53 protein-coding genes and 2 tRNA genes (2 of these 55 running past the window's edge) are annotated in these 56369 nt (G+C 66.4%); 31 read left to right on the top strand and 24 right to left on the bottom strand.

The annotated features are described in order from the left end of the window. On the top strand, positions 1-1143 hold the 3' portion of the coding sequence (locus A8G00_RS20940) for a lipopolysaccharide biosynthesis protein (protein WP_103001611.1). Its footprint begins 354 nt before the window's first position; the window shows 1143 of its 1497 coding nt (coding positions 355-1497); its start codon lies off the left edge, out of view; its stop codon occupies positions 1141-1143. A 39-nt stretch (positions 1144-1182) separates the two neighbouring features. Here A8G00_RS20940 and A8G00_RS20945 read toward each other — a convergent pair whose 3' ends face one another. Next, entirely contained in the window at positions 1183-2184 is a 1002-nt protein-coding gene (locus tag A8G00_RS20945) for an adenosine kinase (protein ID WP_044661192.1), read from the bottom strand. A gap of 110 nt (positions 2185-2294) precedes the next feature. Here A8G00_RS20945 and A8G00_RS20950 point away from each other — a divergent pair, with 110 nt between their 5' ends. Together A8G00_RS20950 and A8G00_RS20955 are read left to right on the top strand one after the other, a co-directional pair. Further along, positions 2295-2975, top strand: a complete 681-nt coding sequence (locus A8G00_RS20950; RefSeq protein WP_103001583.1) for an EI24 domain-containing protein — start codon at positions 2295-2297, stop codon at positions 2973-2975. Then, positions 2972-3346 carry a hypothetical protein gene (locus tag A8G00_RS20955; protein ID WP_025548253.1) on the top strand — a complete coding sequence of 125 codons (375 nt, stop codon included), beginning with the start codon at positions 2972-2974 and terminating at the stop codon, positions 3344-3346. Before A8G00_RS20950 ends, A8G00_RS20955 begins: the two co-directional genes overlap by 4 nt. Positions 3347-3419: 73 nt before the next feature. Here A8G00_RS20955 and queG read toward each other — a convergent pair whose 3' ends face one another. Continuing rightward, positions 3420-4442, bottom strand: coding sequence for a tRNA epoxyqueuosine(34) reductase QueG (queG, locus tag A8G00_RS20960; protein WP_103001612.1), 1023 nt, complete (start codon positions 4440-4442; stop codon positions 3420-3422). 43 nt (positions 4443-4485) lie between these two features. Between queG and A8G00_RS20965 the strand changes: the two genes are divergently transcribed. From A8G00_RS20965 to msrB, 3 genes are read left to right on the top strand one after another with little or no spacing between them, the layout of a single operon-like run. Beyond that, on the top strand, positions 4486-5442 hold the full coding sequence (locus tag A8G00_RS20965) for an ABC transporter ATP-binding protein (RefSeq protein WP_044661195.1): 957 nt from the start codon (positions 4486-4488) through the stop codon (positions 5440-5442). Next, positions 5439-6629 (top strand): ABC transporter permease, encoded by a 1191-nt coding sequence (locus A8G00_RS20970; protein WP_044661196.1) that lies wholly within the window; start codon positions 5439-5441, stop codon positions 6627-6629. The genes A8G00_RS20965 and A8G00_RS20970 overlap by 4 nt, the downstream gene beginning before the upstream one ends. 19 nt (positions 6630-6648) lie before the next feature. Further along, positions 6649-7122, top strand: a complete 474-nt coding sequence (gene msrB / locus A8G00_RS20975) for a peptide-methionine (R)-S-oxide reductase MsrB (protein ID WP_103001613.1) — start codon at positions 6649-6651, stop codon at positions 7120-7122. Here the strand turns inward: msrB and A8G00_RS20980 are convergent. From A8G00_RS20980 to ssb, 10 genes are all read right to left on the bottom strand, one after another. Then, entirely contained in the window at positions 7080-8930 is a 1851-nt protein-coding gene (locus A8G00_RS20980; protein WP_103001584.1) for a hypothetical protein, read from the bottom strand. The genes msrB and A8G00_RS20980 overlap by 43 nt on opposite strands. Further along, complete coding sequence (locus A8G00_RS20985; RefSeq protein ID WP_061940754.1) at positions 8908-9327, bottom strand: GtrA family protein; 420 nt, start codon at positions 9325-9327, stop codon at positions 8908-8910. Before A8G00_RS20985 ends, A8G00_RS20980 begins: the two co-directional genes overlap by 23 nt. Before the next feature lie 5 nt (positions 9328-9332). Then, positions 9333-10859: an NAD(P)/FAD-dependent oxidoreductase gene (locus tag A8G00_RS20990; protein WP_048576385.1), complete on the bottom strand. Its 1527-nt coding sequence runs from the start codon at positions 10857-10859 to the stop codon at positions 9333-9335. Between the two features lie 143 nt (positions 10860-11002). Next, a complete protein-coding gene (locus A8G00_RS20995; RefSeq protein WP_044661200.1) occupies positions 11003-11344 on the bottom strand; it encodes a UrcA family protein in 342 nt (113 codons plus the stop codon). A gap of 182 nt (positions 11345-11526) precedes the next feature. After that, positions 11527-13116, bottom strand: coding sequence for a bifunctional phosphoribosylaminoimidazolecarboxamide formyltransferase/IMP cyclohydrolase (gene purH, locus A8G00_RS21000; protein ID WP_048576386.1), 1590 nt, complete (start codon positions 13114-13116; stop codon positions 11527-11529). A gap of 151 nt (positions 13117-13267) precedes the next feature. Next, positions 13268-15034, bottom strand: a complete 1767-nt coding sequence (locus A8G00_RS21005) for a heparinase II/III family protein (protein WP_025548266.1) — start codon at positions 15032-15034, stop codon at positions 13268-13270. Further along, positions 15031-15693, bottom strand: a complete 663-nt coding sequence (gene rpe / locus A8G00_RS21010; protein WP_048576387.1) for a ribulose-phosphate 3-epimerase — start codon at positions 15691-15693, stop codon at positions 15031-15033. Before rpe ends, A8G00_RS21005 begins: the two co-directional genes overlap by 4 nt. 104 nt (positions 15694-15797) lie before the next feature. Continuing rightward, entirely contained in the window at positions 15798-16283 is a 486-nt protein-coding gene (locus A8G00_RS21015) for a hypothetical protein (protein WP_048576388.1), read from the bottom strand. A gap of 44 nt (positions 16284-16327) precedes the next feature. Further along, complete coding sequence (locus tag A8G00_RS21020; protein WP_103001585.1) at positions 16328-17617, bottom strand: RsmB/NOP family class I SAM-dependent RNA methyltransferase; 1290 nt, start codon at positions 17615-17617, stop codon at positions 16328-16330. Between the two features lie 219 nt (positions 17618-17836). Continuing rightward, entirely contained in the window at positions 17837-18409 is a 573-nt protein-coding gene (gene ssb / locus A8G00_RS21025; RefSeq protein ID WP_025548273.1) for a single-stranded DNA-binding protein, read from the bottom strand. 416 nt (positions 18410-18825) lie between these two features. On the opposite strand from ssb, the gene A8G00_RS21030 reads away from it, so the two are divergent. The 6 genes from A8G00_RS21030 to ribH all read left to right on the top strand — a co-directional run bounded on the left by A8G00_RS21030 (position 18826) and on the right by ribH (position 23547). Continuing rightward, the gene (locus A8G00_RS21030; protein ID WP_048576390.1) at positions 18826-19518 is read left to right on the top strand and encodes an energy transducer TonB; all 693 of its coding nucleotides are present in this window, start codon (positions 18826-18828) and stop codon (positions 19516-19518) included. A 26-nt stretch (positions 19519-19544) separates the two neighbouring features. Further along, on the top strand, positions 19545-20072 hold the full coding sequence (locus A8G00_RS21035) for a hypothetical protein (RefSeq protein WP_044661207.1): 528 nt from the start codon (positions 19545-19547) through the stop codon (positions 20070-20072). Between the two features lie 20 nt (positions 20073-20092). Beyond that, positions 20093-21082: a bifunctional diaminohydroxyphosphoribosylaminopyrimidine deaminase/5-amino-6-(5-phosphoribosylamino)uracil reductase RibD gene (gene ribD, locus A8G00_RS21040; RefSeq protein WP_301182321.1), complete on the top strand. Its 990-nt coding sequence runs from the start codon at positions 20093-20095 to the stop codon at positions 21080-21082. A gap of 62 nt (positions 21083-21144) precedes the next feature. Beyond that, positions 21145-21759, top strand: a complete 615-nt coding sequence (locus A8G00_RS21045) for a riboflavin synthase (RefSeq protein WP_103001587.1) — start codon at positions 21145-21147, stop codon at positions 21757-21759. A 70-nt stretch (positions 21760-21829) separates the two neighbouring features. Further along, complete coding sequence (ribB, locus tag A8G00_RS21050; RefSeq protein ID WP_025548279.1) at positions 21830-23113, top strand: 3,4-dihydroxy-2-butanone-4-phosphate synthase; 1284 nt, start codon at positions 21830-21832, stop codon at positions 23111-23113. Between the two features lie 11 nt (positions 23114-23124). Next, complete coding sequence (gene ribH, locus A8G00_RS21055) at positions 23125-23547, top strand: 6,7-dimethyl-8-ribityllumazine synthase (RefSeq protein WP_044661210.1); 423 nt, start codon at positions 23125-23127, stop codon at positions 23545-23547. 168 nt (positions 23548-23715) lie between these two features. Here the strand turns inward: ribH and A8G00_RS21060 are convergent, their stop codons facing one another. After that, positions 23716-24798: an alkene reductase gene (locus A8G00_RS21060; RefSeq protein ID WP_103001588.1), complete on the bottom strand. Its 1083-nt coding sequence runs from the start codon at positions 24796-24798 to the stop codon at positions 23716-23718. 187 nt (positions 24799-24985) lie between these two features. Here A8G00_RS21060 and A8G00_RS21065 point away from each other — a divergent pair, with 187 nt between their 5' ends. From A8G00_RS21065 to A8G00_RS21075, 3 genes are all read left to right on the top strand, one after another. Continuing rightward, positions 24986-25651 carry a COQ9 family protein gene (locus A8G00_RS21065; RefSeq protein WP_103001589.1) on the top strand — a complete coding sequence of 222 codons (666 nt, stop codon included), beginning with the start codon at positions 24986-24988 and terminating at the stop codon, positions 25649-25651. 88 nt (positions 25652-25739) lie between these two features. Further along, a complete protein-coding gene (locus tag A8G00_RS21070; RefSeq protein WP_025548285.1) occupies positions 25740-25997 on the top strand; it encodes a FeoA family protein in 258 nt (85 codons plus the stop codon). Next, positions 25994-27856: a ferrous iron transporter B gene (locus tag A8G00_RS21075; protein ID WP_103001590.1), complete on the top strand. Its 1863-nt coding sequence runs from the start codon at positions 25994-25996 to the stop codon at positions 27854-27856. The genes A8G00_RS21070 and A8G00_RS21075 overlap by 4 nt, the downstream gene beginning before the upstream one ends. Before the next feature lie 306 nt (positions 27857-28162). Here the strand turns inward: A8G00_RS21075 and A8G00_RS21080 are convergent, their stop codons facing one another. The 8 genes from A8G00_RS21080 to mnmA all read right to left on the bottom strand — a co-directional run bounded on the left by A8G00_RS21080 (position 28163) and on the right by mnmA (position 38245). Then, positions 28163-28843 carry a DUF2490 domain-containing protein gene (locus tag A8G00_RS21080; protein ID WP_103001591.1) on the bottom strand — a complete coding sequence of 227 codons (681 nt, stop codon included), beginning with the start codon at positions 28841-28843 and terminating at the stop codon, positions 28163-28165. Between the two features lie 157 nt (positions 28844-29000). Then, entirely contained in the window at positions 29001-30923 is a 1923-nt protein-coding gene (locus tag A8G00_RS21085; protein ID WP_172451939.1) for a S9 family peptidase, read from the bottom strand. A 106-nt stretch (positions 30924-31029) separates the two neighbouring features. Continuing rightward, positions 31030-33153, bottom strand: a complete 2124-nt coding sequence (locus tag A8G00_RS21090; RefSeq protein ID WP_025548289.1) for a sodium-translocating pyrophosphatase — start codon at positions 33151-33153, stop codon at positions 31030-31032. Between the two features lie 229 nt (positions 33154-33382). Further along, positions 33383-34297, bottom strand: a complete 915-nt coding sequence (gene thiL / locus A8G00_RS21095; protein WP_061938653.1) for a thiamine-phosphate kinase — start codon at positions 34295-34297, stop codon at positions 33383-33385. A 123-nt stretch (positions 34298-34420) separates the two neighbouring features. Then, positions 34421-34867: a transcription antitermination factor NusB gene (gene nusB / locus A8G00_RS21100; RefSeq protein WP_025548292.1), complete on the bottom strand. Its 447-nt coding sequence runs from the start codon at positions 34865-34867 to the stop codon at positions 34421-34423. Between the two features lie 66 nt (positions 34868-34933). Further along, on the bottom strand, positions 34934-36223 hold the full coding sequence (hisD, locus tag A8G00_RS21105) for a histidinol dehydrogenase (protein ID WP_103001593.1): 1290 nt from the start codon (positions 36221-36223) through the stop codon (positions 34934-34936). A 120-nt stretch (positions 36224-36343) separates the two neighbouring features. Then, positions 36344-37006 (bottom strand): ATP phosphoribosyltransferase, encoded by a 663-nt coding sequence (gene hisG, locus A8G00_RS21110; RefSeq protein WP_103001594.1) that lies wholly within the window; start codon positions 37004-37006, stop codon positions 36344-36346. A gap of 132 nt (positions 37007-37138) precedes the next feature. Continuing rightward, positions 37139-38245: a tRNA 2-thiouridine(34) synthase MnmA gene (gene mnmA / locus A8G00_RS21115; protein WP_061938644.1), complete on the bottom strand. Its 1107-nt coding sequence runs from the start codon at positions 38243-38245 to the stop codon at positions 37139-37141. A gap of 124 nt (positions 38246-38369) precedes the next feature. Here mnmA and A8G00_RS21120 point away from each other — a divergent pair, with 124 nt between their 5' ends. The 3 genes from A8G00_RS21120 to A8G00_RS21130 all read left to right on the top strand — a co-directional run bounded on the left by A8G00_RS21120 (position 38370) and on the right by A8G00_RS21130 (position 39487). After that, on the top strand, positions 38370-38666 hold the full coding sequence (locus tag A8G00_RS21120; protein ID WP_025549749.1) for a hypothetical protein: 297 nt from the start codon (positions 38370-38372) through the stop codon (positions 38664-38666). A gap of 108 nt (positions 38667-38774) precedes the next feature. After that, entirely contained in the window at positions 38775-39074 is a 300-nt protein-coding gene (locus tag A8G00_RS21125) for a DUF1153 domain-containing protein (RefSeq protein WP_007687284.1), read from the top strand. 158 nt (positions 39075-39232) lie between these two features. After that, positions 39233-39487, top strand: coding sequence for a GlsB/YeaQ/YmgE family stress response membrane protein (locus A8G00_RS21130; RefSeq protein WP_025549750.1), 255 nt, complete (start codon positions 39233-39235; stop codon positions 39485-39487). Between the two features lie 59 nt (positions 39488-39546). On the opposite strand, the gene A8G00_RS21135 is transcribed toward A8G00_RS21130, so the two are convergent. Beyond that, complete coding sequence (locus A8G00_RS21135) at positions 39547-39795, bottom strand: GlsB/YeaQ/YmgE family stress response membrane protein (protein WP_025549751.1); 249 nt, start codon at positions 39793-39795, stop codon at positions 39547-39549. Between the two features lie 186 nt (positions 39796-39981). Here A8G00_RS21135 and A8G00_RS21140 point away from each other — a divergent pair, with 186 nt between their 5' ends. The 12 genes from A8G00_RS21140 to A8G00_RS21195 all read left to right on the top strand — a co-directional run bounded on the left by A8G00_RS21140 (position 39982) and on the right by A8G00_RS21195 (position 52570). Next, positions 39982-41154 carry an efflux RND transporter periplasmic adaptor subunit gene (locus tag A8G00_RS21140; RefSeq protein WP_103001595.1) on the top strand — a complete coding sequence of 391 codons (1173 nt, stop codon included), beginning with the start codon at positions 39982-39984 and terminating at the stop codon, positions 41152-41154. A 52-nt stretch (positions 41155-41206) separates the two neighbouring features. Continuing rightward, on the top strand, positions 41207-44365 hold the full coding sequence (locus tag A8G00_RS21145) for an efflux RND transporter permease subunit (RefSeq protein ID WP_103001596.1): 3159 nt from the start codon (positions 41207-41209) through the stop codon (positions 44363-44365). Positions 44366-44540: 175 nt separating this feature from the next. Continuing rightward, positions 44541-45665, top strand: a complete 1125-nt coding sequence (locus A8G00_RS21150) for an 8-amino-7-oxononanoate synthase (protein WP_061938638.1) — start codon at positions 44541-44543, stop codon at positions 45663-45665. Beyond that, positions 45662-46279 (top strand): dethiobiotin synthase, encoded by a 618-nt coding sequence (bioD, locus tag A8G00_RS21155; protein WP_103001597.1) that lies wholly within the window; start codon positions 45662-45664, stop codon positions 46277-46279. Before A8G00_RS21150 ends, bioD begins: the two co-directional genes overlap by 4 nt. A gap of 110 nt (positions 46280-46389) precedes the next feature. Beyond that, the gene (locus A8G00_RS21160; RefSeq protein ID WP_103001598.1) at positions 46390-48417 is read left to right on the top strand and encodes a M13 family metallopeptidase; all 2028 of its coding nucleotides are present in this window, start codon (positions 46390-46392) and stop codon (positions 48415-48417) included. 217 nt (positions 48418-48634) lie between these two features. Continuing rightward, positions 48635-49054 carry a DUF4168 domain-containing protein gene (locus A8G00_RS21165; protein ID WP_061938629.1) on the top strand — a complete coding sequence of 140 codons (420 nt, stop codon included), beginning with the start codon at positions 48635-48637 and terminating at the stop codon, positions 49052-49054. A gap of 56 nt (positions 49055-49110) precedes the next feature. Next, positions 49111-50400, top strand: a complete 1290-nt coding sequence (locus A8G00_RS21170; protein ID WP_103001599.1) for an adenosylmethionine--8-amino-7-oxononanoate transaminase — start codon at positions 49111-49113, stop codon at positions 50398-50400. A gap of 59 nt (positions 50401-50459) precedes the next feature. Continuing rightward, on the top strand, positions 50460-50678 hold the full coding sequence (gene infA / locus A8G00_RS21175; protein WP_003049127.1) for a translation initiation factor IF-1: 219 nt from the start codon (positions 50460-50462) through the stop codon (positions 50676-50678). Between the two features lie 12 nt (positions 50679-50690). Beyond that, positions 50691-51263, top strand: a complete 573-nt coding sequence (locus A8G00_RS21180; protein ID WP_103001600.1) for a nucleoside triphosphate pyrophosphatase — start codon at positions 50691-50693, stop codon at positions 51261-51263. A 6-nt stretch (positions 51264-51269) separates the two neighbouring features. After that, on the top strand, positions 51270-52259 hold the full coding sequence (locus A8G00_RS21185) for a hypothetical protein (protein WP_061938618.1): 990 nt from the start codon (positions 51270-51272) through the stop codon (positions 52257-52259). After that, a complete protein-coding gene (locus A8G00_RS21190; RefSeq protein WP_103001601.1) occupies positions 52249-52443 on the top strand; it encodes a DNA gyrase inhibitor YacG in 195 nt (64 codons plus the stop codon). The genes A8G00_RS21185 and A8G00_RS21190 overlap by 11 nt, the downstream gene beginning before the upstream one ends. Positions 52444-52494: 51 nt before the next feature. Continuing rightward, positions 52495-52570 (top strand) — tRNA-Phe (locus A8G00_RS21195). Positions 52571-52750: 180 nt separating this feature from the next. Here the strand turns inward: A8G00_RS21195 and A8G00_RS21200 are convergent. After that, positions 52751-52825 (bottom strand) — tRNA-Thr (locus A8G00_RS21200). Positions 52826-53085: 260 nt separating this feature from the next. After that, a complete protein-coding gene (locus A8G00_RS21205) occupies positions 53086-54867 on the bottom strand; it encodes an aminopeptidase P family protein (RefSeq protein WP_103001602.1) in 1782 nt (593 codons plus the stop codon). 93 nt (positions 54868-54960) lie between these two features. Here A8G00_RS21205 and A8G00_RS21210 point away from each other — a divergent pair, with 93 nt between their 5' ends. Continuing rightward, a protein-coding gene (locus A8G00_RS21210; RefSeq protein WP_103001603.1) for a S9 family peptidase crosses the window boundary here: on the top strand, positions 54961-56369 show its 5' portion. It continues 667 nt past the right edge of the window; only the first 1409 of its 2076 coding nucleotides appear in the window; it begins with the start codon at positions 54961-54963; the stop codon falls past the right edge of the window.

Consider the following 56369-nt stretch of genomic DNA (forward strand, 5'->3'; position numbering starts at 1 on the left):
AACAGCGGCATCAACGGCCTCGACCGCCTGCTCGCCCTGATCGTGATCGCGGTCGCCGGGTCCGACGTGGCGCTGGCCGCCTGCGCCTATCGCTTCGACATCGGCGCCACGGTGCGGGCCCGGTCCATCATCGAACCCTGGGCGATCAGCATCGGCGCCTTCGGCTTCGCTTATTATTCTACCCGCGACGGGCTGATCCTCTCCTATGTGGTCTCGATGATCGCCGCGCTGGTCGCCTCGATCATTCCGATGACCCGCCATTACGGCATTCCCTATGGCTGGCGCCCGGATTTCGGACGGCTGTGGCGGCTGGCGCGCCGCAATCTGCCGCTGGCGGCGGCGGACGGCGTGGAATGGGGGTCGCGCCGGCTGGACATGGCGATCCTCGGCCTGTTCGTCAGCCCCGCCGTGGTCGGCATCTATTATGTGGCGCAGCAGGTCGCCTCCCTGCCCCAGAAACTGAAGACCAGCTTCGACCCGATCCTGGGCCCCGTCATCACCCGCAATCTTTCGGAGGGCAATCTCACCGCCATAGCGCGGCAGGTGAGCCAGGTCGGCTTCTGGATCATCGCGGCGCAGGCGGGCATCGCGCTTGCGCTCGGCATTCCGGGCGAAGCAGTGATGGGGCTGGTCGGCCCCCATTTCGTCGGCGGAACGGGCGCGCTCGCCTTCCTGCTGCTGGCCGAAGTCGTGGCGGCGACCGCCGTGGTCAGCGAATCGGCGCTGGTCTATATCGCGCGGCACCGCAATCTGATGATCTCGCTGCTGATGATCGGGCTTCAGGCGGCGCTCAGCTTCGCTCTGATCTTCGTGGCGCGGCGCCTGGGCCTGCACGACATGGCCATCGCCGCCGCGCCGGCGCTGGCGCTCAGCATAGCGCTGGGCGTCAGTGCGCTGGTCAAGGCGCGCCTGCTGTCGAACCTGCTGGGCGCCAGGGTCAACGCCTGGCGCTGGCCGTTGCTCAGCGCTTCCGGCGTCGCCTGCATCGTTGGCGCGGCTTTCGTCGCATTGCCACCTCATTTCGAGTGGGTGGAGCTTGTCTTCGGCGTCTTCACCATCCTCGGCGTCTACGGCTTCGTCATCTGGCGCTGGGGATTCGGCCCCGACGACCGCGCGCTGTTCCGGAAGCAGAAGGCGGCCTGACGCAAAGGAAAAGGCCGGACTTTCGCCCGGCCTCTCATCTTACCCCAGCGTCTTCGCCCGGATCGCCTTCAGGTCGTCCTCCGGCCGCGCGCCCCAGTGGGAGATTACTTCGGCCGCCGCCGCCGCCCCCAGCTTCAGGCACTTCTCGACCTCCAGTCCCTCCAGATGGCCCGCCAGGAAACCCGCCGCGAACAGGTCGCCCGCACCGGTCGTGTCGATCACTTCGGCCACCGGCGCCGCATGCGCTTCGTACCGCACGCCGTCGACCATGGCGATCGCGCCCTTTTCGCTGCGGGTCGAGACCAGCACCGGCACTTTCGCGGCGATGGCGGCCACGGCGGCGTCGAAATCATGCACCCCGGCCAGCGACTGGATTTCGCCTTCATTGGAGAAGAGGATGTCGATCAGCCCCTGGTCGATCAGGTCGATGAAGTCGGCGCGATGGCGGTCGATCACGAAATTGTCCGACAGGGTGAAGGCGACCTTCCGCCCCGCGCCCCGCGCCGCGTCGATGGCGGCGCGCATCGCCGCGCGCGGCTGCTCCGGATCCCAGAGATAGCCTTCGAGATAGAGGATGGACGCGGAACGGATAAGGTCCAGGTCCAGCGCCGTTTCGGGCAGGAACTGCGACGCCCCCAGGAAGGTGTTCATCGTCCGCTGCGCATCGGGCGTCACCAGGATCAGGCAGCGGGCCGTCGGCACGTCGCCCTGCATCGCCGGCGTATCGTAGCGTATGCCTAGCGCGCGCACGTCATGGGCGAAGACGGCGCCCAACTGGTCGTCATTGACCTGCCCGATGAAGCCGCATTTCTTGCCCAGCGCGGCCAGCCCCGCCAGCGTGTTCGCCGCCGATCCGCCGCTGATCTCCTTGCCCGCGCCCATGTCGGCATAAAGGCTTTCCGCCGTTTCCGCGTCGATCAGCTGCATGCCGCCCTTGGTCAGCGCATGTTCGGCCAGGAAAGCGTCGTCGCTCCGGGCGAGCACGTCGACAATGGCATTGCCGATGGCGACAACATCAAGCGTGGGGGCAGCAGCGGTCACGCAAAATCCTTCGTGAATAAGGGGAAAAATCCCGCTGTCTCTACCGATCCGGCGCGCGCTGCGCAACGGCGCTGATTGACGCTGCGCGCCAGGGCGGGAATAGCTGTGTCATGGTCCTTGCCGCCGTCCTTCGCGCATTCCCTTCCATCTTCCACGGTGCCGCCCTCCGGCTGCTGTTCAGGACGCTGCTCCTGACCCTGCTCGCCTTCGCGGTCCTCGCCGCCGCCTTGTGGACCGGCATCCACGCCGCCCGCCTGCATTATGGCTGGATGCCGGGCGCGGGCTGGGGCGGGGTGGCGGAGGCGACCGCGACCGCCATCGGCGTGATCGCCGCCGGCTGGCTGCTGTTCCGCGCCACCGCCATGGCGATCATGAGCCTGTTTGCCGACGACATCGTCATTGCCGTAGAACGGGACAGCTACCCCGCGGCGGCCGCCCGCGCCCGGCCGGTCGGCTGGGGCCGCAGCCTTCGTTTCGCGCTGCGCTCCATCCTGCGGACCGTCGGCTGGAACCTGCTTGCCCTGCCGGCCTATCTGCTGCTGCTGGTGACCGGCATCGGCACGCTGGGCCTGTTCCTGATCCTGAACGCCGCCCTGCTTGGCCGGGACATGGCCGACATGGTCGAGCCCCGCCATCCCGACCTGCCGCCGATCCCGCGCGGCAGCCGGTGGCTCATGGGCCTCGCTTCGGCGCTGATCTTCCTCGTGCCGCTGCTCAACCTGCTTGCACCGATCTGGAGCGCGGCTATGGCGGTCCACATGCTGCACGGTGCCCGAAGGAACATGCCATGACCCGTCCTCATCCGGCGCTCGTCCTGGCTTCGCTCTTGACCCTCGCGGCTTGCGGAGGTGTCGTGCCGCCGCCCGCGACCCAGATCGCCCGTCCGCCCGCCGGTCCCCCGGCCAGCGCCTTCACCCGCCCCGGTCCGCTGATCGGATCGGACGCGAAGCAGCTCATGCACCTGTTCGGCCAACCCCGGCTCGACATTCGCGAAAGCACCATGCGCAAGCTGCAATTCGCCAATGGCCGCTGCGTGCTGGACGCCTATCTCTACCTCCCGCCGCAGGGGAAGGAGCCGCTCGTCACCCATGTCGATGCGCGTACGCCCACGGGCACGGACGTCGACCCCGCAAGTTGCTCTGCCGCCTTGCAGGCGAAATGATCTTTTTGATGGAAGAGCGAGGCGCTCCCGCGGAAGGCGGGAGCCCCGTTCATGCGCCTGAACAGGACAAGCGCTAGGCCAGCCGTTCCAGCGCCCAGCGAGCCGCCTCCGCCACCACCGGATCGTCGTCCGCCACCAGCGCCCGCAACCGGTCCGCCAACCCCCTGTCGCCGCTGTTCCCCGCCGCGATGGCGGCATTGCGCACCATCCGGTTCCGTCCGATCCGCTTGATGGGGGAGCCTGAGAAAATCTCGCGAAAGCCCGCATCGTCCAGCGCCAGCAGGTCGCCCAGTTCCGGGGCCGCCAGCTCCGCCCGCCCGACAAAGGCGCGGTTCGCCGCCGCCGCGTCCGCGAACTTGTTCCAGGGACAGACGGCCAGACAATCGTCGCAGCCATAGATGCGATTGCCGATCCCGGCTCGAAACTCCTCCGGTATCGGCCCTTTATGCTCGATGGTCAGGTAGGAAATGCACCGGCGCGCATCGACCATATAGGGCGCGGGAAAGGCGTCGGTGGGGCAGGCCGCCTGACAGGCGGTGCAACTGCCGCAATGGTCCTTCTCCGGCGCATCGGGCGCCAGCGCGATCTCGCTGTAGATCGCCCCCAGGAACAGCCAGCTTCCATGCGCACGGCTGACGAGATTGCTGTGCTTCCCCTGCCAGCCCAGGCCCGCGGCCTCGGCCAGCGGCTTTTCCATGACCGGGGCGGTATCGACAAAGACCTTGAGCGCGCCGGAATGCTGCTCAACCAGCCAGCGGGCGAGGGCCTTCAACCCCTTCTTGACCACGTCATGATAGTCGCGCCCCTGCGCATAGACCGAAATCCGCCCCCGGTCCGGCACATCCGCCAGCGCCAGCGGATCGCGCCCCGGCGCATAGCTCATCCCCAGCATGACGACGCTGCGCACGTCCGGCCAGAGCCCTTGCGGCGATCCGCGCTGCCCGGCGCGCTCCTCCATCCACAGCATCTCGCCATGATGCCCGGCGTCCAGCCATTGCCGCAGCCTTTCGGCCGAACGCGGCGCCGCATTGGCGGGCGCAATGGCGCAGGCCGCGAAGCCCAGCCGCAACGCTTCGGCCTTAAGCCGCTGTTCCAAGGTTTCGTTTTGCGTTGGCATGCGATGCGACTATCAGAGGCCGATGATCGGGGCTCCTCAACCGACCTATGCCGTCGAAGGGCGTGGTCTTGTCAAGACATTCGGTGATTTCCGGGCGGTGGACGGCATCGACATCGCGGTGCCCGCCGGGTCGATCTACGGCATTCTGGGCCCCAATGGCGCGGGCAAGACGACGATGCTGCGCACGCTGCTCGGCATCATCGATCCCGATGAGGGGCATCGCAGCCTGCTGGGCGATCCCGCGCCGCTGCGCCAGGCGCGCAATGTCGGCTATCTGCCGGAGGAACGCGGCCTCTATCCTTCGATGAAGGCGTTCGAAGCCATCGCCTTCATGGGCGCGCTGCGTGGCCTGCCGCTCAGGATCGGGCGGGAACGCGCCCGCGCCATGCTGGCGGACTATGGCATGGGCGCCTCCGCCGAAAAGCCGATCCGCCAATTGTCGAAGGGCATGGCCCAGACCGTGCAGCTTTTCGGCACCATCGTTCACGAACCGCGCCTGATCGTGCTGGACGAACCCTTTTCCGGCCTCGACGCCTTCAACCAGGGCAAGCTGGAGGCGCTGATCCGGGATCAGGCCCGGCGCGGCGTCACGGTGCTGTTCTCCACTCATGTCATCGCCCATGCCGAACGGCTGTGCGAGCGGGTCGCCATCGTCGCGGGCGGCCGCGTCCGTTTCGAGGGCACGGTGGACGACGCCCGCAACCGGCTGCGCCCGCAGGTGCGCTTGCGCACCCGCGCCAGCGATGGCGGCTGGCGCCGCGCCCTGCCCGCCGAAACCATGGCGCAGGATGGAACCTGGCATTTCGCCCTGCCGCAGGAGGGCATAGAACCGCTGCTGCGCGCCCTGCTCGACGGCAATGCCGGGATAGAAAGTCTGTCGATCGAACGACCCGGCCTGCACGACGCCTTCGTCGCCATTGCGGGCGAGGCGGCCGCCCGGCAGATGGAGGACGACCAACAGAGGGAGGAAGCGGCATGACCGAATTGATGCGCGCCGCCTTCGTCATCGCCCGGCGGGATTTCACCGCCGTGGTGCTGTCGCGCACCTTCATCTTCTTCCTGCTGGGGCCGCTGTTCCCGATCGTCATCGGCATGGCGTTCGGCGGGCTGGGCGACAAGATTTCGACCACCGACCTGCGCCCGGTCGTCGGCGTCGCCATGTCCCCCGCCGATGCGGCGCGGATGGAGCGCGCCCATGCCCGGCTGGCGGAGCGCATGGGGCCGCAAGCGCTGCCGGCGCTGCGCCGCGTGCCGCTGTCTCCTGCGCCGCGCGTTCAGTTGGCCGGGGCGAATGCGGACGTCATGGTGATCGTGTCGGGATCGCCCGCCCGGCCGGTGATGACCGGCCAGCCGCAGGACATCCGGCGGCTGGAAGGGGACATCAGCCTGCTCGCCAGCGCCGCCGTGGCCGAAAAGTCGCTGCACATGGTCCAGGTGGAGGCGCAGCAGGTCGCCACCAGCGTCGGCGCGCAGACCCAGGGCAGGCTGGTGATCGGCCGGATCGCGCAGATCGTCGTCTTCTTCCTCACCATCCTGCTCGCGGGCATGATCCTGTCCAATCTGGTCGAGGAAAAGACCAACAAGATCATAGAGATCCTCGCCGCCGCCGTGCCGGTCGACGCGATCTTCCTGGGCAAGCTGATGGCGATGCTGGCGATGAGCTTCGTCGGCATCCTCTTCTGGGGCGGGACCGCCTTCTGCGTGTTCCTGGCGCTGAAGACCCCTGGCGTCAGCCTGCCGGAGCCCGCCATCGGCTGGCCCCTCTTCCTGATGCTGGCCGTCATCTATTTCGCCATGGCCTATACGCTGCTCGGTTCCCTCTTCCTGGGCATCGGCGCGCAGGCGGCGACCGTGCGGGAGGTGCAGACGCTCAACATGCCCGTGACCATGGGGCAGATGCTGATCTTCTTCTTCGCCACCTATGCCGTCGACAAGATGGGATCGCCGCCGGAGGTCGCGGCGGTTATCCTGCCCTTCTCCTCCCCCTTCGCCATGATCGCCCGCGCGGCGCAGGTGGACACGCTCTGGCCCCATCTCCTGGCCATAGCCTGGCAGATGCTCTGGGTCGGCCTCATCATCCGCATCGGCGTGCTGCTGTTCCGCCGCCATGTGCTGAAATCGGGCGGCGGCTGGTGGAAGCAGCTGTTCAGAAGCGCGACAGGCTGACCCTGCTATGGCGGGGTCCATGAACCGGCGGCGCTTTCTGGGCATGGGCGGCTGTGCCGCGACGACGATCGTCCTCTGGCAGGCCGGGCTGGGCAGGGCCGCCGCCTATCCCTTCACGCTCAGCGATGCCGAATGGCGCAAGCGCCTGAGCCCGCCCGCCTATCAGGTGCTGCGCAAGCGATCGACCGAATATCCCTTCACCAGTCCCCTCAACAAGGAACATCGCACCGGTATTTTCGCCTGCGCCGGTTGCGGGCAACGGCTTTTCAGCTCGAAGACCAAGTTCGATAGCGGCACGGGCTGGCCCAGCTTCTGGGCGCCGATGCCCCGCGCCGTCGGCACCTCGCGCGATTTCGAACTGGGCTATCCGCGAGCGGAGGTGCATTGCGCCCGCTGCGGCGGCCATCTGGGCCATGTGTTCGATGACGGGCCGAAGCCCACCGGCAAGCGCTATTGCATGAACGGCGTTGCGCTGGCCTTCGTCGCCGGCTGAGCGATCACCTTGTAGATGCGGAGCGGCCCCTTGGTGGGAACCGGCTGCAGCCAGCGCGGGGGCCGGTTGCGCTTCAACGCCGCGGCCAGGCCCTTCGGGAAGTCGGCGCGATAATGTTTGATCTCGTTCATCTCGTTGCAGATCAGCAGATAATCCGCGCCCCTGCCGCCATTCAGGCGCATGATGGTCGCAAAGGCCTTTTCGGGCGCTTCCGTGAAACCGTCGATGACCGCGGTGATGCCGGCGGCATTGCGGTGATGGGCCGTGCCGATCACGCTGTGCCCGGTTCGCACGAGGATGTCGGGCCCCAGATCGAGCGGCGCGAACAGGGTCGAGCGGGGCAGCGCCCGCAAGGGAGCCAGCAGCGCGGCCGTCCGGCAATTGACGGTTTCGGGCTGCTCCTTTTCCGCCGCGCCGCTCGTGATCAATATCCAGGCGCCGCAAAGGCCCGCCGGGGTGAGCAATATGGCGACGCTCGCCGTCACCAGGATGCGCGCCACGGCCCTGCTCCAGCTCTGGATATGCTGAAAGATCGCCAGCAGCAGCCAGGCCGTGCCGGGCAGCGCCAGGACATGCGCCACCGACATGGCGCGCAGGACGAGGATCGCGACCGCCAGCGCTCCGGTCAGCAGCAGGGCAATGACGATCCAGCGGTCCCGCGCCTCCCTTTTCGTGGCGCGCCAGGCCGCGACGATCGTGCTGACCAGCCCCATGGCCGCCGGCAGCAGGATGATCCCCGCCATCAGAAGACCCTGTTCCCAGACCGGGCGGCCCTCCTTCACCTGGAGATACCATAGGCGATAAGCCACCGGACCGAGCGCCTTGAAGGGATCGCCGGAAAGGCAGGCTCCGCCGCTCAGCAGGAACACGCCGGCCGCCGTAACTCCTGCCGCCGCCGTCGCCATGAAGCGTCGCCGGACGCTGGTCGTGTCGATCAGGCGCAGGGCAAGCGGCATCGCCAGCGCAAAAGCCACGAGCGGCCAGATATAGGCTGCCGAAAGGCTGTCGCAATATCGGACCAGCGCCGCACCGGGGCCGCGCAGCAGCAGCAGGAGGAGGAGCGCGCCGCCGCCCAGCGTGGCGGCATAGGCGGCGATCCGCGCCGCATCCCGCCGGTCGAACCAGGTCCGCAGGGCGAAGGCGCCGGCGAACAGCGCGGCATAGGGCAGCGCCTCGCTGGAGATCTGAAGCCACACCGCCAGCGCAAGGCCGGCCGTGAAGCCGCCCCTCAGGCGACGGGCATCCAGTGCGCCGCACAGGGCCATGGCCGCCATCCAGATCTGCCACCCGTGATGGTCGATCCGGAACGGGGTGAACTGGACCAGGATGGTCGGCGTGGTCAGCAGCAGCGCAACCGCCAGCATCGGGACGAAGACGCCGCCGGCAGCGCGCCGCGCCGCCAGGAAGACCGTGCCCGTCAGCCCGCCCAGCAGCAGCAGCGGCACCAGCGCACAGGCGGCGACTTCGGCCCTTGCAGGCCCAAGCAGCGGTTGGAGCATCAGGATCAGCGCGGCGATCGGCATGTCGACGATGCGCGACCAGTGCATCGGTCCGCCCGCCGGCGGGTTTACCCGGTGCTGGCTGACGTCCCAGAAATCCTGGCCATGCAGCCAGTCGCGGACCTGTTGCAGCCGCATGGCGTCATCGGGATCGCGGAATTCGAGCGTGGTCAGCCCGTTGCGGAACAGCCAGAGCATGACCGCGCAGCACAGGGCCCAGAGCAGCAGGACCGCCACGCCGATCTGCCAACCGGCGATAGAGGCTGTCTTGGGAAGGGGGCCGCTGTCAGGCGCGGGCGAAGATGCCATATTTCCGGATCGCATAGACGGACAGGAAGCTCACCGGCACGGCCGCCAGCTTGGCCATGGCGGGCGGAAGCCCCAGGCTGCTCAGCCCGCCCACCAGCCCCATGGTGATCGCCATGCCGATCAGGGCGCTGAGGATGAAGGCGATCCGCTGTCCATGCGTCGCCGGCTGCTGCATGTCGAACACGAATTGCGTGCTGATCATCCAGTGCAGGACCAGTCCGCCCGAATAGCCGCCGAACGCAGCAATGGCAGGCGGCACGCCCAGCCGGTGGAACAGCATGAACAGAGCGAAATCGGCCGACAGCGCGCAGATGCTAGCCAGAAGATAGCGCGTGAAGGTGAAACGGCCGAAGACGGCGTTGAACGGCCCGGCCATGCTCCGCACCCAATGGGGCATGGGGGTCAGGCCGCCTTCAGACGATTGGGCACCAGCCTTTCGCTGGCGAGCGCGGCGCGCCGGCCGGCTGCGTCCTGCCCTTCCTCGCCCGCTTCGTGATATTCGGCATCCTCATTGACCGCCCAGATGTCGTAAAGCTGCTCGCCCGCCTCGATATTGCGGACCGTCAGCATCGCCGTCATCATCGCATGGTCCTGATTATTGTAGCGGTGCATGCCGTTGCGGCCGACCAGATGCAGCGTCGGATAAAGCCGCTGCAATTCGGTGCGCATCGCAAGGACATTGTCGGCATAGCCGTCATCATAGACCGGATAGGCCTTTTCCTGCCGCACCACCGCGCCGCCGACGACATCGGCGGGGTCGCACAGGCCCAGGGTCGCCATTTCCTTCTTCGCCAGTTCGATCAGATCGGCGTCGCTCGACGACCAGAGGCCATCGCCCTCGAAGCAGAAATATTCCAGGCCGACGCAGGCCAGATCGGGGTCCGGCACCATTTCGGGGGACCAGCTCCGAAAATTCTGGATGCGGCCGACCTGCACCTTCGGATCGTGGATATAGATCCAGTTGTCGGGGAAGATGTCCTCGCCCTTCACCATCAGCGCCACGGTCAGGAAATCGCGATATTTGAGGTCCATCGCCTGGCCCAGCGTCGCGGGCAGCGGACGGATGCGGCCGGCCAGCTCGCGCATCGGGGCGGAACTGATGACATGGCCGGCGGTGATGGCGACTTCGCCGTCCGGGCCGCGCGCCACCATGCGCCAGCCGCCGCTCGCCTGATCCTGCGACAATTGCTCCAGGCTGTGCGCCATCAGCACGCGGTTGCCCCGCGCGACCACGAAGTCGCGGGCCGCTTCCCACATCATGCCGGGGCCAAGGCGCGGATAGCGGAAGCTTTCCAGCAGCGTCTTGGTCGCCATGCCGTCATTGGGCTTTTTGTTGAGGCCCAGGGATCGCCTGAGGCCGTCGGTCACTGCGCCCCAGAGCGACAGGCCCTTGATGCGCTGCGCCGCCCAGTCCGCCGACATCTCGTCGCAGGGCATGCCCCACACCTTCTCCGTATAGGTCTTGAAGAAGATCGAGAACAGCTTGTGGCCGAAGGCGTTGACCGTCCAGTCCTGGAAGGAACGGACATCGCGATTGGGGAACAGCTTCGCCTTGGCGAAGCTCGCCATGCAGAGCGCCGATCGCCACAGCCCCAGATTGCCGAGCGCTTCGAAGGCGCGCAGCGGATAGCTGTAGAATTTGCCTTCATAATAGATGCGGCTCATCCGCGGGCGCTGGATGAAGTCGTCGGGCAGTATCTCGTTCCAGAGGTCGACGACCTCCTTCGACTTGGAAAAGAACCGATGGCCGCCAATGTCGAAACGGAAGCCGTTCAGTTCCACCGTTCTGCTGATGCCGCCGACATAGACCGGGTCTTTTTCGATGACGCTGACCGAATAGCCCTTCTTGGTCAGCAGATAGGCGGCCGTCAACCCAGCCGGCCCCGCGCCAATGATGGCGACATCCACATGGTGGTCGTTCTGCGGCATCCAAGGCCCCCCGGTGAAATCCTTCGCCGGTTTAGGTGAAGGAAATCTTCTAAGGAGTAGTTAATAGCCGGTAACAATGCAAGATAAGGCAAGGCCGGCGGCCATGGTGAGCCGCCGGCCTCCACTCTTTTCAAAAGGGCGGATCAGCCCTGGCGCTGTGCCTGGATCAGCGTGTTGAGGTCCGTGCGGGCGCCGTCGAGCGCCTCGCCGAAACAGGCGCGATAGTCCGGCGTGGCGGGCAGGATCGATCCGTTCATCCAGCCGCAGACCTTCTTCGCCGCCTTGGTGATGCGGGAGTCGGCCACGCGGACGCCATGGGTGCTGGCAAGGTTCAGGTCAGCCATCGACACGGCGATGCTGCGGGTTTCCGTCCCGGTGCGGCCGTCGACCACCACGTCCATATCGTTGATGCCGGCAAAGGCATTTGCTGCGGGCAAGGCAAGGGTCATCGCGGCGGTCAGCGCCACCAACGTCTTTCTGGTCATCCTGTATCTCCTGTCGAACTCTTATCGGATCTGCCCAACGCCTGACGTGGGAGTAGGGTCCTCTTCTAAATAGGCTTCGTGAAGGCATATGAAAAGGGGCCACTTGGCAGAAAGTGGCTGAAAACCGCTATTTTTGCGGATGCGAAAGGATCGGCGCCCTTTCGCATCCGCATCAATCGCCCTTAGTGGCGGAAGTGGCGCATGCCGGTGAAGACCATTGCCAGACCCGCCTCGTCAGCGGCGGCGATCACTTCCTCGTCGCGGATGGAGCCGCCGGGCTGGATCACCGCCGTCGCGCCCGCCTCGACCGCCGCCAGCAGGCCGTCGGCAAAGGGGAAGAAGGCGTCCGACGCAACCGCCGAACCGATGGTCCGGGCCTCCGCCCAGCCGGCCTTTTCCGCGGCATCCTTCGCCTTCCATGCGGCGATGCGCGCGGATTCCAGCCGGTTCATCTGTCCCGCGCCGATGCCGGCGGTGCTGTTGCCCTTGGCATAGACGATGGCGTTCGACTTCACATGCTTGGCGACGGTCCAGGCGAACAGGCAGTCGTTCAGCTCCTGCTCGGTAGGCGCGCGCTTCGTCACCACCTTCAACTGATCGCGGCTGACGCGGCCATTGTCGCGGCCCTGCACCAGCAGACCGCCGGCAATGCTCTTGATCTGGAGGCCGGCACGGGCCGGATCGGGCAGGTCGCCGGTCAGCAGCAGGCGAAGGTTCTTCTTCCTGGCGAAGATCGCCTTGGCGTCCTCGTCCGCATCGGGGGCGGCGACGACTTCGGTGAAGATGCCGCTGATCGCCTCGGCGGTCGGACCGTCGAGCGGGCGGTTGACGGCGATGATGCCGCCGAATGCCGACACGCTGTCGCAGGCAAGCGCGGCTTCATAGGCTTCGATCAGCGTGGCGCCGGTGGCGACGCCGCAGGGATTGGCATGCTTGACGATCACCACGGTCGGCGGGCCGTCGCGGAACTCGCTGACCAGCTCCAGCGCGGCGTCGGCGTCGTTGTAATTATTGTAGCTGAGTTCCTTGCCCTGGATCTGCTTCGCCTGGGCGATACCGTTGGCCGACGGGCCGACGGGCAGGTAGAGGGCAGCCGATTGATGCGGGTTTTCGCCATAGCGCAGCGTCGAACCCAGCGTGCTGGAGACCGAGAGGCTTTCGGGGAACTGCACGCCCTGATCGGCAAAGGCGAACCAGCTTGCGATCATCGCGTCGTAAGCGGCGGTGGCGGCATAGGCCTTGGCCGCGAGCATGCGGCGGAAGTCGTAGCTGGTCGCGCCGCCCTTCTCCTCCATTTCCGCGATCAGCCGGGCATAGTCGGCGGGGTCGGTGACGATGGCCACGCTTTCATGATTCTTCGCGGCGGAACGGACCATGGAGGGGCCGCCAATGTCGATATTCTCGATGATCTCCTCGCGCTCCGCACCCTTGGCGACGGTGGCGGCGAAGGGATAGAGGTTGACGACCACCAGATCGATCGCGCCGATGTCGTGCGCCTGCATGGAGGCGACATGATCGGGATTGTTCCGCACGGCGAGCAGGCCGCCATGGACCTTCGGATGCAGCGTCTTGACGCGGCCGTCCATCATTTCCGGGAAGCCGGTGAGGTCGGAGATGTCCTTGACCTCCAGACCCGCCTCGCGCAGCGCCTTGGCCGTGCCGCCGGTCGACACCAGCTCGACCCCATGCCTGCCCAGCGCCTGACCCAGTTCGATGAGCCCGGACTTGTCCGAAACGGAAAGAAGGGCGCGCTTGATGATGACGTCTGACATGGAGGTGCTTCCTGCTGCTGTTCGGGTGCCGCTCAGGCTTGCCGCAGGCCTCTAAAGCGATTCCGAGTGAAAGGGAACATTCGCCGTCCCGGAAATCGCGGCAATCGCCATGGGGCAAGCGGGCGGCCTCATTGCACGGGCCGCGAGGCGCTCAGCTCACCTTTTTCAGCAACCACCCCACGGTCGAGCCGCCCGGAAGGGCCTCGCTGGTGACAGCCAGCTGCTTTGTGCCATGGGGACGGCCTTGGGCATCCACCCACAGGCTTTCCTCGATCGCCAGCTTCCCCGCATTGGCGCGGAACTGCCATGTCGCGCCGGTGTCGATGCGCAGCAGGGCGCCCATGCCGTCGGCGGTGGGCGTGGGCTCGACGCCGGGGGCGAGGTGGAATCGAAGCTGGACCGGCAGCTTCACCGGCTTGCGCCGCCGCACCGCGGGCGTCAGCATGTCCTCGCCACGGATTTCCTTGCCGTCCGCGCTCATCAGCAGCAGGCGGCGGTGGACATAGCCCATGCGCCGCACATAGCCGTCATGGCTGAGGTCGAGGCGGCTGCCGCTTTCCGTCTCCTGCCGGTTGATTTCCACCTCTGTCACGCCCTTGCCCAGCGTGCCGTCGGGCAGCAGGGCGGTGGAATTGCTGTCGTCCAGCACCAACGTGCTGTGCGCCGCGGTGGTGCGCAGCCCCTGCGCCAGATCGCGCGGCATCCACGCGCCCTCCAGCGCGGCGCCGCCGCAGTTGACGATCAGCCGTTGCTGCCCGTCGCTGATCTCGACCGCGCCGGTGGAGGCGCAGCCCGCATCGGCCAATTGGGCGACGGGGGGCGGGGCGGCATCGACCTGCACCACGGTGCCCCCGGCGGCGAGCCGCTGATAGCCCCAGCCATTGGCCTGCCGCAGCGGACGGGCGCGCACGCGGCTGGCGCGGATGACGGCGTCGATGGTGGCGGGATCGATGGCGCCCGCACCCTGCCAGTTGCCAAGCCCGCCATCGCCATGGGTGAGGCCGAGCAGGGCCGGCACGGCCTTGGCCAGTGCCTCCTTCAGCAAGGCAGGCGTCTGTTCGCGGCGCACTTCATAGACGGCGGCGACCATGGTCAGCAGCATGATCGCTTCCAGCTGGTCCAGCGGCGAGCGCGAGATGATGCCGCCGTCGCCATGGAGGCCGCTGTCGAGCGCGCGCTTGAGCCCGGCTTCTCCGAACAGCTTGCGCGCCGCGCCGCCCGGCAGCAGCATCGACGCCGCGACGATCCCGCCCCAGGCGACCAGGCGCGGCAGGCCGACCGGCGCCTTGTCCGCGCTGCGGTCCAGATGACGGGCGGTGCGGGCGATGCAGTTCAGCACCAGAGAGCGATAGACGAGGTCGCTCGACGAAAGGATCAGCGGCGCATGGGCCGACCAGAAGAGCAGGCGCCAGCCCGCATTGTCGGCGCGCCATGCGGGTTCGCTGGGCGTGTCGGCATGGGCGGCGAGCCATTTGCGCATCACGCCTTCGGCAATCGGCGCGGCCTGTTCGCGGGTGGCCACGGTGGCAAGGTCGCGCAGCCAATGGAAGCCGTGCAGATAATCGGCAAAGCCCGCCGTCACGCCCGGATTGGCGAAATCCAGCCTGTCGAGAGGCAGTTTCAGGCCCCGGAACAGGAAATAGCCGGCGCGGATCGCCTGACCCGCATGGGCGTTGCCCGGGATTTCATCGTCGGGCACGGCAAGCAGCTTGAGCGGATATTTGCCCTTCAGCCGGCGGCCGTGGATCGGCGTCTTCCAGCTCAGCAGATAGAAGCGGTTGGCGATGCGCTGCGCCAGCGAAAGTCCCTTGTCATCCGCGATGCGGATGAGCCGCTTGCCCTGTTCGATCCCGTCCTCCGGGCCGGGTCCGGCCTCCTCGGGGGCGGAATGGGGGGAAGGGCGGCGGCGGTCGCTCACCCGCCGCGCAGCGTCCGGATGTTGTCGGCATAGGCGGACGGACCGCCCCGGAAGGTCGCGGTGCCGGCCACCAGAACGTCGGCGCCCGCCCCGATCGCCTGTGGCGCGGTGGCGAAGTCGATGCCGCCGTCCACCTGCAGACGAATGTCGCGCCCGGACTTCTCGATCATCTTCCGGATCGCCTCGATCTTGCGGAGCTGGCTGGCGATGAAGCTCTGTCCGCCGAAGCCCGGATTGACGCTCATCACCAGGATCAGGTCGACATCGTCGATCAGGTAATCCAGCATCTTGGCCGGGGTGCCGGGGTTCAGCACCACGCCCGCCTGCACGCCCAGCGACTTGATGTGCTGGATGGAGCGGTGGATATGCGGTCCGGCCTCCGGATGGACGGTCAATATGTCGGCGCCCGCCTCCGCAAAGGCGTTCAGATACTGGTCCACCGGGGAAATCATCAGGTGGACGTCGAACGGCTTCTTCGTATGCGGACGCAGCGCCTTCACCACGCCGGGACCAATGGTGATGTTGGGTACGAAATGGCCGTCCATCACGTCGATATGGATCCAGTCCGCACCCGCTTCGTCGATGGCGCGGACCTCCTCGCCCAGACGGGCGAAATCGGCGGACAGGATGGAGGGTGAGATCAGGATCGGGCTGGTCATTTGACCATCGGCCTTAGCCTTGGCCGCAGGTCAGGGCAACGCCCGATTAACGCTATCCACAGGCTTTTGGCGACAGGCGTCGGCGTGCGGACTCGCCCGGCCTGTCAGGACAGGATGAACAGCGTGGGATCAAGGCCGGTCGACGGCCTGGAACCCCTGGGCAGGAACTGCTTGACGCCGTGCAGCGCAACCACCTGATTTCGCTGGATGATGGGCGCGGCGATCAGGCGCATGGCGCATTCGCCGCCGTCCGCCGGGCGGATGTCGACATCCACCGTGAAGCCGCGCCTGTGGCGTATCGCATAGGCGCGCAACTGCTCCATCGCGGCACGGCTTTCGGGCGTGTAGAGCGACACGGCCAGCGGGCGGGGGACCGTCATCCCGCGTTCCAGCCCGAAAATGTCATAGACCCCGTCCGTCCAGTTCAGGCTGTCGTCGCTGAGGTCGCAATGCCACAGGCCCAGGCCGCGCTCCGCCAGCGCCCCATCGTCGCGGGCGATGCGGTCGTCCAGCATCACCGGCGCAAGATGGTCGCGCAACGCATAGAGCGGCCAGCTATGGTTCAGGGGAAGGGGCTCGGTCGGGCGCAAGGCAGGTCTTTCTGAATGCCGGATCGCACCATAGGGTTGCTTGGTTAAGGCTTAGTGGATCGTATCAGCCTTGCAACGAAAAAGCCGTCGGTTCCGCCCTGCGCGGCAAGGCTGTCCGGCAGGGTGCGGACCCATCCTTGCGCCGTCGGCACGATGCCGTCGGGCAGCTCGCCGGGCGTCGCGGGCAGCGGGCTGAAATCCGGCCGGGCGTCGATGAAGCGGGCGACCTGCTCCTCGCCCTCGGCCCGTTCGAGCGAGCAGGTGGCGTAGATCAGCGTGCCGCCCGGCTTCAGCCATGCCGCAGCGCGAGCCAGCAGTTCGGTCTGGAGTTCGGCCAGCTCCGCGATCTGGCGCGGGCCGATGCGGTGCAGCACGTCGGGATGCCGGCGGTAGATACCGGTTGCGGTGCAGGGCGCGTCGAGCAGGATGGCGTCGGCCGCCCCATCGGGTTCCCATGCGCGCAGGTCGCCCTGCACGATGGCGGCGGAAAGGCCGGTACGCGCCAGATTTTCGCCCAATCGTTCAAGGCGCTTCTTCGACTGGTCGACCGCCGTGACGCGCCACCCCGCGGCGGCAAGCTGCATCGTCTTGCCGCCGGGTGCGGCACAGAGGTCGAGGACGTGGCGTCCCTCGCCCAAGCCCAACAGGCGCGCGGGGGTGGAGGCGGCCAGATCCTGCACCCACCAGGCGCCTTCGCTGAAGCCGGGCAGGTCGGGGATCGCTGCACCTTCGGGCAGGCGGACATGCCCAGGGGCAAGGCTCCGGCCGTTGAGCGCTTCGGCCCAATGCGCGGTCCGGGCGGGATCGCGAAGGCTGATGTCGACCGGCGGACGCTGGCCATAGGCGTGCGCGGCGGCCTGCGGCATGGCGTCCCCCCATTGCGCGGCCCAGCGGCTGGCGGTCTCCGGGGGCAGGGTGGGGGGTGAGGGAAGCGCCGGATCGGCGCGGGTCAGCGTGCCGAAGACGCCGTGCACCAGCTTGCGCGGACCGCCATCCACCAGCGGCAGGGCGGTGGCGATGGCGGCGTGCGGCGCGGTGCCCAGCGCCAGCACCTGGATAAGGGCGATGCGCAGGACCATGCGCGCCTTGGCGTCGTGCGGCAGCGGCTGGCGCGTGGCGCTGTCGATCAGCGCGTCGAGATCGGGCAGGTGGCGCAGCGTCTCGGCAGCGATGGCGTGAACCAGCGCCCGGTCGGCGGGAGCAAGCCCCTGCGCCGCGCCATGCAGCGCGAGTTCAAGCGGGTCGCCGCGCCGAAGCACAGCGTCGAGCAGGCGAAGCGCTGCGCGGCGGGCGGGGAGGCCGGGGACGTCCTCGGGGCGGGAAGGGCGGGGCATGGGAAGCGCCTAGGGCAAAATGCCGGGGAAAGTAAGTTTTGTTGGCCGCTGGCGCATATTTGCCGATCGCGGGATCAAGCGCCATGCTCGTTCCGATGCCGGCGCAGCAACGCGGTTCACCAGGCCGGCCATCGACCTTCGCCATCCTGCCCGACCACCAAAAGAAAAACGCCCCATCCTTCCGGGCGGGGCGCTGATCCTTCTTTCAGGAAAATGCCCTCAGAACGGCACTTCATCGTCCAGGTCATTGTCGAAATTGGGCCCGCCAGCGCCGCCGCGTCCGCCGCCGGAAGAGCGGCCGGAACCGCCGCCAAAGCCGCCGCCGCCGCCGAAATCGTCATAATCGCCACCGCCAAAGCCGCTCGAACCGCCGCTCCAGTCGCCGCCGCCCTGCGAGCGGCCGCCACCGCCGAAGCCGCCTCCCTGACCGCCGCCGCCCGGCGCGCCGTCCAGCATGGTCAGCACCGCGCCCGGCCCCTGCAGGACCACTTCGGTGGTATAGCGGTCATTGCCCGACTGGTCCTGCCATTTGCGGGTGCGCAGCTGGCCCTCCAGATAGACTTTCGACCCCTTGCGCAGGAAGCGTTCCGCCACGCCCGCCAGCCCCTCGGAGAAGATGGCGACGCTGTGCCATTCGGTGCGTTCCTTGCGCTCGCCCGACATGCGGTCCTTCCAGCTTTCGGAGGTCGCGATCCGCAGGTTGCACACCTTGCCGCCATTCTGAAAGCTCTTCACCTCCGGGTCCGCGCCCAGATTGCCCACCAGAATGACCTTGTTGACCGAACCCGCCATGTTTCCTCCGAAGCGTTAGCAGGCCCTTATAGCGGGCTGTCTTGGAAGGTCCACAAATCAGTGCGCGATGATGCCCAGCAGCAGGCGCCCGACAGCAAGGCGAGCCGGGACGCCGCGATCCGGCACAGCCACAGGGGGTGCGACCGACGCCACAGTTTCAAGGAGAAATGAAGTCCTTGGCTTCGCCGCCTTCGGCTCGACAGGCTCAGGGCAAACGGGGGAAAGCGGTCTGTCTGCGCCCAATTCGTCTCCTCCCGCCAATGACTACAAGCTGGAGCGTTCTCGGGCAATTTGAGGCAGCACCTTGGGCTGTCACCATTGGAAATGGTCAAAAATTAATGTTGCAACATATCATAGAAATATGTTGTAACATGACATTTCGATCCGGGAAGGATCGCATGACAGGAGGGTGCGATATGCGACTGATGACGTTGCGGACAGCAGGTGGGCAGGCTCAGGTTTCCGGCTATAGCGGCGGCAACCGATCTTCCTTCGGCATAGGCGGGGCGATCGCCGTCCATGCACTGGTGGTCGGGGCCTATCTGCTGATGCCCAAGGAAGTGGTCGATGTCTTCCGCGATCCACCGCCGCTGCTGACCTATCCGGTGGACGATACGCCGCCGCCCCCGGAACAGCAGCAGCCGGAAAACGACTCCAAACCCCTGCCGCGAGCCAAATCCCATCCGACCGTGGTGGACAAGCCCGTCGTCCCGCCGCCGCCGACGGGCTTCACGACGAAGGCCGACGATGGCATGGCCGCCGGCGATTCCGGCACGGGCACGATCATGCCGCCCATAGTCCCGCCGACGCCCGAACCGGTGCTGGCCGATGCCACCATCGATCCCCGCGCGCTGGCCGCGTTCCAGCCCGACTATCCCGGTGCGATGATCCGGCAGGGGATGGAGGGCAAGGTGGTGGTCCGCGTCACCATCGGGCCCGACGGGCGCGTCACCGACATAGAGCGGCTGTCGGCGGCGGACGAGGCCTTCTGGATCGCCACCCAGCGCCATGCCCTGCGCAAATGGCGCTTCCGCCCGGCGACTCGGGATGGCGTGCCGGTCAGTTCGACCAAGGTGCTGACCGTCCATTTCCGCCTGGCAGACGTCTGAAATCCAACAGGAAGGGGCCGGAAATCATGACGGACAGCAACAGCGCTTTTGCATCCGGCCCCGCCTTACCCTATATCGGCGCGATGGCGATCTTCCCCCGTCCGGTGTCTCCCAAGAGCGCGATGAGCGACCTGTGGAGCTATTTTCGTGAGAACCGGCCTCATAAATGGCCGCTGCTCGGCCTGTCCGTCGCGGTCACCTGGGTCATCATCTGGGCCTTCATCGTCGACGCCAACACCAACACCATGCCGACGCGCAACCAGATCTTCTATGTCCAGAGCTGGGACTCCAGCCGGTCCGACGCGGCGATCATCCTCCAGCAGAAGATCGACCTCGCCAAGCGGGAGGCGGCGATCGAGAAGAAGCAGAAGGAAATGCAGGGCGTGGCCGATATTTTCGGCATCGACTGGAAGAAGGACGAGGCCCGCAACACCGCCCGCCGCAAGGAAGCATTGAAGCAGATCAACGCCCAGCTCGACGCCCGGCTGGCCAAGGCCGAGGCTGCGGAGAAATCCGTCCCCGGAGCAGCCCAGAGCGGGGCGGCCCAGCCCTGAGCGCCCGATCCAAAAGCGTCCTGCCCCCCGCCGATCCCGCTCAGGACCGGCGCTTCATGGCCGCCGCCATCGCACTTTCCGAACGGGGACGCGGCCTTTCCACGCCCAATCCCAATGTCGGCTGCCTGATCGTGAAGGACGGGCATGTGGTCGGGCGCGGCTGGACGCAAAAGGGCGGCCGCCCCCATGCCGAGGCGCAGGCGCTTGAGGAGGCCATGGACCGCGCCCGCGGCGCCACCGCCTATGTGACGCTGGAGCCCTGCTTCCACCTTTCCCCGCGCGGTCCGCGCTGTGCCGACCTGATGGCGCGGGCAGGGGTCCGCCGCGTCGTCATCGCCCTGCGCGATCCCGATCCGCGCACCGACGGGCAGGGCGCCGCCTGGCTGCGCAAGCGCGGCATCGTGGTCGAAATGGGGCTGATGGCGCAGGAAGCCGCCGCCGCGATGCGCGGTTTCGTGCTGCGCCAGACATTGGGCCGCCCGGCCGTGACGCTCAAGCTGGGCCTGTCGCTCGACGGCCGGATCGCGCTGGCCGATGGGTCCAGCCGCTGGATCACCGGTCCGGACGCCCGTGCCCATGCCCATGTGGAACGGGCACGGCATGACGCCATATTGGTGGGCGGCGGCACGCTGCGCACCGATGCGCCCCGGCTGGATGTGCGCCTGGCCGGCCTGGAGGACCGCTCGCCCCGACGCGTGCTGCTCAGCCATGGCGACGCGCCTGAAGGGTGGGATAGCATTGCCGCGCCGGAAGACATCGCCACCCTGCCGCATGTCGACCATCTGCTGGTCGAGGGGGGGGCACAGACCGCCGCCGCCTTCCTGCGCGCCGATCTGGTCGACCGCCTGCTGCTCTATCGCGCGCCGATCCTGATCGGCGCCGGGCTTGCCGGGATGGGCGACATCGGCCTGACCGATCTGGCCGGCGCGCATGGCCGCTGGCGGCTCGACGACGAACGGCGGCTGGGCGATGATCGGCTGGAGGTTTACCTCCGCAGCCGGAACGCCTAGATCACCCCGAAAGCCCCGCCCCTTCCGGGCGCGGCCAACGGAACACAAGCAAGGCGCTCCTCATGTTCACCGGCATCATCACCGACATCGGCACCATCCGCACCCATGAACAGCGCGGCGACCTGCGGCTGGCGATCGGCTGCGCCTATGACATGGAATCGGTCGCCATCGGCGCGTCCATCGCCTGTTCGGGCGCCTGCCTGACGGTGGTGGAGAAGGGCGCCGACTGGTTCGCGGTCGACCTGTCGGCCGAAACCGTCGCTCGCACGGCGCCGGGCCTGTGGGACCAGGGCGGCCGCCTCAACCTGGAACGCGCGCTCAAGGTCGGGGATGAGTTGGGCGGCCATATCGTCACTGGCCATGTCGACGGCATCGGCACTTTGGTGTCCGCCGCGCATGAGGGCGATTCGACCCGCCTTGTCATCGCCGCGCCCGCCGCGCTGGCCTCCGCTCTGGCGGCCAAGGGTTCGATCACCGTCGACGGCATCTCGCTGACCGTCAACACGGTGGAGGATCAGGCGGACGGCTCCGTCCATTTCGGCCTGAACATCATCCCCCACACGGCCGCCGCGACGACGCTGGACAGCCTGACGCCGGGCCGCGCCTTCAATCTGGAGATCGATGTGCTGGCGCGCTATCTCGACCGGATGCAGAGCCTACGCTCTCGCTCAATGTGATTATTGCTTGCCATAATCACATCTTGATGTGATATGCCGCTCCATCCCGCCGTGGGAAGGAGTCTTCAGCATGTCGTCAGCCCTTATCGATACGGTCCGTTCGCTGGTTACGGAGGGCGGCATGTCGCGATCCGGCCTTGCCCGCGCGGCGGGTCTCCATGCCAATTCCCTGCGCAAGCTGGGCGAGGCGGACTGGAATCCGACGGCGGAAACGCTGGGCAAGCTGGAAAGCTATCTCGCCAAGCGGGAGGGCGGCACCGCGCTCGCCTCTCCCGAGGAGATCATCAATGAGGCCCGCAACGGCCGTATGTTCATTCTGGTCGATGACGAGGACCGGGAAAATGAGGGCGACCTGGTCATTCCCGCGCAGATGGCGACGCCGGACGCGATCAACTTCATGGCCACCCATGGCCGCGGCCTCATCTGCCTGGCGTTGAGCAAGGAGCGGGTCGACCATCTGGGCCTGGGACTGATGAGCCGCAACAACGGCACCCGCCACGAAACCGCCTTCACCGTGTCGATCGAGGCGCGCGAGGGCGTGACCACCGGCATCAGCGCCGCCGACCGCGCCCGCACCATCTCCGTCGCGATCGACGGGTCGAAGGGGCCCGAAGACATCGTGACGCCCGGTCATGTCTTCCCGCTGGTGGCGAAGGATGGCGGCGTGCTGGTCCGCACCGGCCATACCGAGGCGGCGGTGGACGTCGCCCGTCTGGCCGGGCTCAATCCGTCGGGCGTCATCTGCGAGGTGATGAAGGACGACGGCACCATGGCGCGGCTGGACGACCTCATCCCCTTCGCCCAGAAGCACAGGATGAAGATCGGCACGATCCGCGACCTGATCGCCTATCGCCGCCGGCATGACCATATGGTGGAACGCCGCGCCGAAACCGTCTTCAACAGCCAGTGGGGCGGCGACTGGAAGGCGATCAGCTTCTACAACAAGGCGACCCAGACCGAGCAGCTCGTGCTGCAGAAGGGCCATGTCTCCCCCGACGAGCCGACGCTGGTCCGCATGCACCAGCTCTCCCTGCTGGACGACGTCTATGGATCGACCGGGCCGCGCAACGGCCTGCTTGCCAAGTCGATGGAGATCATCGCCCGGCAGGGGGCCGGCATCGTCGTCGTCCTCGCCGCCCAGGCGCCGGGCGATTTCATGAGCCGCAGCCTGCGCCATCATGCCGGTCAGCCCGATTCGGGCATGGACGAATTGCGCGACTATGGCGTGGGCGCGCAGATTCTGGCCGAACTCGGCGTCCATGACATGATCCTGCTCAGCAACACGCACCACAGCCTGATCGCGCTTGACGGCTATGACCTGGCCGTGGTTGGGCAGCGGTCGATCGAGCTTTAAGGAACCTATCCATGGCAAAATTCCTGATCGTCGAAGCGCGCTTCTACGACCATCTCAACGACCTGCTGATCGAGGGCGCGGTCGCCGCGCTGGAGGATGAGGGGCATAAATATGAGGTGGTGACGGTTCCCGGCGCGCTGGAGATTCCCGGCGCGGTGGCGCTGGCGGCGGAAACCGGGCGTTATGACGGCTTCATCGCCATCGGCGTGGTGATCCGGGGCGAAACCTATCATTTCGAAGTCGTGTCGAACGAAAGCGCGCGCGGCCTGATGGCGCTCAGCATGGACGGCATCCCGATCGGCAACGGCATATTGACGGTCGAGAACGAAGCCCAGGCGCTGACCCGCGCCAGGCGGGACGAGAAGGACAAGGGCGGCGAGGCGGCGAAGGCGGCCATCGCCATGCTGGCGCTGCGGGAGAGATTCAGCGCCTGAGACGCCGGATTTAGGTGTGCAAAGGGGCTGCTGCCGGGCGGCCCCTTTCTTTATGCGGTTCGAGGTTGCGGCGGGCCCAGGATGGGAGGCCGAAGCTGGCCGATCCAGCCCCCTCCCCTAAGGCGTGAAGGGGGGGTGTCCACTTTCCACCCGCCCCCAGACCTCTATTCAGGCCGCTTCCTCCAGCGCCGGATAGTCGACATAGCCTTCCTCGCCCTGGCTGTAGAAGGTCGCCATGTTCGCGCCATTGAGCGGCGCATTGATCCGCAGGCGCTTGGGCAGGTCCGGATTGGCCAGGAAAGCGCGCCCGAAGCTCACGCCGTCTGCTAGGCCGCTGTCCAGATCCCGCTGCGCCCGCTCCAGGTCGTAATCGCTGTTCAGGATCAGCGGCCCGGAAAAATGCCGGCGGATGACCGGCGACTGGCGCGGCACGTCGGTCCGGCCGAAGGACCCGTCCGGCCCCGGCTCCCGCAGTTCCAGGAAGGCGATGCCGATCTGCTGCAGCACGTCCGCGGCCGCCGCGAACAGGGCGGAAGGATTGCTGTCGTCGACGCCCTGCGTCTCGCCATTGGGGGACAGCCGCACCGACACGCGGTCCGCACCGATGGCGTCGGCCACCGCCTGCGTCACCTCCCGCAACAGGCGCACGCGATTTTCGATCGAACCGCCATAAATATCGTCGCGATGGTTGCTGCCGTCGCGCAGGAACTGGTCGATCAGATAGCCGTTCGCGGCATGGATCTGCACACCGTCGAAACCGGCCGCGATGGCGTTTTTGGCAGCGCGGACATAATCCGCGATCACGCCCGGAATTTCGTCTATGGCCAAAGGCCGCGCCTGTTCATAGGGCTTCTTGCCATCATAGGTGTGCGCGTCGCCCGGTCCCGCGGTGGCGCTGGCCGAGACGGGCTGCTCGCCGGTCACGCTGCTGTGCACCACGCGCCCCATATGCCAGAGTTGCGCGACGATCCGGCCGCCTGCCTCATGCACGGCCTCCGTCACCGGCCGCCACGCCTCAACCTGCTCTTCCGACCACAGCCCCGGCGCGAAGGGCCATCCCAGCCCCTGCCGCGAAATGCCCGTCGCCTCGCTGATGATGAGGCCCGCCGAAGCGCGCTGGCGATAATAGTCCGCCATGATCGGCGTCGGCACATGGTCGCGTGTCGCGCGGCCGCGCGTGAGCGGCGCCATCAGCACGCGATTGGGGGCATGGATCGCCCCGAGTTGTACCGGTTCGAACAGATTCGCCATGAAATACTCCCTTTTCAAAGTTGCAGATTGCAACGGGACTTGCCTGCCAAAGCCAGCTAGGATGCCTGGGGAGCCGCTTCAAGACCCTGGCCGTCGCCATGCCGCCAAGTTTTGCTTTCCCCGCCTTCATCTCGGCTAATGCGTCCGCGCGCTTGTACGCCTGCGCGGCGGGGCGTAATAGCGGGCCATGACCCCGACGCATCAAGACATGACGCTCGACGAAGTGCGGGCCGCGCTCGCCCCGATCCTGCCCCGCCATGCCGCCTTCGACGGCTGGCGCCGGGAAGCGGTGGCCATGGCGGCGGAGCAGTGCGGCATCGATGCCGACATCGCCGCGCTGGCCTTTCCAGGGGGTGCGATGGACATGATCGATGCCTGGTTCGAAAGCATCGATGCGCGGATGCTGGAGGCGCTGCCGGCTGAGAAGCTGGCGGCCCTGTCGATCCGCCAGCGCATAACGCGGCTGGTGGAAAGCCGCCTGACCCTGCTCGCGCGCGACCGGGAAGCGCTGCGCCGGGCGCAGGCGGTCATGGCCATGCCCCGCAACGCGGCCCGCGCCGCCAAACTCGGCTGGCGCGCGGCGGACGTGATGTGGCGCGCCGCAGGCGACGAGTCGACGGACCTCAATCATTACAGCAAGCGCCTGACGCTGGCGGGGGTTTATGCCGTGACCCTGCTGGTCTTCGTCGATGATGAGAGCGATGACTGGGCGGAGACCCGCGCTTTCCTGGCGCGGCGGATCGAAGGCGTGATGCGCTTCGAGCGCGCCAAGGCCCAGTGGAAGGGCATTGGCGGCGGCGAACGGCTGAGCTTCGCCCGCTTCATCGGGCGGCTGCGCTACCCGGCCATATAATCTGCCGCGCTGCCGCACCGATTCGCGCTGGCCTTTTCCAATCGGTATTGATAGTCACTCGCAGAAGTAAATGACGAGTGCCTTACCCTTGCGCCTGACCGACCTGCCGCTGCGCCAACCCGCTTATGTGGACCTGATCGACTGGAACGCGCTGTCCGCGTCCGACGGGCAAAGGCTGCGTGAATTCGGCCTGTGCGAGGGCGCGAGCGTGGAAGCGCTGCACCATGGCGGGTTGCTGGGCCGCGGGCCCATCGCCTGCAAGGTCGGCCGCATGACCATCGCCATGCGCCGCAACCATGCCGCCGCCATCACGGTCCGCACCGGCCCCTCGGACAGTGACCTGTGACGAACCTGCCGCTGATCGCGCTGGTCGGCAATCCCAATGCCGGCAAGAGCGCCCTGTTCAACGCCCTGACCGGGGCGCGGCAGAAGCTGGGCAATTATCCCGGCGTCACCGTGGAGCGCAAGGCGGGCCGCTTTTCCCTGTCGGACGGCCGCCCGATCGAACTGGTCGACCTGCCCGGCACCTACAGCCTCAACCCCACCAGTCCCGACGAACAGGTGACGCGCGACGTCATATTGGGCAGGCAGGCGGGCGAGCGCCTGCCCGACGCGCTGGTCGTGGTGGTCGACGCGTCCAATCTCGACAATCATCTCCGCTTCGCGCTGGAACTGATCGCGCTTGGCCTGCCGACCATCGTGGCGCTCAACATGGTCGACCTCGCCACCCGCGACGGGCTGGAACTGGACGCCCATATCCTCTCCCGTGAACTGGGCGTGCCGGTGATCTCCACCGTGGCGGTGCGCAAGCGCGGCCTGGATCATCTGCGCGGGGAGCTGGAATCGATGCTCGACGGCAGCGCAGGCAAGGTCCGCGCTTCAGCCGAACAGCGCGATTTCGAAGGGCTGCGCCGGGAAGCGCGCCGGATTGCCCGCGCGGCCATCGTGCGCGAAACCCCCTCCCGCCGGCTGACCGCGGCTGTCGACCGGGTGGCGCTGCATCCCGTGGCGGGGCTGATCCTGCTGCTCGCGCTGCTCTTCATCATGTTCCAGGCGGTCTATGCCTGGTCCGCAGCGCCGATCGCCATGATCGAGGGCTTTGTCGCCAGCGCCAGCGACGCCGTGACGGCCGCGCTGCCCGATGGGCTGCTGCGTTCCTTCCTGGTCGACGGGGTGCTGAACGGCGTTGGATCGGTCATCGTGTTCCTGCCGCAGATCCTGATCCTCTTCTTCTTCATCCTGATGCTGGAGGCGACCGGCTATATGGTCCGCGCCGCCTTCCTGATGGACGGGCTGATGGCCAAGGTGGGGCTGTCTGGGCGGGCCTTCATCCCGCTGCTCTCCTCCTTCGCCTGCGCGGTGCCGGGGATCATGGCGACCCGCACCATCGCGGACCCGAAGGACCGGCTGACCACCATATTGATCGCGCCGCTGATGACCTGTTCGGCGCGGCTGCCGGTCTATGCGGTGATCATCGGCGCCTTCATCCCGGCCCGAACGGTGGCGCTCGGCATCGGTTTGCAGGGGCTGGTGCTGTTCTGCCTCTACATCTCCGGCATCGTCGGCGCGATGCTGGCCGCGCTGATGCTGCGCCGCACCGTCACCAAGGGCGCGAGCGGCGGCTTCCTGATGGAGATGCCCAAATATCAATGGCCGCGCCCACAGGACATATTGCTTGGCCTTTGGCAGCGCGCGGTGATCTTCCTCAAGCGCGCGGGCACGATCATCTTCACCTCGACGGTGATCCTCTGGGTGCTGCTGAGCTTTCCCAAGGCGCCGGAAGATAGCGGCATCAGCCAGGTCAACTATTCGGTCGCGGGACGTGTCGCCAACGGGCTCAACCTGGTGCTCGCGCCGATCGGCTTCAACCGCGACATCTCGCTCGCGCTGATCCCGGCCATGGCGGCGCGCGAAGTGGCCGTGTCCGCGCTCGCCACCGTCTATTCGCTGGACGCCGACGAGGATGAAGCGAAGCTGGAACGCAGCCTAGGCGACCGGCTGAAGGACAATTGGCCGCTGCCGACTGCGCTCGCCTTCCTCGCCTGGTTCGTCTTCGCGCCCCAGTGCATCTCCACCATCGCGGTGACGCGGCGCGAGACCAACGGCTGGAAATGGCCGCTGTTCATGATCGGTTATCTGTTCATCCTGGCCTATGTCGCGGCGGGCCTTACCTACTGGACGGCGACGGCGCTCGGCCTAGGGTAGAACGCGTAGGTTGATATTGGGTGGAAAGTGGATGCTAAGCCCCACCCTCCCCTGAAGGCGAGGGGAAGTGCGAACGTACATAACTGGCCATTTGCTACGGTCAAATGCACCGTGTTCCTGAGAAGTCAGTGGCCGGATTCCGATGGGGTAAGGCACGAAGGGAGGGTCTTGTTGGGGACATATTGAGCCATTGGAGCCACGATGGCGACGAGGGAGAATGTCCGAGACTATGGTGCGGTCCTCAACCCTCGGCTTTTCCGGCTTTCCGCGCGGAAGATGCGGCTCGATCGCACCCCGCGCCGCAGATCAGAAGGAAAAGCTCAGCGAGAAGGACGCGACATTGTCATTGCTGTCGTCGGCGTCCGGGCGGAAGCCGTGCTGGTGCAGATAGCCGATCTCCGCATTCACATTCTTCGCTACGGGGGTGGTGATGGCGATCAGGTTGCGCATCCGCTCCTCCCCCTGCACCCGCTGGAAATTGGTGGTGTTGAAGTCGATGAAGCTCTCGTGGCTGAGGAGCAGCGCGGTCTTGCCGCCTTCCCTGAACGGCAGCACATATTTGACATAGGGACGCAGCCGCCAGGCGGTGCCGTCGATCCCCTCGCGCCAGCGCTCCTCCAGCCGGAGGCGCGCGCTGAGCTGGCCGGGCCCGATCTTCACGATATTGTCGAAGGTGACCTGCTGGCGCCCGCGATGCTCCATCACGGAAAAATGGCCGGCGTCATATTGCGGGTCATGGGTATAGCCCGCCCAGACCGTCACCTTCTTGCCGATCCTGTAGCCGACCAGCGAATTCATCTCGACCTCGTACAGCCCGTCGCGATCGTTGCTGAACCGGGCGACGACCTCTTGCGAAAAGCGCCAATGATCGCTCAGCTTCACCGTCGCGTTCGCTGTGGTCCAGAGCTGTTCGTCCTCGCTGGCATGCGCCACGGCCGGGACGGCCAGCAGGGCAAGCGCGGGCAGCAGCTTGTGGGTCAGTCGCATGAAGTCAATCTCCCCTCGCCATCGTGGCGGACGCGGGCGAACTATGACCGATGCGTTACATTCATGTGACTATCTGATTTCTAATTTATGACAATCTCGCCCGACGCCGAACCGTTCGGCCCGCTATAGCGCGCGGTTCGACGTCGCGGGCCCGGTTTCAGGCCGGATTATGGTCCTTCAAAAAGGCGTCGAGCCGTTGGAGGAATTCCAGCCGATCGGCCTGGCGGGAAAAGAAATGGTCGCCCAAAGGCTGTTCGACATAGATATAGTCGCGTCCGGCGACCTTGCCTGCCGCCTTCAGCTTCTCCGCCATTTCGCGCGACTGGTTCACCTGCACCCGCCGGTCCTTCCTGCCATGCATCAGCAGGATCGGCGTTGAGAATTGCGCGGCGAAATTGATCGGAGAAACGGCGGCGAAATCGGGCGCCTGCTCCTTCATCCAGTCCTTGCGCGAACCATGATTGAGGAAGCGGCGGTCATAGCGCATCATGGCCGAGAGGTCCGACACGCCGGCATAGGAGACCGCGCAGCGGTAGCGCGCGCCGTCGCGCTGTGCGCCGCGCATCGCCGCATAGCCGCCATAGGAGGCGCCGACGATGCAGACGCGCTTCGCGTCGGCAATCCCTTCCTTCACCGCCCAGTCGACCGCGTCGTTGAGGTCGTCCTGCATGGCAAGGCCCCACTGCCCCTCGCCCTTGTCCGCAAAGGCGGTGCCATAGCCGGAGGAGCCGCGATAATTGGGCTGCAGCACCGCATAGCCGCGATAGGCCAGGAACTGCACCCACCAGTCCCATTCCTCGCTGTCCCGGGCGAAGGGGCCGCCATGCGGCATCAGGATCAACGGCAGACCCTTGGGGTCCTTGCCCGCCGGCACGGTCAGCACCGCCGCGATCTCCAGCCCGTCGCGCGCCTTGTAACGGATCGTCCTGACCGGGGAGAGATGGACGCCGGGCCCGAAATTTTCGCTGATCTTCGACAGGATGCTCATCGCGCCGGCGGCGGTGTCGTAATAATAATAGGTGCCCGGCTGGTCCGCGCTGCCGACATGAACGATCATGCGCTGATGATCCCGGCTGGTGGACACGATCCGGGCGCGGCGATGGGCGCCCACCGCCTTGTCGATGTCGGCCTGGATCTTCGCCAACCCCTCGTCGAACCAGTGCACCCCCGGTCCTTCGGCGGTATAGCGCACCCCGGCCAGGCCGGTGCCGGCGGTGTCGCGTTCGATCCCGTCTATGTCGAAGCCGGGCGCGGCGAAAATCTTCTTGCCCAGTTCCAGCCTTGTCAGGTCATATTCGTACAGCGCGTCAGTACCCTCATGATCGTCGCTGGCAATCGCCTTGCCCGGATCGGCCGTGAACAGCAGCGGCACGACCATGGATTCGTCGCGGCGGCGATTGGCCCGGTCGATCGTGCGGAAACCGGACCGGCCGTCGACGCGATAGAGCAGCTTCGACATGCGCGTCGCATCGTCATAGCCCACGCCCATGCGCACCGTGCCGGTCGCATCGGCATACCAGGACATGACATTCTGGCGCGACTGCACCACCGGGCGCATCTTGCCGGTGGCGACATCCACCTCGTCCACCTGCGGCCAGAAGCCGAGTTCACTGCCGAAGATGGACGATTGATAGGCGAGCAGGATGCGCGGCGTGCCATCGCGGGCGACCCAGATGACGTCATCGCCATTCTGCGCCGCCACATTCTTGGCCAGCAGGTTGATCTTCGACCCGTCGCGCTTGATGCTGACGACGCGGCTGATCGACCAGGGCATGCCCTGGACGTTGGTTTCGCTGCCTATGCCCGCGATCAGCCAGTCGTCATTGACCCAACGCCACCAGTTGAGATCGTTTTCCCCCAGTTGCAGGGTGCGGATACGGTTGGGCTCTTCGATGATGGAGGCGATCATCAGCAGCAGTTCGCCATTGCGCGACACCCTGGCGGCGAGGCGCATCCCATCGGGCGAGAGTTGCGGTTCCACCATCATCGGCAGTTCGGCAAAGGCCTCGATCGGCCATTCCTTGCGCGGTACAGGCGCCGTTTGCGCACTGGCCGACACGCAAAGCTGCGCGAGCGCCATGCCCGCGACGACAGAAAGCCCCCTCAATCTTACCCCCATAATATAATGGCCCCGCCTTTCTATAGGGCGGAGCCATTTTGCTGTCTTTCCCTTTTTTAACGGGGCACTACGCGCCGTGCGCCAGGGCGGCTAGCAGCAGCAGGGCGACGATGTTGGTGATCTTGATCATCGGATTGACAGCGGGGCCAGCCGTGTCCTTGTAGGGATCGCCCACCGTATCGCCGGTCACGGCCGCCTTATGGGCTTCGCTGCCCTTGCCGCCATGATGGCCGTCCTCGATATATTTCTTCGCATTGTCCCAGGCCCCGCCGCCGGAGGTCATGGACAGCGCGACGAACAGGCCGGAGACGATGACGCCCAGCAGCAACGCGCCCAGGGCCGCAAAGCCGTTGGGCGTGCCAGCCACCGCGGAGATCGCGAAATAGACGAAAATCGGCGCCAGCACCGGCAGCAGGCTGGGGACGATCATCTCCTTGATCGCGGCGCGGGTGACGAGGTCCACCGTACGGGCATAATCGGGACGCGAGGTGCCCTCCATGATCCCCTTGTTGGTGGCGAACTGGTCGCGCACGTCCTTGACCACGTCGCCCGCCGCGCGGCCCACCGCCGTCATGCCCATCGCGCCGAACAGATAGGGCAGCAGCGCGCCCAGCAGCAGGCCGACGATGACATAGGGATTGGAGAGGCTGAAATCGACCGGCTCGGTCAGGCCGAGAGCCGAGTTGTAGAACTTCAGATCCTCCGTATAGGCGCCGAACAGCACCAGCGCGGCCAGGCCCGCCGATCCGATGGCATAGCCCTTCGTCACCGCCTTCGTGGTGTTGCCCACGGCGTCGAGCGCATCGGTCTTGACCCGCACGCTGTCGTCGAGATGCGACATTTCCGCGATGCCGCCCGCATTGTCGGTGACGGGGCCGTATGCGTCCAGCGCCACGACCATGCCCGCCAGCGCCAGCATGGCGGTCGCGGCGAAGGCGATGCCGATCAGGCCCGCAAGCTGATAGGCGACGATGATGCCGACGACGATCACCAGCGTCGGCAGGGCCGTCGCCTCCAGACTGACGGCCAGCCCCTGGATGACGTTGGTGCCATGGCCGGTTTCCGAAGCGCGGGCGATGCTGCGCACCGGGCGGTAGTTGGTGCCGGTATAATATTCGGTGATCCAGACGATCAGGCCCGTGACCGCGAGGCCTACCATCATCGCCCAGAACAGCGCCATGCCGGTATACCCCCCCGCGCCGTCCAGATCGGCGCCGAAACGGGCGTTGAGGTCGCCCAGCGCGAACTGCGTCACGGCATAGAGCGCCGGGATGGACAGGATCGCGGTGGTCCAGAACCCCTTGTAGAGCGCGCCCATGATCGACTGGCTCGCGCCCAGCCGCACCATATAGGTGCCGATGATCGAGGTGATGATGCATACCCCGCCGACGATCAGCGGCAATGACATCAGGCGCATCAGGAAGGCGTTGTCGACGCCTGTCACCAGCAGCGCGGTCAGCACCATGGTCGCGCCGACCGTCACCACATAGGTTTCGAACAGGTCGGCCGCCATGCCCGCGCAGTCGCCTACATTGTCGCCTACATTGTCCGCTATGACGGCGGGGTTGCGTGGATCGTCCTCCGGAATGCCCGCTTCCACCTTGCCGACAAGGTCCGCGCCGACATCGGCCGCCTTGGTGAAGATGCCGCCGCCAAGCCGCGCGAAGATGGAGATGAGGCTGGCGCCGAAGGCCAGCGCGACGAGGGAGTCGATCACGATCCGGTCGTCGGGCGCATGGCCCGCGGGTCCGGTCAGATACCAGAAGAAGACGCTGATCGCGAGCAGGGCCAGCCCCGCCACCAGCATGCCGGTGATGGCGCCCGCCCGGAAGGCGACGGTCAACCCGCTTTGCAGCGTGCCGCGCGCGGCCTCCGCCGTGCGGACATTGGCGCGGACCGAGATGTTCATGCCGATGAAGCCCGCCGCCCCCGACAGGATCGCGCCGATCAGGAAGCCGACCGCCGATGTCACGCCAAGGAAGAAGAAGACCAGCGCCGCGACGACGACGCCGACCATGGCGATGGTCGTATATTGGCGGCCGAGATAGGCCTTCGCCCCCTCCTGAATCGCGCCCGCAATCTGTTGCATGGTTTCATTGCCGGCGGACGCCGCCAGCACCTGTCGACTGGTGATGAGGCCGTAGAGCACGGCCAGCAGGCCGCATCCTATGGCAATCGTGACAATCTGCATGGATGTTCCTCTCCCCCTGTTATGCCTGTCATCGGCCGCTCCGCAGGGAATGACGGGCGGGCGAAGGGCGTAAGGGCGGGCGGCCGGAACATGCGCTTCCGGCGTCGGGCACCGCGTCAATCAGCATCGTAGCTCACGCACATCATGCGGTCCTACCGGGCTGAGAAAGGTCGGGGGTGAAGCTACAGGGCGGACGGCGTGCGTCAACCCGTTACGATATTAAGGCAAATCAGCCATGTTCCCAGCCGAGCCGGTCCGGCAACGGGATCGCCACGCCGTCTATCGTCAGCGTCAGTCCCCCGCCCTTGGCGAAGCGGCCGACGGGAATGGCGCGCACGGGCGGCTTCACCGCGGCGGGAAGGGCGAAGAGCAGTTCATAATCGTCCCCCGCCCGAGCCGCGGCGATCTGAACGGCGTTGCTGGCCCCGCGCGTCGCCTCCAGCGCGGGGGAGAGCGGGATATGGTCGATGGTGACGGCAAGGCCGCTCGCCTCCGCCATGCGGGCGGCGTCGATCAGCAGGCCGTCGGACACGTCCATCATCGCATGGACATGGCGGGCGAGCAGCGCGCCCTCCGCCAGACGCGGACGCGGGCGGCGATAGGCCTCCACCAGCGGCCCCGAAGCGCCGGGCATGTTCCTGAGCAGGTCGAGGCCCACGCCCGCATCCCCCACAGGACCGGTCAGATAGAGCCGGTCGCCGACCTTCGCGCCGCTCCGCGCCGGGATCGGGCCTGTCGCTTCGCCCAGCGCGGTCAGGCTGTAGCTGCGCGGGGCGCCCCTGGGCATCTGCACCGTGTCGCCGCCCAGCAAGGGCATGGCATGGCGGCCAAGCGCCTCGCCCAATCCTTCAAGGAAAGCCGCGTCCCAGGCGTCGTCGCCGGACAGCGCATAGTTGAGCAGGCAGCCGACCGGCTTCGCGCCCTTGGCAGCGAGGTCGGACAGGTTCACGGCGGCCAGTTTCCAGCCGATGTCCGCGGGCGGATCGGCCGGCAGATAATGCACCCCCTCCACCATCGTGTCGCTGGTGAGGATCAGGCGGGCGCTGCCGATTTCGAGGACCGCCACATCGTCCCGCAAGCCCTGGGCGGCAGGATCGTTCGCCAGCAGGCGGAGAAGGGTCAGGAAACGGGATTCAGCGGACATTGAAATGAAATCCGTTCACCCTGAGCTTGTCGAGCCGAAGGCCGGCGAAGCCAACGGCTTTTTCTTCTTTTTAAGGACGTGAAGGGCTTCGACAAGCTCAACCCGAACGGATATTTTCTGTTCCTATTTCCGCACGTCCTTGGCCACGGCGTCCAGCAGCCCGTTCACGAAACCCGCCTCGCGCTTGTCGTAGAAGGCATGGGCGACATCGACATATTCGCTGATCACCGTGCCGGTCGCCACATCCTTGCGGGCAAGCAGTTCATAGGTGCCAGCGCGCAGGATCTGCCGCATCGGCTTGTCGAGCCGCTCCAGGCTCCAGCCCTTGGAGAGCCGCGCCACGATCAGCCCGTCAATCTCCTCGCGCCGCCGGTCCACGCCCTGCACGACATCGTCGAAGAAGCTTTCCTCCGCCTGCGCATAGGTGACATCCTCTATGGTCGCGCCCAAGCGGTGCTGGTGGAATTCATGCAGCAGCAGGTGGAGCGGCGTGCCCTCCATCTCAAGCTGGTAGAGCGCCTGCACCGCGGCGAGGCGCGCGGCGGAGCGGGATTTGGAGCGGTCGTTCATAGTCTTTCCATAACCGTTCGGGCCGAGCCTGTCGAAGCCCTTTGCCGAACGCAGCGAGGGGGGAAATTATTTCAAACGCAGCGCCACCGATGCAGCATGGGCCGGAAGCCCCTCCGCCTCCGCCAGCGCGACGGCGGCGGGGCCGATGGCGTCGATGGCGTTCTGATCGAGGCTGAGGAAGCTGGTGCGCTTCATGAAGTCCAGCACCGAAAGGCCGGAGGAGAATCGCGCCCGGCGGCCGGTCGGCAGCACATGGTTCGGCCCGGCGACATAATCGCCCACCGCTTCCGGCGTCATCCGGCCCAGGAAGACGGAACCGGCATGGCGCACCTGCTTGAAGAGCGCGTCGGGATCGTCGACCGCCAGTTCCAGATGCTCGGCCGCCAAGCGGTCGACCAACGGCATGGCCTCTTCCAGGTCGCGCACGACGATGATCGCGCCATTGGCGTTCCAGCTCGCGCTCGCGACCGCCTGCGTGGCGAGCAGGGGCAGGCGCTTTTCCACAGCCGCCGCCACCGCATCGGCAAAGGCCGCATCGTCGGTGAACAGGATCGACTGGCTGGTCGGGTCATGCTCCGACTGGCTGAGCAGGTCGGCGGCGATCCAGTCGGCATCGTTCTTCCCATCGGCCACCACGACGATCTCGGAAGGCCCCGCGACCATGTCGATGCCGACCACGCCGTAAAGCTGGCGCTTCGCCTCCGCCACCCAGGCGTTGCCGGGGCCGGTGATGACGTCGACCGGCCTGATCCGGTCCGTGCCATAGGCCAGCGCCGCCACCGCCTGCGCCCCACCGACGCGCCAGATCTCCTCGATCCCGGCGATGGCGGCCGCGGCCAGCACCAGCGGATTGATCTCGCCATTAGGGGTGGGCGTGACCATGGCGATGCGCTCGACGCCCGCGACCCTGGCGGGGATGACGTTCATCAGCAGCGAACTGGGATAGGCCGCCCGCCCGCCCGGCACGTAAAGCCCGGCAGCATCCACCGCATTCCAGCGCGCGCCGAGACGGACGCCCGCCGCGTCCACGCTGTCGCTGTCCTGCGGCTTCTGCTTTTCATGATAGGCCGCGATCCGCGCCGCCGCGAGTTCCAGCGCGTCGCGCAATTCGGTCGAAAGGCCGTCCAGCGCCTTGCGGCATTCGGCGGGTTCGACCGCCCAGCCGCTGACGTTCAAATCATGCCGGTCGAAACGGCTGGTATAGTCGGCCAGCGCCGCATCGCCCTCGGCGCGCACGCGCTTCAGGATAGCGGTGACGTCGCGCGACACATCCTCATCGGCCTCGCGCCGGGCATCGACCAGGGCGGCGAAGGCGGCTGCGAAATCGCTGTCGGCGGTGGAAAGGCGGAAGGTCATGGGCGCACCCCTTCCATTGCCGTCATCCCCGCGGAGGCGGGGATCCATCTCCCATAAGACGCACCAAGCGCAACGTGCGGGAGACGGGTTCCCACCTGCGCGCGAACGACGGTGAAGGGATCACGCCGCATCCTTGACCCCCACGGCCTTGCGGAAGGCATCCACCAGCGGCGTCAGTTCCGCCGATCGCATCTTGAACGCGGCGCGATTGACGATCAGCCGCGCCGACACCTGCATGATGACATTGGTTTCCACCAGCCCATTGGCCTTCAGCGTCGCGCCCGAGGACACAAGGTCCACGATCCGCCGCGACAGGCCCAGCGAAGGGGCCAGCTCCATCGCGCCGTTCAGCTTCACGCATTCCGCCTGAATGCCACGCGCCTCATAATATTTGCGCGTCAGGTGGGGATATTTGGTCGCCACGCGCACATGGCTCATCGCCGCTTCGTCCTCGTCGGCAAGACCTTCGGGTTCCGCCACCGACAGGCGGCAATGCCCCATGTCGAGGTCGACGGGCGCATAGATTTCCGAATAGTCGAACTCTTCCAGCACATCCGATCCGACGATGCCGATCTGCGCCGCGCCATGCGCGACGAAGGTCGCCACGTCGAAGGCGCGCACGCGGATGATCGACACGTCCGGCCGGTTGGTGGCGAAACGGAGGGCGCGGCTCTTCTTGTCATGGAATTCCGCCTCCGGCTCGATACCGGCCTGGGCGAGCAGGGGCAGCGCCTCATCGAGGATGCGGCCCTTGGGAATGGCGAAGGTGAGCGGACGAGTCATGACGCGCGGGCCTTACTTGCGAAAGCCTGAAAGAACAAGGTCGCGCAGGCCCACCCCCAACCCCTCCCGCCTGCGGGAGGGGAGCGAGACTTGCCATGCCGCAGGCGTAGCTTAGTCGCAGCGGGGAGGGGCTTACGCCGCCTCCGCCAGCGCCGCTTCCGTCGCTGCGATCCAGCCGCCGCCCAGCACCCGGTCCCCGGCATAGAGCACCGCCGCCTGCCCGGGCGCGACGCCATATTCGGGCGCGTCGAAGACCAGCCGCTCGCCCTCCAGCCGGGCCGGGACGGGTTTGGCCATGGAGCGCACCTTGGCCGTCAAGGGCCCGGAAAAATCCCCGCCCAGCCAGTTGATGTCGCTCAGCCTTGCCGCCGAAACCGCGAGCGCTGCCTTCGGCCCGACGATCACCCGCCGCGCCTGCGCATCCAGCCGCACGACATAGAGCGGTTCGGCCTGGCCGCCGATCTCCAGCCCTTTGCGCTGGCCGACGGTATAGTGGATCATCCCCTTGTGCGTGCCCATCACGCGGCCGTCGATATGGACGATGTCGCCGCCCTCATCAGCGTCGGGCCGCAGCTTGCGCACGATCTTCGCATAGTCGCCGTCCGGCACGAAGCAGATGTCCTGGCTGTCGGGCTTCATCGCCACCGACAGGCCCAGTTCCGCCGCGATCTCCCGCACCTGCGGCTTGGGCAGGCCACCCAGCGGGAAGCGCAGATAGTCGAGCTGCACCTGAGTCGTGGCGAAGAGGAAATAGCTCTGGTCCCGCGCCGGATCGGCGGCGCGATGCAGTTCGGCGCCCTGCGCTCCCTCCACCCGACGCACATAATGGCCGGTGGCCAGGCAGTCGGCGCCCAGATCGCGGGCTATTGCAAACAGATCGGTGAACTTCACCCCCATATTGCATTTCACGCAGGGGATGGGCGTGCGCCCGGCCATATATTCGTCGGCAAAATCAGCGATCACCGAATCCCGGAACCGGCTTTCATAATCAAAGACATAATGGGCGATGCCGATGCGATCCGCGACCGCCCGCGCGTCGCGTATGTCCTGCCCGGCGCAGCAGCTTCCCGTCCGCCCCACCGCCGCGCCATGATCGTAGAGCTGGAGCGTGACGCCGATGGTCTCCGCCCCCGTGCGCGCGGCGAGCGCTGCGACGACGCTGCTGTCCACGCCGCCGGACATGGCGACGACGATGCGCCGCGCATCGAGCGGCTCGTTTAGCTGGAACTGGGGCTGCATGCGCGCGCATATAGTCGCCCGCCCTTCGGGGTGCCAGACGAATTCAACGTTTCGTCGCATTCCATACCCCATTTTGGGGGCAAATTTACCGGACCTTATCCTTTGCTCCGTAAACCGCTCTCCCATGGATCTGGGATTCCTCAGGACGGGCGGGCTCAAGGCCGGCTTCGTCAAGCCTTCGGGCCGGCGGCGCGTGCCGGTCTGGCCGTCCTTGCGGGCCGCTTCGGCGGCGGCGCAGGCGGCCAGCCCCACCGCGCAGGCGGTCGCAGGCGTCCTGCGGGGGCAGGAGATCGAGGGAGACTGGGTTCAGGAACTGGCCGATATTCTCGCGCCACGTTCCGGCGGCAAGATCGAGGCCGTGGGGCTCGCGGGCAGCTTTAACCCGTTGATCGCGAACCGTTTAAAGGTGGGGAAAGGATGATGAAGGGGGCGTTTACCGTGGCGCTTTAGGGCCTGTTCAGGGCTTGAAGCGCAAACAGGCAAGCACTGCTGAAATCGGCAACGCCAGTGCCGCTTATTGAGGGTGATAATGATCGAAAACCAGAAAATCAGACCTGCACAGGTCGTCGGGCCGCTGGGAGAACCCCTGACTCTGGAAAGCCTGCCGCCCGTCGATACGACTCGCTGGGTCGTGCGCCGCAAGGCTGAAGTCGTGGCGGCCGTGAACGGCGGCCTGCTGACCGTGGACGAAGCCTGCGCGCGCTATTCGCTGACGCTGGAGGAATTTGCGAGCTGGCAGCGCGCCGTCGACCGTTCGGGCATGCACGGCCTGCGCGTGACGCGCATCCAATATTACAAGTCCCTCTACGAACGGCAGCAGAAATACTGATCATCCGTTTCAGCAATGAAGGGTCGCACAGGAAGGCCGCCGGATATGTCATCCGGCGGCCTTCTTCTTTGTCAAGTGCGAAAGGGAACGTAACGCCGACTTCTCCGTTGAACAGATCAGCCCACCCGAAAGGGGCTATGGTCCAAGGAGAGTGAGAAATGGGCATCATCTTGTGGCTCGTTGTCGGCGGCATCATCGGCTGGCTTGCCAGCATGGTCATGCGGACCGACGCACAACAGGGCATCCTGCTGAACATCGTCGTCGGCATCGTCGGCGCGTTCATCGGCGGCCTGATCTTCAGCGGCGGTTCGATCAATGACGGCCTGACGCTTTACAGCTTCCTCGTGTCGCTGGTCGGCGCCATCATCCTGCTCGCGATCGTCAATCTGGTCCGTCGCGGTTCGGTCCGCTAAACAGCGCCAGAGACGATCAAAAGGGCCGTGCCCCGAAAGGGCGCGGCCCTTTTTTGCGTTCAGCCCCGCCCGGAGAAGAAGCGATAGAGCGCCAGCACGCCGATCGCCCCCAGCACCGCCGCGATGAAGCTCGCCTGCTCGCCGGGCGCATAGACGCCCAGCAGCCGCCCGACATAGCCCGCCAGCAGCGCGCCGGCGATGCCCAGCAATATGGTGACGACGCAGCCGCCCGGATCGCGCCCGGGCATGACCAGCCGCGCGATGGCACCCGCGAACAGGCCGACCATGATCCATCCGAGCAATTCCATCGCCGCCCTCCAGCCGCCATACAGGGCATAGCGCCATAGTCGTGCCGCTTTGGCAAGGGCCCGCAGGCGCGGCGGAAGGGCTTTGCCGTCCTCCGCACCGCCGTGATAATGGGGGCTTGAGCCGGGTGATGTATTCATATAATACAGCAACCCGAACGGCGCCTATGGCCGAAAGATGGGTTCAGGATGAATTACGAAACTTCATTGGTCGGCGACGCTCCGGCAGATGTCCTTGGCGAGCAGGAGGAACGCTCCGTCTGGCGCCGTCGGCTGACGATCGGCGCCGTGATCGCGATCATCCTGATCGCCGCCGCCACCTGGGTCAGCATGCACGGCAAAGGGGCGGAGGCGCCCGCCGGCGCCGTGCAGGCGCCGGTCGTGACGGTGATCAGCCCGGGCCGGTCGACCGTATCGAACACCGTCAGCGCCACCGGATCGCTCGCGGCGCGGGTGGAGATGCCGGTGGGCGTGGTCGGGGAAGGCGGCGCGGTGACGCGCGTGCTGGTCCAGCCGGGCGACTGGGTGCGCGCCGGCCAGGTGCTGGCGACGGTCGAACGCTCCGTCCAGACCGAGCAGATCCGCTCCCTCGCCGCGCAGGTGGAGGTCAACCGCGCCGACGCCAAGCTGGCGCAGGCGCAGCTCGACCGCGCCCGGGCGCTGGTGTCGCGCGGCTTCATCAGCCAGGCCGACATCGACCAGCGCACCGCCACCCGCGACGCCGCCAATGCCCGCGTCAGCGTCGCCGTCGCGCAACTGGCCGAACAGCGCGCCCGCACCGGCCGCCTCGACATCCGCGCGCCCGCCGCGGGCCTGGTGCTGACCCGCGCGGTGGAACCTGGCCAGATCGTGAGTTCGGGCAGCGCCGTGCTGTTCCGCATGGCGAAGGGCGGGGAGATGGAGATGCTGGCCCAGGTCAGCGAGGGCGATCTGGCCGCGATCCGTCCGGGCAACAGCGCCACCGTGACCCCGGTCGGCGGCACGGCGCAATTTGCCGGGCGCGTCTGGCAGGTGTCGCCGGTGGTCGACAATCAGACCCGGCAGGGCATCGCCCGCATCGCCATCCCCTATAATCCGGCGATCCGTCCGGGCGGCTTCGCGTCCGCCGCGATCGTCAGCGGCACCGGCTCCGCGCCGATGCTGCCGGAATCGGCGGTGCAGAGCGACGAGAAGGGCAATTTCGTCTATGTCGTCAACGGCCGGGACGAGGTGCAGCGGCGCGACGTCAAGATCGGTCAGGTGACCGATGCGGGCGTGTCGATCCTGAACGGCCTCAACGGCGACGAACGCATCGTGGCTTCGGCCGGCGCGTTCCTGACGCCGGGGCAGAAGGTGAAGCCGGAAGCCGGCAAGTCGAAATGAAGCGGCGGGATGCGTCTGACCGGCGCATCCACCGGCAGGCGAGGAAGCCGTCATGAGTTTTCGTAATATCTCCGCCTGGGCCATCCGCAACCCGGTGTCGCCGATCGTCCTGTTCGTCGCGCTGCTGCTGGCCGGTCTGGTCAGCTTCAGCCGGATGGACGTCAACCAGAATCCCGACGTCAGCTTCCCCATGGCCAGCGTCGTCGTGCGCCAGCCCGGCGCCGCGCCGACGGAGCTGGAGACGCAGGTGACGCAGCGCGTCGAGGCCGCCGTGCGCGGCATCAGCGGCGTGGACGAGATCACATCCTGGGTGTCGGAGGGCGAATCCAACACCAATGTGCAGTTCCAGATCGGCACGCCCGTCGACCGCGCCGTCAACGATGTGAAGAACGCCGTCGACCAGATCCGCAGCGACCTGCCCGAAGGGATATTGGAGCCGCAGGTCAGCCGGGTGGACATCGACGGCGGGCCTATCGCCTATTTCAGCGCCGAAGCGACCGACATGACGCTGGAGGAGCTGTCCTGGTATGTCGACAATACGGTGGCGAAGCGGCTGCTGGCCGTGCCGGGCATGGCGGCGGTCAAGCGCGGCGGCGGCGTGTCCCGCGAAATCCGCGTCATATTGGACCCGGCCAAGCTGCAGTCGCATGGCATCACGGCGTCCCAGGTCAACCAGCAGCTTCAGCAGGTGAACCTCAACGCGGCGGGCGGCCGCACCGAAATCGCGGGCGCCGAACAGGCGATCCGCGTGCTCGGCAACGCCCGCGACGCCTATGCCCTGGGCCAGACCCAGATCGCCATTTCCGGCGGCCGCACCGTCAAGCTGGCCGATCTGGCCGACGTGCGCGACATGTATGCCGAACAGCGTTCGCTGTCCCTGATGAACGGGCGGCAGGTGACCAGCTTCAGCATGGAAAAGGCCAAGGGATCGTCCGACGTCACCGTCTTCGACGAGGCGATGAAGGTGCTGGACCAGCTCCGGAAGGAAAATCCGAAGGTCCAGTACAAGCAGCTCTACACCAGCGTCGAATATACCAAGGGCCAGTATCACAGCGCCATGCAGGCGATGATCGAGGGCGCGGTGCTGGCCGTCGTCATCGTCTTCCTGTTCCTGCGCGACTGGCGCGCGACCATGATCTCCGCGCTCGCCATTCCGCTGTCCGCGATCCCGGCCTTCTGGTTCATGGACATGATGGGCTTCACGCTGAACGGCATCTCGCTGCTGGCGCTCAGCCTGGTGGCGGGCGTGCTGGTCGACGACGCCATTGTCGAGATCGAGAATATCGTGCGCCACATGCGCATGGGCAAAAGCGCCTATCAGGCATCCATCGACGCCGCCGACGAAATCGGCCTCGCGGTGCTGGCGACCACCATGGCGATCGTCGCGGTGTTCCTGCCCGTCGCGCTGATGCCGGGCATTTCGGGACAGTTCTTCATTCAGTTCGGCATGACCGTGGTGGTCGCGGTGCTGCTCAGCCTGGCGGTCGCGCGCCTGATCACGCCGATGATCGCGGCCTATTTCCTGAAGGCGCATGGCCAGGAAAGCCATGGCGAGGGCTGGCTCATGGACGCCTATATGGCCGTGCTGCGCTGGTCGCTGGACGAGCGCAACGCCGTCGCCCATCGCGCCCGTGGCGGCATGGCCCGCTTCACCGCCTGGATTCGCGACCACCGCATCTGGACGCTGGGCATGGGTTTCCTGGCCTTTGTCGCCACGATCTTCGCCTTCGGCACGCTGCCCATGTCGTTCCAGCCGACGATCGACACCGATTTCAGCCAGGTGAAGATCGAAACCGTGCCCGGCAGCACCCTGCAACAGACGACGGCGATCACGCGCAAGGTCGCGGACATGCTCGCCGCCGACAAGGATATGGTAGAGGCCGCCTTTGCCGACATCCAGACGACGGGCGCCGACATCTTCCTGACATTGAGGAAGGACCGGCCCATCTCCTCCGTCGAATGGGAACGCAAGGTCGCGCCCAAATTCCAGCAGGTGGCCGACGCCCGCGTCAATTTCCAGTCGCAGTCGGGCGGCGGCTTCGGCCGCGACATCATCATCATGTTCGGCAGCGACGATCCGGTGAAGCTGGAGGAAACCGCCAACAGGCTGGTGGCGGAAATGGCGGGCATCCATGAAATCCGTGCGCCGCGGGTGGCGGGCGACATGAACCGGCCGGAAATCGTCATCAAGCCGCGCTTCGACCTGGCCGCCAGCCTGGGCGTCACCACCGCCGCGCTCAGCCAGACGATCCGCGTCGCGACGATCGGCGACATCGACCAGAACAGCGCCAAATTCTCGCTGTCCGACCGGCAGATTCCGATCCGCGTGGCGGTCGCGGAAAACAGCCGGCGCGACCTTGCGACGATCCAGAACATGCCGGTGCCCACGGTCAGCGGCGGGTCCGTACCGCTGAAGGTCGTGGCCGACATAGAATTCGGCGCGGGCCCGACGCAGATCCGCCGCTACAACCAGATCCGCCGCATCGTCGTCGGCGCGGACCTCGCGCCGGGCATCGTGACCAGCCAGGCCATGGCCAAGATCGACGCCCTGCCGACCATGAAGGCCATCGCCGCCGGCAAGATACTGGGCGTGCAGAAGCTGAATACCGGCGACAGCAAGTGGCAGGCGGAGATGATCCAGAATTTCGTCATCGCCGTCATTTCCGGCATCATGCTGGTGCTGGCGGTGCTGACGCTGCTCTACAAGCGGCTGATGCCTCCGTTCGTCAACCTGGGGTCGCTGCTGCTGGCGCCGCTGGGCGGGGCGGTGGCGCTGCACCTGACCGGCAATCCGGTGTCCATGCCGGTGCTGATCGGCCTGCTGATGCTGCTGGGCATCGTCGCCAAGAACTCCATCCTCGTCATCGACTTCGCGCTGGAGGAAATGGGCAAGGGCGTGCCGAAGCTGGAGGCGATCATCGACGCCGGGCACAAGCGCGCCCAGCCCATCGTCATGACCACCGTGGCGATGGTGGCGGGGATGGTGCCCACGGCCCTGTCGCTGGGCGGCGACGGCGCATGGCGCGCGCCCATGGGCATCACCGTGATCGGTGGGCTCATCCTCTCGACCGTGCTGACGCTGGTGATCGTGCCCGCGACATTCAGCCTGGCGCTGGGGATCGAGGAATGGGTCGGCCCGCGCCTGGGCCGCCGCCTGCTGACCTACAAGCCTGGCGACAACCGCGCTGCGACGGCGCAACCGGCGGAATAGGGTGGTTTCTGCCTTTCAGCTTTTCTCATAATGCGCCGTGCTCCCGCGAAGGCAGGGGCACGGTTCACCTGAACCGAACGCGAACGCCCGCTATCCGCCCCACCGTGCCAAAGCCGGACGGCGGACCGGCGGTCGGGCTTGCCCGCTCCCGCTCCGCGGGCCTATAGGCCGCGCCATGACCAGCGAACCCTTCCGTTCGCAGCTCGCCGCGCTGGAAAAGCGCGGCCGCCTGCGCAGCCTGACGCCTCGCGCGGGGCGCGACTTCGCTTCCAACGACTATCTCGGCCTGGCGGGCGATCCGATCATCGGTCAGGCCGTGGCCGATGCCGTGGCGCGCGGGGTGCCGGTGGGGTCCGGCGGATCGCGCCTGCTGCGCGGCAACGCGCCCGAACATGAAGGGCTGGAGGCGAAGGCCGCCGCTTTCTTCCGCACCCAGGCGGCGCTGTTCATGGCCAACGGCTTTGCCGCCAATCTGGCGCTGTTCTCCACCCTGCCGCAGCGCGGCGACCTGATCGTAGCGGACGAGCTGATCCACGCCAGCGTCCATGACGGCATCCGCATGTCGAAGGCCGCGGCCGTCTTCGCCCGCCACAATGATGTGCAAAGCTTTGCCGACCTGATCGCCGCCTGGCGGCAGGAGGGCGGCAAGGGGCGGGTGTGGATCGCGGTCGAAACGCTCTATTCGATGGACGGCGACATGGCGCCGCTCGGCGACCTCGCGACGCTGGCGGCCAGGCATGACGCCATGCTGATCCTGGACGAGGCCCATGGCACCGGCGTCTTCGGCCCTTCCGGACGGGGCCTGTCGGCAGGGCTGGACGGGCTGCACAATGTCGTGACGCTGCACACCTGCGGCAAGGCGATGGGCGTGGAGGGCGCGCTGATCTGCGGGCCGCGCATTCTGATCGATTACCTCATCAACCGGGCGCGCGCCTTCATCTTCTCGACCGCGCCGTCGCCGCTGATGGCGGTGGCGGTCTCCGCCGCGCTGGACCGGATCGAGCAGGCGGGCGACCTGCGCGAGCGGCTGAAGACGCTGATGGTCGATGCGGGCGAGAATATCTGCGCGCCGCTCGGCCTGCCAAGCCCGCGCAGCCAGATCGTGCCGGTGATATTGGGCGAGGACCGTCGCGCCATGGCCACCGCCGCCGCCTTGCAGGAGGCCGGCTTCGACGTGCGCGGCATCCGTCCGCCGACGGTGCCGCCGGGCACCAGCCGGCTGCGCATCTCGCTGACGCTGAACGTGGGGCGCGCCGACATCGCCGCCCTCGGGGACATTTTGCGGCGGGTGGCGGCGTGAGCGGCTTCATCGTCACGGGCACCGATACGGACATCGGCAAGACGGTCTTTGCCGCCGGCCTGGCGGGGGCCCTTGGCGCCCATTATTGGAAGCCGGTGCAGGCGGGCGTCGATCCGGAGGGCGACAGGGAGCGGGTCGCCGCGCTGTCGGGCCTGCCTCCGGCGCATATCCTGCCCGAAGCCTATCGCCTCACCACGCCCGCTTCGCCCCATCTGGCGGCGCGGATCGACGGGGTAGAGATCGCGCTTGACCGGCTTGTCCTGCCGAAGGTGGACGGCCCGCTGGTGGTCGAGGGCGCCGGCGGCCTGATGGTGCCGGTCAGCGACAGGATGCTGATGATCGACCTGTTCGCGCATTGGGGCCTGCCTGCGATCCTTTGCGCGCGGACGGGGCTTGGCACCATCAACCACAGCCTGCTCAGCCTGGAGGCTCTGCGGGCACGGGCCATCCCCATCGCCGGCATCGTCTTCATCGGCGAACCGCATGAGGAAAATGAACGGATCGTTCCGCTGCTGGGCAAGGTTCCCAGCCTTGGCCGCCTGCCCTGTCTCGATCCGCTGGATGCGGGGCAGTTGCGGACGGCTTTCGCAGCATCGATCCGTCTGCCCGGCTAAAGACCGGTGAGGCAAAGCGGAAAGCGCCCAAGTTTTTCGACAAACGACATGGACATCCTCGCTTCGAAGCGCTCAATTCCTTGCATCGCATAAAGCAAGGGAAAGCTTTGATGAAATATCTCCTCCTCGGCGCGGCGGCAGTTGCGCTGGCAGCAGGCGCGTCCGTGGCCCAGACCGGTCAGACGACCGATCCGGCCGCAAAGCCCACCTATGGCAGCTACGGCTTCGACAGCGCCGGCATGGACAAGTCGGTGAAGCCCGGCGACGATTTCTACGACTACGCCAATGGTAGCTGGGCGAAGAACACGCCCATCCCCGCCGACAAGTCCAATTACGGCGCTTTCAACACGCTGGACGATCTGTCCCGCGAACGGACCAAGGCCATTCTCGACGCCGCGCAGGGCGATCCGAACAGCAAGATCGGCAATGCCTATGCCAGCTATCTCGACGCCGCGACGGTGGAGAAGAAGGGCCTGACCCCCGTCAAGCCGTGGCTCGCGAAGATCGGGGCGGTGAAGGACAAGGCGTCCTATGCCCGGCTTGCCGCCGAAGCCGCCCGCGCCGGCATCGACGGCCCCTTCGGCTTCTACGTCAATCAGGACGACAAGGACCCGGAAACCTACGTCCTCGTCCTGCACCAGTCGGGCCTGGGCCTGCCCGACCGCGACTTCTACCTGGAACCCGACGCCAAGATGGCGGCGATCCGCACCGCCTATGTCGCGCATCTGGAAAAGATGCTGACCCTCGCGGGAGAAAGTGATGCCAAGGCCCGCGCCGCCGCGCTGATGGCGTTCGAAACGGACGTGGCCAAGGTCCACTGGACCCAGGTCGACAGCCGCGACGCCGACAAGACCTATAACAAGATGACGCTGGCCGATCTGCAAAAGGCCGCGCCGGGCTTCGACTTCGCCGCTTTTTTCGCCGCCAACAGGCTCGCGCCCAAGGATCTGCTGGTGTCGCAGCCCAGCGCCGTGGCCGGGGAAGCCGCGCTGATCGCCAAGACCCCGGTCGGCGTGCTCAAGGACGCGCTGCTGCTGCGCACGCTGCACGGCTTTGCCGACCAGTTGCCGGACGCGGTCGCCAATGAGAATTTCGCCTTCTACGGCACCACCCTCTCAGGCACGCCGGAGCGCGAGGCGCGCTGGAAGCGGGCGGTGGACTTCCTCAAATCCTCCATGGGAGAGGAAGTGGGCAAGGTCTATGTCGCCAAATATTTTCCGCCCGAAACCAAGGCGGCGATGGACCAGCTCGTCAGGAATGTGATCGCCGCCATGGGCCGCCGCATCGACGGTCTCACCTGGATGAGCGACGCCGCCAAGGCCCGCGCCCACAAGAAGCTGGCGGCCTTCACGCCCAAGATCGGCTATCCCGACAAATGGCGCGACTATAGCGGCCTGACGATGCAGCGCGGCGACCTGTTCGGCAATGCGCTGCGGTCGAACCAGTATGAGTTCGACTATCAGATGGGCAAGCTCGGCAAGCCCATCTATCGCTGGGAATGGGGCATGACCCCGATGGAGATCAACGCCTACGCCAATTTCGGCATGGTGGAGATCGTCTTCCCTGCCGCCATCCTGCAACCGCCCTTCTTCGACCCCCATGCCGATCCGGCGGTCAATTATGGCGGCATCGGCGCGGTGATCGGCCATGAACTCAGCCATCATTTCGACGATCAGGGCGCGAAATATGATGAGACCGGCAAGCTCAACCAATGGTGGAGCGATCAGGACGTCGCCAATTTCAGGGCGCTGACCGACAGGCTGGTCAAGCAATATGACGCCTATGAACCCTTCCCGGGCGCGCATGTGAAGGGCGCCTTCACGCTGGGCGAGAATATCGGGGACCTGGCCGGAGTCGCGGTGGCGCTGGACGCCTATCATGCGTCGCTGGGCGGCAAGCCCGCGCCGGTGATCGACGGCACCACCGGCGACGAGCGCTTCTTCCTGGGCTGGGCGCAGGTGTGGCGGCGCAATTATCGCGAACCCAATCTGCGCCAGCGGCTCGTCACCGATCCCCATTCGCCATCGCAATATCGTACCGACACCGTACGCAACTTCGATCAGTGGTATGCGGCTTTCAAGCCTGATGCGGGCGGCAAGATCTATCTTGCACCGCAAGATCGCGTGAAGATCTGGTAAGGATATGGAGCGGGGGCCGGAAGTGATTCCGGCCCCATTTTCGTTCTTGTTACGTAATGATTTCATCGGACGATGAATCGTGAGTTACAGGCGATTAACCGCATTTTCTTTGTTGACCGTCTCTTAAATGCAACATTTTGTCGGATCGCCCTTTAATCGGTTCAACCTCTTCCTCAGCTTGGCGTTCAAAGTCTGTGCAAGTTTGAGGAGAAGCATTTTGACGGGTCTGAAATCAATCATTCTGAAAAGCGGCATGGCCTCGATCGCGCTGGCGGTCGCAGGCCCGGCGCTGGCGCAGGGCGCTGCCGCTCCCGCTGCCCCGGCTGCTCCAGCGGCGGCGGGCGCGAGCACATTCAGCGATGCGGAGATCAAGCAGTTCGCCGCCGCTGCGGTCGAGGTGACGAAGATCCAGCAGGATACGTCCATCGCGGAAGCCGACAAGCAGCCCAAGATGCTGGCCGCGCTTCAGGCGTCCGGCATCCCGCCGGAAAAGTTCAACCAGATCGGTCAGGCGGCTGCGGCTGACCCCGCGCTCCAGCAGAAGATCCAGGCGGCGGCTCCGTCCGCGCCCGCCGCTCCGGCGGCGCCTGCGGCCGGTGCGGCTCCGGCTTCGCCGGCCACGCCGCCCGCCCAGTAAACGCGGCGTTGGAAGCATCATTGCATTGGGAGAGGTCATCGGCCTAAGCAGCGGCCATGACCTCTCCCGTCTGGCACCCTTTTTTCCAGCATGGCTTGAACGAGCCGATCCCCCTCGTCCGCCGGGCCGAGGGGGCTTTGCTGCATCTGGCCGACGGCGGCACGCTGATCGACTGCATTTCAAGCTGGTGGGTCACGACCCACGGCCATTGCCATCCCCGGATCGCCGCGGCGATCGCCGGGCAGGCCGGGCGGCTCGACCAGCTGATCTTCGCCGGCTACACCCATGAACCAGCGGAGGAGGTGGCGCGCGGGCTGATCGAACTGGCTCCCAGGGCCGCGGATCGCGACCCGCTCGCTCATGTCTTCTTCTCGGACAGCGGCTCCACGGCGGTCGAAGTGGCGCTGAAAATGGCGCTTGGCTACTGGCACAACCGGGCGCTGGACGGCCTTTCCGACCCGCGCCACCGCATCCTCGTCCTCCAGCACAGCTATCATGGCGACACCATCGGCGCCATGTCGGTGGGGGAACGCGGGGTCTATAACGCCGCCTGGTCGCCGCTGCTGTTCGATGTGGACACGATCCCCTTTCCCCATGAGGGCAAGGAACAGGCGACGCTCGACGCGCTGGAGGCCGCCTGCGCGCAAAGGCCGGCGGCCTTCATCGTCGAACCGCTGATCCTGGGGGCAGGGGGGATGCTGATCTATCCGCCTTCCGTCCTGCGGGACATGGCGGCGATCTGCGCGCGCCACGACGTCCTTATCATCGCGGACGAGGTGATGACCGGCTGGGGCCGCACCGGCGCCCTTTTCGCCTGCGATCAGGCCGGCGTGGTGCCGGACATCATGGCCGTGGCGAAGGGCATCACCGGCGGCGCGATCCCGCTCGCCGCGACGCTCGCCACGCCGCGCATCTTCGACGCGCACAGGTCCACCGACCGCGCCCGCCTTTTCTACCATTCCAGCAGCTACACGGCCAACGCCATCGCCTGCGCCGCCGCCGCCGCCAATCTCGCCATCTGGCGGGAGGAGGATGTGCTTGGCCGCATCGCGACTCTCGGCCAGGCCATGGCGGATCGACTCGAAAAACTCGGCGCGCATCCCGCCTTTGCGGGGCCTCGCCGGCTGGGCGCCATCGCCGCCATCGACCTGATCACGCCGGACGCCGGCTATCTGTCCGACATCGCGCCGCGCCTGCGCGCCTTTGCCCATGAAAACGGCCTCTTGCTGCGGCCGCTGGGAAACACCATCTATCTGATGCCGCCCTATTGCCTTGACGCAGATCAGCTCGATCACGTCTTCGCGGTGCTTCAAAAAGCCGGTGAAAAGTTCGGACGTCCCGCCTGACTTTCTTTTTCCGCATTTTGGCGCTATGGCGGCGCGATTTTTCGGCTTTCCAGGATATTATGGCAAAAGAAGAACTGCTTGAAATGCGCGGACAGGTTGTGGAGCTTCTCCCCAACGCCATGTTCCGCGTGCGGCTTGAAAATGATCACGAGATCCTCGGCCACACTGCCGGCAAGATGCGCAAGAATCGCATCCGCGTGCTGGTGGGCGACGAAGTGCTGGTCGAACTGACCCCCTACGACCTGACCAAGGGTCGGATCACCTACCGCTTCAAATAAGCCGCCTCACGCATGCGGCTCATCCTTGCTTCGGCTTCTCCCAGACGGTGTGAACTTCTGGGTCAGATCGGCGCGTCTCCGGACGCGGTGGACCCGGCCGACCTCGACGAAATACCCCGGAAGGGCGAACTTCCCGCCGCCTACGCCGCTCGCGTCGCCGCCGAAAAGGGCGCGCTGGTGGCGGGGCGTCACCCCGGCGCCTTGATCCTGTCTGGCGACACGGTGGTCGCCGCCGGTCGCCGCATCCTGCCCAAGACGGAAACGGAAGCCGAAGCGCGCGAGTGCCTCCAACTCCTGTCCGGCCGCCGCCATCGCGTCTTCAGCGCAATCGCCCTGATCGAGGCGGAGGGCAAGGCCCGCCACCGCCTCTCGACCAATATCGTCACGTTCAAACGGCTCGATCGCGCTGAAATCGAAGCCTATATCGCTTCTGAAGAATGGCGCGGCAAGGCGGGCGGCTATGCGATACAGGGCCGCGCCGCCGGACTCATCCGCGCCATCCAGGGCAGCCACAGCGCGATCATGGGTCTGCCCCTCTACGAAACCCGCGCGCTGCTCAAGGCAGCGGGCTATCCACTGGACTAACCGCACATGGCCGAATGGCTCTACGAAGAAGGCATTGGCGAGGCCCGCGCCGCGCTGATCGAAAAGGGCCGGCTGGTCGAAGCGCAGATCGAACGGGAAAGCGACGCCGCCCGTGCCGGTGCGGTGATGCAGGGCAAGCTGATCCGCACCGTCATCCCGAAGAAGCGCGGCATCGCCCGCCTGATCTCCGGCGAAGAGGTTCTGGTCGAACCCATCCCGCCGAAGATCGCGGAGGGCGCGACAATCCTCCTCGAAATCCTGCGCGAAGCCATCCCGGAGGAAGGGCGCGCCAAGCTCGCCAAGGCGCGCATCGCCCAGCCCGGCTCCAAGGCGCATCCCGCCCCCAGCCTGCTCCAGCGCCTGCGCGCCACCGGCCTGCCCATCGTCCCCTGCCCCGCGCATGAGGAAGACCGCTTCGAAGCCCATGGCTGGAGCGAACTGATGGAAGAGGCGATTTCCGGCGAGATCGGCACGGAGGAAGCGGCGCTGCGCATCTTCCCCACCCCCGCGATGATCCTGATCGACGTCGACGGCTCCCTGCCCCCGGCCAAGCTCGGCCCCAAGGGCGCGAAGCTGGCGGCGCAGGCGATCCGCCGCATGGGCCTGACCGGCTCGATCGGCATCGACCTGCCGACGATGAACAACAAGGACGAGCGCGCCGTCGCCTCCGCTCAGATCGACAAATATCTGCCGCTCCCCTTCGAGCGCACGGCGGTCAACGGCTTCGGCTTCGTCCAGATCATCCGCCGCCGGGAACGCATGAACCTCATGGAACTGCTCCGCGCCGACCCCGTCGAGACGGCGGCCCTGGCGCTGCTGCGCCGCGCCGAGCGCCACGGCAATGGCGGCCCGGCGACGATCACGGCAGCGCCTGCGATCATCGACCGCCTGCACAAGGCGACCGACTGGATCGAACAGCTCGCCAAACGGCGCGGCGGCGTGATCGGCTTGAAGGCGGACGCGGCACTGACCATATCGGCCGGCCATGTCTCCTAAAGCCTCCTCCTGCCCGATCTGCGGCCAGCCCTCGCACCCCGAACCCCGCCCTTTCTGCGGAAAGGCCTGCCGCGATCGCGACCTTCTGCAATGGCTGGGCGAGGGCTACCGCGTCCCCGGCGCACCTGCTTCGGACGAGATGAAAAAAAGTGACGAAGATGGGGTAGACAGCACCCCGACCTGATGCCTATAGGCACGCCTCACCAAACGACAGGTGGTCCTCACCGTCGCCCGTGCCCGGGTAGCTCAGTTGGTAGAGCATGCGACTGAAAATCGCAGTGTCGGCGGTTCGACTCCGTCCCCGGGCACCATTTCCCCTATATTCCATAGGCCTATGACCGTCGGGAATGACGGTATATATTTGGCCGGCTTGCGGTATATCGTCCACTGCCATCCGGGTGATGGCTCCGCGACGATACTTGCGCACCCGTTCAAGCCAGGCGCTTATTTCGGCTTTGGGAAAATCTGCATCACAGACAGATCAGGAAAAATGGTGCTGCCGGTGAGGATTGAACTCACGACCTCAGCCTTACCAAGGATGCGCTCTACCACTGAGCTACGGCAGCACTATTTTCAGTTCCATCCGGCTTATCGCGCCGGCGGAGCCGGGCCTATGGCTGCCTCCTCGCGCCATGTCAAGGCGGCTTGCGGCAGAAGATGCAATTTGATTATGGGCGGGCCATGACAAACGGTCAGGACGAACGGAAAGAGCGCTTGGCGCAAGCGTTGCGGGACAATCTGCGTCGCCGCAAGGCACAGTCCCGCGAATCGCGCGAGGCGGAACCCCCCCGACACCCCGACAGCCCCAAGGGGTAATTCCGATCCGTTACAGCGGGGCGCAGGCCGCCTTCAGCCACTCGAGCGCGCCGCCCTCCAATTGCGGCCCCACGACCTCCAGCACCCGGGCGTGATAGGCATCCAGCCATGCGCGCTCCTCGTCCGTCAGCAACTCCGTCGCGATCGCATTCCGGTCGATGGGCGCGTAGGTCAGGGTTTCGAAACCCAGCATCTCCCGCTCCGCTCCCGGCACGTCGCGGGGTTCGACCAGCACCAGATTCTCGATGCGGATGCCATATTCGCCGGTCTTGTAATAGCCCGGCTCGTTGGAAAGGATCATCCCCGCCTGAAGCGCTTCGTCCCCGCCGCCGAAGGTCGCGATCCGCTGCGGCCCTTCGTGCACCGACAGGAAGCTGCCGACGCCATGCCCGGTGCCATGGGCATAATCCAGCCCTTCCGCCCAAAGGAACTGACGCGCCAGCACGTCGAGCTGCCCGCCCCGCGTCCCCTTGGGAAACTGCGCGCGGGCAAGGGCGACATGCCCCTTCAGCACCAGGGTGAAGCGGCGCTTCATCTCCTGTGTCGGCGTGCCGATGGCGACGGTGCGGGTCACGTCGGTCGTGCCGTCGCGATATTGCCCGCCCGAATCGACCAGATAGAAGCTGCCCGTCTCGATCGGCCGGTTCGTCTTCTCCTCCACCCTGTAATGCACCACTGCGCCATTGGGGCCCGCGCCGGAAATGGTGTCGAAGGACAGGTCCTCCAGCAGCCCGGTCTCCTTGCGGAACGTCTCCAGCTTCGCCGCCGCGCCCAGTTCGTCGACGCAGCCCTTGGGCGCCTCGGTCGCGATCCAGTGAAGGAAGCGGCTGAGCGCCGCGCCGTCCCGCGCCTGCGCCGCCTTGTGCCCGGCAATCTCGACCGGGTTCTTCACCGCCTTGGGCAGCACCGCCGGATCGCGCAACGCCAGCACATGCGCGCCGCCGGCCTCCAGGCCAGTGAAGATCGCCGCCACCGCCCGTTCGGGATCGGCGGCGACCGTCTTGCCCGCAAAGCCCGCCAGCGCATCCGCGAACGCCGCGCGGTCATGCACCCGCACCGCATTGCCCAGATGCTTCACCACCGCTTCGTCGATCTTCTCCGGCGCGACATAGAGGTCCGCGGTCGCATCGGCATGGACGATGGCATAGGCGAGCGCGACCGGCGTCCGCTCCACATCCTTGCCCCGGATGTTGAAGGTCCAGGCCAGCGAATCGAGTGCGGACAGCACCGCCGCATCGGCATGCTTCGCCACCAGCCAGTCGGCCATGGCCTGCCGCTTCTCCGCCGCCGACTGCCCGGCATAGCGGTCCTCATGCACTACCAGCTTGGCGTCGCTGGGCGCGGGGCGGTCGGGCCATATGGCGTCGACCGGATTGGTGTCCACCGCCACCAGTTCCGCGCCGCGTTCGGCCAAAGCCTCGCTCGCGGCCTTCACCCAGGCGCGCGTATGCAGCCAGGGATCATAGCCGATCCGTCCGCCGACCGGCGCATGCTCGCCCAGCCACGCCGCGACGGAGGTTTGCGGCACGCTCTCATATTGCCAGTGCGCGCCATCCACCTGCTCGCGCACCTGCAAGGTATAGCGGCCGTCCACGAAGATCGCGGCCTCCTCCGGCAGCACCACCGCGCTGCCCGCAGACCCCTGGAAACCGGTCAGCCAGGCCAGCCGCTGCGCATAGGCGCCGACATATTCGCTCATATGCTCATCGGTCAGCGGCACGACAAAGCCATGCAATTCATCGCGCACCAGTTGGGCGCGCAGGGCTTTCAGCCGGTCTTCATAGCTAGACATCAAATTTCCCTTGGACTTGCCGGCCCTCTTGCGCAGGGCCTATGGCCGCCAACATAAGCAGACCAGCACAGTTTCGCCAGATCAGGACATTGAATGACCGTTCCCGCCCAAGTCCCTGCCGCCGCCCGCCGCCCGTACAGCTTCACCCGTCACGGCATCACCGTGCAGGACCCCTATGCCTGGCTGCGCGATCCCGGCTATCCGGAGGTGAAGGACAGGGACGTGCTCTCCTATCTGGAGGAGGAGAATGGCTTCTTCGAGGCCGCGATGCAGCCGCACAAGGCGCTGACAGACCGCCTGTTCGAGGAGATGAAGGGCCGCATCAAGGAAGATGACAGCTCGGTCCCGCAGAAGGACGGCGACTATATCTACTGGCGCGCGTTCGAGGTCGGCGCCCAATATCGCAAATGGTATCGCAGACCCGTGGCCGCCCGGGACGACGGCGCCGAGGATCAGCTCATCCTGGACGAACCCGCGCTGGCGGAGGGGCATGACTATTTCCGCCTGGGCGCCCTGTCGGTCAGCCCGGACGGCCGCTACCTCGCCTATGCCATCGACAATAATGGCTCCGAACGGTTCGAGGCGCGGATCAAGGACCTCTTCACCGGCGAAATCCTGCCGGAGGTGATCCCCGATACCCTATCCTCGCTGGTCTGGACGAGCGACAGCAGGGGACTGCTCTACGGCATCGCCAATGAACAATGGCGCACCGACAATGCCCGCCTCCACTGGCTGGGCCAGCCGGTGGAAAGCGACGTCGAACTCTTCCATGAGGATGATGAGGGCTTCCGCGTCTCGGTCGGCCTCACCTCATCCGAAAAATGGATCGTGATCGCGACCGGCGACCATGTGACCAGCGAGGTCTGGCTGCTCCCCGCCGACGATCCCACCGCCCAGCCGCTGCTCGTCGCCCCGCGCAAGCCGGGCCGCGAATATGAGGTGGATGAGCATGAGGGCACGCTCTACATCCGCACCAACGACACGCATCCCAATTTCCGGTTGGTGAAGGCGTCGCTGGAAAATCCCGGCGACTGGGCCGAAGTGATCGCCCCGGACGCGCATTTCTATCTGACCGACTTCACGCTGTTCAAGGGCTTCTACGTCACGGAGGGGCGGCAGGACGGCCTCGACCAGATCGAACTGCGCGACTATGCGACCCACAGCGCCAGGCGCATTCCCTTCCCGGAGGCGAGCTATTCGGCGTCGCTGGACGATAATCCCGAATATGACGTGACGAAGCTGCGCATCGGCTATGAATCGATGGTCACGCCCGACACCATCTACGACTATCACCTCGCCACCGGTGAGCTGGAAGTGCTGAAGGTGCAGGAGATTCCCTCCGGCTATGATGCGACCCGCTACGCGACCGAGCGTCTCATGATCCCGGCCCGCGACGGCACGCCGATCCCGGTGTCGATCGTCTATCCCAGGGATCTGCCCCGCGACGGCAGCGCGCCGCTGCACCTCTATGGCTATGGCGCCTATGGCATTGCGATGGAGCC

This window comes from Sphingobium sp. SA916 (assembly GCF_002894065.1).
In the GTDB taxonomy this organism is placed as follows: domain Bacteria; phylum Pseudomonadota; class Alphaproteobacteria; order Sphingomonadales; family Sphingomonadaceae; genus Sphingobium; species Sphingobium fuliginis.

What these genes read in the sequence shown, in the direction of transcription:
- A8G00_RS21130 (WP_025549750.1), top strand. Translation starts at nt 39,233, where the DNA reads ATGGGCATCATCTTGTGGCTCGTTGTCGGCGGCATCATCGGCTGGCTT.
- A8G00_RS21120 (WP_025549749.1), top strand. Translation starts at nt 38,370, where the DNA reads ATGGATCTGGGATTCCTCAGGACGGGCGGGCTCAAGGCCGGCTTCGTC.
- hisD (WP_103001593.1), bottom strand. Translation starts at nt 36,223, where the DNA reads ATGACCTTCCGCCTTTCCACCGCCGACAGCGATTTCGCAGCCGCCTTC.
- A8G00_RS21030 (WP_048576390.1), top strand. Translation starts at nt 18,826, where the DNA reads ATGCGACTGATGACGTTGCGGACAGCAGGTGGGCAGGCTCAGGTTTCC.
- A8G00_RS20955 (WP_025548253.1), top strand. Translation starts at nt 2,972, where the DNA reads ATGACCCGTCCTCATCCGGCGCTCGTCCTGGCTTCGCTCTTGACCCTC.
- A8G00_RS21180 (WP_103001600.1), top strand. Translation starts at nt 50,691, where the DNA reads ATGCGGCTCATCCTTGCTTCGGCTTCTCCCAGACGGTGTGAACTTCTG.
- purH (WP_048576386.1), bottom strand. Translation starts at nt 13,116, where the DNA reads ATGTCAGACGTCATCATCAAGCGCGCCCTTCTTTCCGTTTCGGACAAG.
- A8G00_RS21205 (WP_103001602.1), bottom strand. Translation starts at nt 54,867, where the DNA reads ATGTCTAGCTATGAAGACCGGCTGAAAGCCCTGCGCGCCCAACTGGTG.
- hisG (WP_103001594.1), bottom strand. Translation starts at nt 37,006, where the DNA reads ATGACTCGTCCGCTCACCTTCGCCATTCCCAAGGGCCGCATCCTCGAT.
- mnmA (WP_061938644.1), bottom strand. Translation starts at nt 38,245, where the DNA reads ATGCAGCCCCAGTTCCAGCTAAACGAGCCGCTCGATGCGCGGCGCATC.
- A8G00_RS21160 (WP_103001598.1), top strand. Translation starts at nt 46,390, where the DNA reads ATGAAATATCTCCTCCTCGGCGCGGCGGCAGTTGCGCTGGCAGCAGGC.
- A8G00_RS21145 (WP_103001596.1), top strand. Translation starts at nt 41,207, where the DNA reads ATGAGTTTTCGTAATATCTCCGCCTGGGCCATCCGCAACCCGGTGTCG.
- A8G00_RS21135 (WP_025549751.1), bottom strand. Translation starts at nt 39,795, where the DNA reads ATGGAATTGCTCGGATGGATCATGGTCGGCCTGTTCGCGGGTGCCATC.
- A8G00_RS21060 (WP_103001588.1), bottom strand. Translation starts at nt 24,798, where the DNA reads ATGGCGAATCTGTTCGAACCGGTACAACTCGGGGCGATCCATGCCCCC.
- A8G00_RS20985 (WP_061940754.1), bottom strand. Translation starts at nt 9,327, where the DNA reads ATGCCCCATTGGGTGCGGAGCATGGCCGGGCCGTTCAACGCCGTCTTC.
- A8G00_RS20980 (WP_103001584.1), bottom strand. Translation starts at nt 8,930, where the DNA reads ATGGCATCTTCGCCCGCGCCTGACAGCGGCCCCCTTCCCAAGACAGCC.
- A8G00_RS21150 (WP_061938638.1), top strand. Translation starts at nt 44,541, where the DNA reads ATGACCAGCGAACCCTTCCGTTCGCAGCTCGCCGCGCTGGAAAAGCGC.
- A8G00_RS20965 (WP_044661195.1), top strand. Translation starts at nt 4,486, where the DNA reads ATGATCGGGGCTCCTCAACCGACCTATGCCGTCGAAGGGCGTGGTCTT.
- ribB (WP_025548279.1), top strand. Translation starts at nt 21,830, where the DNA reads ATGTCGTCAGCCCTTATCGATACGGTCCGTTCGCTGGTTACGGAGGGC.
- A8G00_RS21125 (WP_007687284.1), top strand. Translation starts at nt 38,775, where the DNA reads ATGATCGAAAACCAGAAAATCAGACCTGCACAGGTCGTCGGGCCGCTG.
- A8G00_RS20990 (WP_048576385.1), bottom strand. Translation starts at nt 10,859, where the DNA reads ATGCCGCAGAACGACCACCATGTGGATGTCGCCATCATTGGCGCGGGG.
- A8G00_RS21080 (WP_103001591.1), bottom strand. Translation starts at nt 28,843, where the DNA reads ATGCGACTGACCCACAAGCTGCTGCCCGCGCTTGCCCTGCTGGCCGTC.
- A8G00_RS21020 (WP_103001585.1), bottom strand. Translation starts at nt 17,617, where the DNA reads ATGCCCCGCCCTTCCCGCCCCGAGGACGTCCCCGGCCTCCCCGCCCGC.
- thiL (WP_061938653.1), bottom strand. Translation starts at nt 34,297, where the DNA reads ATGTCCGCTGAATCCCGTTTCCTGACCCTTCTCCGCCTGCTGGCGAAC.
- A8G00_RS21185 (WP_061938618.1), top strand. Translation starts at nt 51,270, where the DNA reads ATGGCCGAATGGCTCTACGAAGAAGGCATTGGCGAGGCCCGCGCCGCG.
- nusB (WP_025548292.1), bottom strand. Translation starts at nt 34,867, where the DNA reads ATGAACGACCGCTCCAAATCCCGCTCCGCCGCGCGCCTCGCCGCGGTG.
- msrB (WP_103001613.1), top strand. Translation starts at nt 6,649, where the DNA reads ATGAACCGGCGGCGCTTTCTGGGCATGGGCGGCTGTGCCGCGACGACG.
- A8G00_RS21085 (WP_172451939.1), bottom strand. Translation starts at nt 30,923, where the DNA reads ATGGCGCTCGCGCAGCTTTGCGTGTCGGCCAGTGCGCAAACGGCGCCT.
- A8G00_RS21065 (WP_103001589.1), top strand. Translation starts at nt 24,986, where the DNA reads ATGACCCCGACGCATCAAGACATGACGCTCGACGAAGTGCGGGCCGCG.
- A8G00_RS21090 (WP_025548289.1), bottom strand. Translation starts at nt 33,153, where the DNA reads ATGCAGATTGTCACGATTGCCATAGGATGCGGCCTGCTGGCCGTGCTC.
- A8G00_RS20995 (WP_044661200.1), bottom strand. Translation starts at nt 11,344, where the DNA reads ATGACCAGAAAGACGTTGGTGGCGCTGACCGCCGCGATGACCCTTGCC.
- A8G00_RS20970 (WP_044661196.1), top strand. Translation starts at nt 5,439, where the DNA reads ATGACCGAATTGATGCGCGCCGCCTTCGTCATCGCCCGGCGGGATTTC.
- ssb (WP_025548273.1), bottom strand. Translation starts at nt 18,409, where the DNA reads ATGGCGGGTTCGGTCAACAAGGTCATTCTGGTGGGCAATCTGGGCGCG.
- A8G00_RS21140 (WP_103001595.1), top strand. Translation starts at nt 39,982, where the DNA reads ATGAATTACGAAACTTCATTGGTCGGCGACGCTCCGGCAGATGTCCTT.
- A8G00_RS21170 (WP_103001599.1), top strand. Translation starts at nt 49,111, where the DNA reads ATGACCTCTCCCGTCTGGCACCCTTTTTTCCAGCATGGCTTGAACGAG.
- ribH (WP_044661210.1), top strand. Translation starts at nt 23,125, where the DNA reads ATGGCAAAATTCCTGATCGTCGAAGCGCGCTTCTACGACCATCTCAAC.
- infA (WP_003049127.1), top strand. Translation starts at nt 50,460, where the DNA reads ATGGCAAAAGAAGAACTGCTTGAAATGCGCGGACAGGTTGTGGAGCTT.
- A8G00_RS21190 (WP_103001601.1), top strand. Translation starts at nt 52,249, where the DNA reads ATGTCTCCTAAAGCCTCCTCCTGCCCGATCTGCGGCCAGCCCTCGCAC.
- A8G00_RS21035 (WP_044661207.1), top strand. Translation starts at nt 19,545, where the DNA reads ATGACGGACAGCAACAGCGCTTTTGCATCCGGCCCCGCCTTACCCTAT.
- A8G00_RS20950 (WP_103001583.1), top strand. Translation starts at nt 2,295, where the DNA reads ATGGTCCTTGCCGCCGTCCTTCGCGCATTCCCTTCCATCTTCCACGGT.
- rpe (WP_048576387.1), bottom strand. Translation starts at nt 15,693, where the DNA reads ATGACCAGCCCGATCCTGATCTCACCCTCCATCCTGTCCGCCGATTTC.
- A8G00_RS21045 (WP_103001587.1), top strand. Translation starts at nt 21,145, where the DNA reads ATGTTCACCGGCATCATCACCGACATCGGCACCATCCGCACCCATGAA.